The 55,460-nt window shown below is 43.1% G+C and carries 52 protein-coding genes, 1 other RNA gene and 1 pseudogene; 47 read left to right on the forward strand and 7 right to left on the reverse strand.

The genetic code is table 11. The features are described from left to right. Positions 1–97 precede the first annotated feature (97 nt). From NCY30_RS06045 to NCY30_RS06090, 10 genes are all read left to right on the forward strand, one after another. A complete protein-coding gene (locus NCY30_RS06045; protein WP_055181407.1) occupies positions 98–283 on the forward strand; it encodes a hypothetical protein in 186 nt (61 codons plus the stop codon). 526 nt (positions 284–809) lie between these two features. Further along, complete coding sequence (locus tag NCY30_RS06050) at positions 810–1,514, forward strand: F0F1 ATP synthase subunit A (RefSeq protein WP_006428769.1); 705 nt, start codon at positions 810–812, stop codon at positions 1,512–1,514. Positions 1,515–1,578: 64 nt separating this feature from the next. Further along, positions 1,579–1,806, forward strand: a complete 228-nt coding sequence (gene atpE / locus NCY30_RS06055; protein ID WP_006428768.1) for an ATP synthase F0 subunit C — start codon at positions 1,579–1,581, stop codon at positions 1,804–1,806. 50 nt (positions 1,807–1,856) lie between these two features. Next, positions 1,857–2,354: a F0F1 ATP synthase subunit B gene (atpF, locus tag NCY30_RS06060; RefSeq protein ID WP_055194246.1), complete on the forward strand. Its 498-nt coding sequence runs from the start codon at positions 1,857–1,859 to the stop codon at positions 2,352–2,354. Beyond that, complete coding sequence (gene atpH, locus NCY30_RS06065) at positions 2,338–2,877, forward strand: ATP synthase F1 subunit delta (protein ID WP_055194244.1); 540 nt, start codon at positions 2,338–2,340, stop codon at positions 2,875–2,877. The genes atpF and atpH overlap by 17 nt, the downstream gene beginning before the upstream one ends. Position 2,878: 1 nt before the next feature. Next, the gene (gene atpA / locus NCY30_RS06070) at positions 2,879–4,399 is read left to right on the forward strand and encodes a F0F1 ATP synthase subunit alpha (RefSeq protein WP_006428765.1); all 1,521 of its coding nucleotides are present in this window, start codon (positions 2,879–2,881) and stop codon (positions 4,397–4,399) included. Positions 4,400–4,411: 12 nt separating this feature from the next. Further along, positions 4,412–5,314 (forward strand): ATP synthase F1 subunit gamma, encoded by a 903-nt coding sequence (gene atpG, locus NCY30_RS06075; protein WP_006428764.1) that lies wholly within the window; start codon positions 4,412–4,414, stop codon positions 5,312–5,314. Between the two features lie 84 nt (positions 5,315–5,398). Continuing rightward, positions 5,399–6,796 carry a F0F1 ATP synthase subunit beta gene (gene atpD / locus NCY30_RS06080; RefSeq protein ID WP_006428763.1) on the forward strand — a complete coding sequence of 466 codons (1,398 nt, stop codon included), beginning with the start codon at positions 5,399–5,401 and terminating at the stop codon, positions 6,794–6,796. Position 6,797: 1 nt separating this feature from the next. Next, positions 6,798–7,214 (forward strand): ATP synthase F1 subunit epsilon, encoded by a 417-nt coding sequence (gene atpC / locus NCY30_RS06085; RefSeq protein ID WP_006428762.1) that lies wholly within the window; start codon positions 6,798–6,800, stop codon positions 7,212–7,214. 117 nt (positions 7,215–7,331) lie between these two features. After that, complete coding sequence (locus NCY30_RS06090; RefSeq protein WP_081019599.1) at positions 7,332–8,030, forward strand: ABC transporter permease subunit; 699 nt, start codon at positions 7,332–7,334, stop codon at positions 8,028–8,030. Here the strand turns inward: NCY30_RS06090 and NCY30_RS06095 are convergent. Then, complete coding sequence (locus tag NCY30_RS06095; protein WP_055194240.1) at positions 7,974–9,020, reverse strand: AraC family transcriptional regulator; 1,047 nt, start codon at positions 9,018–9,020, stop codon at positions 7,974–7,976. The two genes, NCY30_RS06090 and NCY30_RS06095, sit on opposite strands and share 57 nt — an antisense overlap. A 178-nt stretch (positions 9,021–9,198) precedes the next feature. Between NCY30_RS06095 and araA the strand changes: the two genes are divergently transcribed. From araA to NCY30_RS06110, 3 genes are all read left to right on the forward strand, one after another. Then, positions 9,199–10,698, forward strand: a complete 1,500-nt coding sequence (gene araA, locus NCY30_RS06100) for an L-arabinose isomerase (RefSeq protein ID WP_055194239.1) — start codon at positions 9,199–9,201, stop codon at positions 10,696–10,698. Between the two features lie 127 nt (positions 10,699–10,825). Beyond that, positions 10,826–12,418, forward strand: coding sequence for a xylulokinase (locus NCY30_RS06105; RefSeq protein WP_139009273.1), 1,593 nt, complete (start codon positions 10,826–10,828; stop codon positions 12,416–12,418). Positions 12,419–12,544: 126 nt separating this feature from the next. Then, a complete protein-coding gene (locus NCY30_RS06110) occupies positions 12,545–13,246 on the forward strand; it encodes an L-ribulose-5-phosphate 4-epimerase (RefSeq protein WP_055303259.1) in 702 nt (233 codons plus the stop codon). Between the two features lie 281 nt (positions 13,247–13,527). Here NCY30_RS06110 and NCY30_RS06115 read toward each other — a convergent pair whose 3' ends face one another. The 3 genes from NCY30_RS06115 to aroF form a co-directional block, all read right to left on the reverse strand. After that, entirely contained in the window at positions 13,528–14,274 is a 747-nt protein-coding gene (locus tag NCY30_RS06115; protein WP_006428756.1) for an SDR family NAD(P)-dependent oxidoreductase, read from the reverse strand. An 81-nt stretch (positions 14,275–14,355) separates the two neighbouring features. Then, positions 14,356–15,417, reverse strand: a complete 1,062-nt coding sequence (gene aroB / locus NCY30_RS06120) for a 3-dehydroquinate synthase (protein ID WP_055194235.1) — start codon at positions 15,415–15,417, stop codon at positions 14,356–14,358. Between the two features lie 75 nt (positions 15,418–15,492). Continuing rightward, positions 15,493–16,506 (reverse strand): 3-deoxy-7-phosphoheptulonate synthase, encoded by a 1,014-nt coding sequence (gene aroF, locus NCY30_RS06125; RefSeq protein WP_250818554.1) that lies wholly within the window; start codon positions 16,504–16,506, stop codon positions 15,493–15,495. A 239-nt stretch (positions 16,507–16,745) separates the two neighbouring features. On the opposite strand from aroF, the gene NCY30_RS06130 reads away from it, so the two are divergent. The 9 genes from NCY30_RS06130 (at position 16,746) to NCY30_RS06170 (ending at position 27,234) form a co-directional block, all read left to right on the forward strand. Beyond that, on the forward strand, positions 16,746–17,375 hold the full coding sequence (locus NCY30_RS06130) for a 4'-phosphopantetheinyl transferase family protein (protein ID WP_006428753.1): 630 nt from the start codon (positions 16,746–16,748) through the stop codon (positions 17,373–17,375). An 11-nt stretch (positions 17,376–17,386) separates the two neighbouring features. Continuing rightward, entirely contained in the window at positions 17,387–19,147 is a 1,761-nt protein-coding gene (locus tag NCY30_RS06135) for a glycoside hydrolase family 2 protein (protein WP_081019597.1), read from the forward strand. A gap of 169 nt (positions 19,148–19,316) precedes the next feature. Further along, the gene (locus NCY30_RS06140; RefSeq protein ID WP_250818555.1) at positions 19,317–20,885 is read left to right on the forward strand and encodes a helix-turn-helix domain-containing protein; all 1,569 of its coding nucleotides are present in this window, start codon (positions 19,317–19,319) and stop codon (positions 20,883–20,885) included. A 156-nt stretch (positions 20,886–21,041) separates the two neighbouring features. Beyond that, complete coding sequence (locus tag NCY30_RS06145) at positions 21,042–22,490, forward strand: deoxyguanosinetriphosphate triphosphohydrolase (RefSeq protein WP_055303251.1); 1,449 nt, start codon at positions 21,042–21,044, stop codon at positions 22,488–22,490. A 55-nt stretch (positions 22,491–22,545) separates the two neighbouring features. Further along, a complete protein-coding gene (locus NCY30_RS06150; protein WP_173819183.1) occupies positions 22,546–23,415 on the forward strand; it encodes a hypothetical protein in 870 nt (289 codons plus the stop codon). A 28-nt stretch (positions 23,416–23,443) separates the two neighbouring features. Then, on the forward strand, positions 23,444–23,947 hold the full coding sequence (tadA, locus tag NCY30_RS06155; RefSeq protein ID WP_022416467.1) for a tRNA adenosine(34) deaminase TadA: 504 nt from the start codon (positions 23,444–23,446) through the stop codon (positions 23,945–23,947). 15 nt (positions 23,948–23,962) lie between these two features. Next, positions 23,963–24,802 (forward strand): helix-turn-helix domain-containing protein, encoded by an 840-nt coding sequence (locus NCY30_RS06160; protein ID WP_006428746.1) that lies wholly within the window; start codon positions 23,963–23,965, stop codon positions 24,800–24,802. A 199-nt stretch (positions 24,803–25,001) separates the two neighbouring features. Next, positions 25,002–25,925: an alpha/beta hydrolase gene (locus NCY30_RS06165; RefSeq protein ID WP_070099255.1), complete on the forward strand. Its 924-nt coding sequence runs from the start codon at positions 25,002–25,004 to the stop codon at positions 25,923–25,925. A 13-nt stretch (positions 25,926–25,938) separates the two neighbouring features. Next, positions 25,939–27,234: an SLC13 family permease gene (locus NCY30_RS06170; protein ID WP_161170179.1), complete on the forward strand. Its 1,296-nt coding sequence runs from the start codon at positions 25,939–25,941 to the stop codon at positions 27,232–27,234. 136 nt (positions 27,235–27,370) lie between these two features. Here NCY30_RS06170 and ffs read toward each other — a convergent pair. Beyond that, positions 27,371–27,633: signal recognition particle sRNA large type (gene ffs, locus NCY30_RS06175), an RNA gene on the reverse strand. Between the two features lie 145 nt (positions 27,634–27,778). Between ffs and NCY30_RS06180 the strand changes: the two genes are divergently transcribed. The 8 genes from NCY30_RS06180 (at position 27,779) to trxB (ending at position 36,860) form a co-directional block, all read left to right on the forward strand. After that, positions 27,779–29,566 carry a B12-binding domain-containing radical SAM protein gene (locus NCY30_RS06180; protein WP_055194216.1) on the forward strand — a complete coding sequence of 596 codons (1,788 nt, stop codon included), beginning with the start codon at positions 27,779–27,781 and terminating at the stop codon, positions 29,564–29,566. 26 nt (positions 29,567–29,592) lie between these two features. After that, positions 29,593–30,219: an endonuclease III gene (gene nth, locus NCY30_RS06185; RefSeq protein WP_006428742.1), complete on the forward strand. Its 627-nt coding sequence runs from the start codon at positions 29,593–29,595 to the stop codon at positions 30,217–30,219. Positions 30,220–30,495: 276 nt separating this feature from the next. Beyond that, positions 30,496–31,512, forward strand: a complete 1,017-nt coding sequence (locus NCY30_RS06190) for an AIR synthase-related protein (RefSeq protein WP_055194214.1) — start codon at positions 30,496–30,498, stop codon at positions 31,510–31,512. After that, positions 31,466–31,957 carry an Lrp/AsnC family transcriptional regulator gene (locus NCY30_RS06195; protein ID WP_006428740.1) on the forward strand — a complete coding sequence of 164 codons (492 nt, stop codon included), beginning with the start codon at positions 31,466–31,468 and terminating at the stop codon, positions 31,955–31,957. Before NCY30_RS06190 ends, NCY30_RS06195 begins: the two co-directional genes overlap by 47 nt. Further along, positions 31,957–33,126 carry an aminotransferase class I/II-fold pyridoxal phosphate-dependent enzyme gene (locus NCY30_RS06200; RefSeq protein WP_250818566.1) on the forward strand — a complete coding sequence of 390 codons (1,170 nt, stop codon included), beginning with the start codon at positions 31,957–31,959 and terminating at the stop codon, positions 33,124–33,126. Before NCY30_RS06195 ends, NCY30_RS06200 begins: the two co-directional genes overlap by 1 nt. Before the next feature lie 251 nt (positions 33,127–33,377). Further along, entirely contained in the window at positions 33,378–33,770 is a 393-nt protein-coding gene (locus tag NCY30_RS06205) for a MerR family transcriptional regulator (protein ID WP_161170180.1), read from the forward strand. After that, a complete protein-coding gene (locus tag NCY30_RS06210; protein ID WP_250818556.1) occupies positions 33,761–35,515 on the forward strand; it encodes a 1-deoxy-D-xylulose-5-phosphate synthase in 1,755 nt (584 codons plus the stop codon). The genes NCY30_RS06205 and NCY30_RS06210 overlap by 10 nt, the downstream gene beginning before the upstream one ends. Before the next feature lie 403 nt (positions 35,516–35,918). Then, positions 35,919–36,860: a thioredoxin-disulfide reductase gene (gene trxB / locus NCY30_RS06215; RefSeq protein ID WP_250818557.1), complete on the forward strand. Its 942-nt coding sequence runs from the start codon at positions 35,919–35,921 to the stop codon at positions 36,858–36,860. Positions 36,861–36,902: 42 nt separating this feature from the next. Here trxB and NCY30_RS06220 read toward each other — a convergent pair whose 3' ends face one another. Next, entirely contained in the window at positions 36,903–37,976 is a 1,074-nt protein-coding gene (locus tag NCY30_RS06220) for an AraC family transcriptional regulator (RefSeq protein ID WP_161159018.1), read from the reverse strand. A 336-nt stretch (positions 37,977–38,312) separates the two neighbouring features. Between NCY30_RS06220 and NCY30_RS06225 the strand changes: the two are divergent. The 17 genes and pseudogenes from NCY30_RS06225 (at position 38,313) to NCY30_RS06305 (ending at position 54,680) form a co-directional block, all read left to right on the forward strand. After that, a pseudogene (locus tag NCY30_RS06225) lies at positions 38,313–39,566 on the forward strand (MFS transporter). 45 nt (positions 39,567–39,611) lie between these two features. Further along, positions 39,612–40,871, forward strand: coding sequence for an MFS transporter (locus NCY30_RS06230; RefSeq protein WP_250818558.1), 1,260 nt, complete (start codon positions 39,612–39,614; stop codon positions 40,869–40,871). 15 nt (positions 40,872–40,886) lie between these two features. Further along, positions 40,887–42,470, forward strand: coding sequence for an alpha-L-rhamnosidase-related protein (locus tag NCY30_RS06235; RefSeq protein ID WP_250818559.1), 1,584 nt, complete (start codon positions 40,887–40,889; stop codon positions 42,468–42,470). Positions 42,471–42,779: 309 nt separating this feature from the next. Then, positions 42,780–43,703, forward strand: a complete 924-nt coding sequence (locus tag NCY30_RS06240) for a Uma2 family endonuclease (RefSeq protein ID WP_250818560.1) — start codon at positions 42,780–42,782, stop codon at positions 43,701–43,703. 69 nt (positions 43,704–43,772) lie between these two features. Beyond that, positions 43,773–44,264, forward strand: coding sequence for a tRNA (cytidine(34)-2'-O)-methyltransferase (locus NCY30_RS06245; RefSeq protein WP_006428732.1), 492 nt, complete (start codon positions 43,773–43,775; stop codon positions 44,262–44,264). A 303-nt stretch (positions 44,265–44,567) separates the two neighbouring features. Beyond that, positions 44,568–44,876, forward strand: a complete 309-nt coding sequence (locus tag NCY30_RS06250; RefSeq protein WP_006428731.1) for a hypothetical protein — start codon at positions 44,568–44,570, stop codon at positions 44,874–44,876. A gap of 51 nt (positions 44,877–44,927) precedes the next feature. Next, positions 44,928–46,943, forward strand: coding sequence for a V-type ATP synthase subunit I (locus NCY30_RS06255; protein WP_250818561.1), 2,016 nt, complete (start codon positions 44,928–44,930; stop codon positions 46,941–46,943). A 2-nt stretch (positions 46,944–46,945) separates the two neighbouring features. Next, positions 46,946–47,431 (forward strand): V-type ATP synthase subunit K, encoded by a 486-nt coding sequence (locus NCY30_RS06260; protein ID WP_006428729.1) that lies wholly within the window; start codon positions 46,946–46,948, stop codon positions 47,429–47,431. 17 nt (positions 47,432–47,448) lie between these two features. Further along, the gene (locus NCY30_RS06265) at positions 47,449–48,045 is read left to right on the forward strand and encodes a V-type ATP synthase subunit E (RefSeq protein ID WP_006428728.1); all 597 of its coding nucleotides are present in this window, start codon (positions 47,449–47,451) and stop codon (positions 48,043–48,045) included. Between the two features lie 69 nt (positions 48,046–48,114). Next, the gene (locus tag NCY30_RS06270) at positions 48,115–49,083 is read left to right on the forward strand and encodes a V0D/AC39 family V-type ATPase subunit (RefSeq protein WP_250818562.1); all 969 of its coding nucleotides are present in this window, start codon (positions 48,115–48,117) and stop codon (positions 49,081–49,083) included. After that, positions 49,076–49,393: a V-type ATP synthase subunit F gene (locus NCY30_RS06275; RefSeq protein WP_006428726.1), complete on the forward strand. Its 318-nt coding sequence runs from the start codon at positions 49,076–49,078 to the stop codon at positions 49,391–49,393. Before NCY30_RS06270 ends, NCY30_RS06275 begins: the two co-directional genes overlap by 8 nt. Before the next feature lie 19 nt (positions 49,394–49,412). Then, complete coding sequence (locus NCY30_RS06280) at positions 49,413–51,179, forward strand: V-type ATP synthase subunit A (protein ID WP_022416411.1); 1,767 nt, start codon at positions 49,413–49,415, stop codon at positions 51,177–51,179. 3 nt (positions 51,180–51,182) lie between these two features. Beyond that, complete coding sequence (locus NCY30_RS06285) at positions 51,183–52,556, forward strand: V-type ATP synthase subunit B (protein ID WP_250818563.1); 1,374 nt, start codon at positions 51,183–51,185, stop codon at positions 52,554–52,556. A 152-nt stretch (positions 52,557–52,708) separates the two neighbouring features. Next, positions 52,709–53,368, forward strand: coding sequence for a V-type ATP synthase subunit D (locus NCY30_RS06290; protein ID WP_022416412.1), 660 nt, complete (start codon positions 52,709–52,711; stop codon positions 53,366–53,368). Positions 53,369–53,564: 196 nt separating this feature from the next. Further along, positions 53,565–53,891 (forward strand): PadR family transcriptional regulator, encoded by a 327-nt coding sequence (locus tag NCY30_RS06295; RefSeq protein ID WP_250818564.1) that lies wholly within the window; start codon positions 53,565–53,567, stop codon positions 53,889–53,891. Positions 53,892–53,894: 3 nt separating this feature from the next. Next, the gene (locus NCY30_RS06300) at positions 53,895–54,533 is read left to right on the forward strand and encodes a hypothetical protein (protein WP_139009286.1); all 639 of its coding nucleotides are present in this window, start codon (positions 53,895–53,897) and stop codon (positions 54,531–54,533) included. Between the two features lie 6 nt (positions 54,534–54,539). Next, complete coding sequence (locus tag NCY30_RS06305) at positions 54,540–54,680, forward strand: hypothetical protein (RefSeq protein WP_155512059.1); 141 nt, start codon at positions 54,540–54,542, stop codon at positions 54,678–54,680. A gap of 54 nt (positions 54,681–54,734) precedes the next feature. On the opposite strand, the gene NCY30_RS06310 is transcribed toward NCY30_RS06305, so the two are convergent. After that, on the reverse strand, positions 54,735–55,460 hold a 726-nt coding region (locus NCY30_RS06310), incomplete at its 5' end, for a substrate-binding domain-containing protein (RefSeq protein WP_250818565.1).

Raw genomic sequence — 55,460 nt, forward strand, 5'->3', positions numbered from 1 at the left:
CAATACAGAAAAATTTACTTTTTGAATTAAAGATAGTATAATTAAACCAACTTATACAAAAGACAGGATGATAAGACAGAAAAAAGGAGGCAAAATTATGTTAACATGTATTTATGTAGTCGAGAAGATTGATGGTGATTACGCAGAACTCAGACGTGTCGATGCACTTAAGCATGATCCGGAAGAAACCAAGACGGTGGCAAGAGCATTGTTGCCGGGAGATATCATGGAAGGAAATAAGCTTTTATATGAGAATCTGCAGTACCGGATCATCGTCGATTAAAAGAATAAAATACCAAAGAGAACAGATATATCAATTTTGAATGATGATACATATAAAATTGAGATACAAAATTAAATAACGAAAAAAGGAGTGTAACGGCTAAAAAAAGTTGTTACACTCCTTTTTTGTTGCTATGTGTTCAAAAGAAGTGGCAGGTAGCAGGTTTTCTATACTATAGGTGCATAAAGAGCCGCTATTTACGGAGAATGCAATATACAATTAATATAAAATGTCGTTTTTTGGAGATGAGACAATGAGGACATTTTATCAAGAAGAAAATTGAAGAAAAATATCGTTTTGTAGAAAAAGACGGGAAATGAAAAATAAAAATTGTGCATTTTCCTTGTGAAAAAAAGGACGAAGATTGGAACTACCATTTTGACGTGGAAATTTGATGAGAAAAACGGAAAAATTAAAATAAATAAAAGTAAAAATAGACAAAAAAATAATAAAAAATTAAGCAAAATGACCATTAGACAAAATGATTGACATTTTCAAAAAATGGCTGTAAACTAGCAAAAAAATTATGAAGGAAGGGGATAGTACGGAAAAGCTTGTTGAAAGCCTTGTTAAAGAACTTAACTGTGAAACCGTATTTACCATCCCGGTATTTGGAGGAATCGCTGTTGACGAAGGTGTTGTTGTAACTTGGATCATCATGGCGGTTCTTACTATTCTCAGTATAGTATTCGTAAGGAATCTAAGTATAGAGAAACCGGGAAAGGTACAGCTTATGCTGGAATCAGTGATCGGCTGGGCACAGGATTTCTTTGAAGGTATTATAGGAAAAGAAAACAAGGGCTATATTCCATATCTGATGACGGTTGCACTTTATCTGGCAATATCAAATGTCATCGGACTGTTAGGATTCAAGCCTCCGACAAAGGACATGAACGTAACAATCGCACTTGCCGTTATGAGTATGTTCGTGATCGAGTGGTCCGGTATCCATAGAAATGGTCTGGTTCACTGGTGCAAACATTTTGCAAAGCCAGTGCCGATCGTAGCACCAATCATGATACTGGAGATCGTGATCCGTCCGCTGTCGCTTTGTATGCGACTGTTTGGTAATATGTTAGGCGGATTTGTAGTCATGGAACTGATCAAAGAGGTCGTTCCGTTAATCGTGCCGATACCGTTTAGTTTTTATTTTGATATATTTGACGGATTATTACAGGCATATGTATTCGTATTCTTAACTGCATTATTTATGACAGAAGAGATGGAATAAGACGAATCAGACATTTACAACATTTAGTATAAGAAAACTTAAGACAAGAAAAGGAGAACAAATTATGAGTGGAACAATTATCGCAATTGGAGCAGGTATCGCAGTACTTACAGGTATCGGAGCCGGTGTTGGTATCGGAATCGCAACAAGCAAAGCAGTAGATGCTATCGCAAGACAGCCGGAAGCAGACGGAAAGATCAGAACTTCCCTGATCCTTGGTTGTGCACTTGCAGAGGCAACCGCTATTTACGGTTTCATTATCGCACTTCTGATCGTCCTTCTTTTGAAATAATGTTTGCTGACGATAACAGATTAAAAGAAGGGAAAGGCAGGTAGAGATATATGCTGAGAATAGATTTTAATCTGGTACTGACGATCATCAACCTGATCGTTCTGTATCTGATTCTCAGAAAATTCCTGTTTCGCCCGGTCATGGACATTATGGAAAAGCGGGAAAAGATGATTGCAGACGGAATCAGCCACGCGAATGAAGAGCAGGACAAAGCCCATGCTCTGAAGAAACAGTATGAAGATGCACTGAATGGAGCAAAAGAAGAATCCACAAAGATGATCGAACAGGCGAAACTGGATGCAAAACAGGAATACAACCAGATCCTGAACGAGGCTAACGAAAAGGCAGACAAGGTTATGAAGACAGCAAGAGAAAGCCTGAATCAGGAGAGAGAACAGGCCTTCGATGATATGAAGGCACAGGTTGCAGGGCTGGCAATGGATGCTGCGAAGAAGATCTTACTTGAGAATGCAGACAGCATAAGCAGCGCAGATGCATATGACCAGTTTTTGAAAGATGCAGGTGATGCCCATGACAGCGAAGAATAGAAAAGAAGCAGAGCCGGTATTCTGCCAGGTGGCAGCCCTCCGCTATGCGAAAGTTCTGAGTGAACTTGGAATTTCGAAAGAAACTGTCCGGGAGGCAGGATCCATTTTCGAAACATCACAGGAATTAAAGGCAGCACTGGTCAATCCAGTGATCACAAAAGAGACAAAACACAACATTATTGATAAAGTATTTCCGGAAGAAATGCGTACCTTTCTGAAGGTTGTCTGCGATCATGGCAAGATGACGATCGCAGAACAGATCTTTGCGGCATACGAAGAGTTACAGAATCAGGCAGCAGGAGTTAAGACAGTGTATCTTCGTTATACAGCACTTCCAAGTGAAGAACAAAAGAAACAGATGGGTGACTTTATCAAGAAGAAATACGGTGCCGGAGACATCAAATGGGTTATGGCAGAAGACAAGGCACTGATCGGCGGATTCATCCTGCAGGTTGACGGAAAAGAATATGACTACAGTGTGCAGGGCCGTCTGAACCGCTTAGAGCGGAAATTAACGAATTAACATGGAGGTGAAGGAATTGAGTGCAATCAGCTCAGATGAAATTATCTCTATATTAAAAGAAGAGATAAAGAATTATGATGTAATAAGCAGAGATCAGGAAGTTGGTACCGTTATCTCTGTTGGTGATGGAATCGCCTCCGTATACGGAATCGACCACGCAATGTATGGCGAGATCGTCACATTGGAGACTGGTCTTAAGGGTATGGTACAGGATATCAAGGAAAATGAGATCAGCTGTATCCTGTTCGGAGATGATTCAGAGATCAAACAGGGCACAAAAGTGTGCCGTACAGGTAAAAAAGCAGGTATTCCGGTAGGTGAAGGCTATATCGGAAGAATCGTAGATGCTCTTGGAGCACCAATCGACGGAAAAGGTGAGATCAAAGCCGACGGATATCGTCCGGTAGAGAATGAGGCACCGGGAATCGTTGACCGTAAGTCGGTAAGCGTTCCGCTTGAGACAGGTATCCTTTCAATTGATTCCATGTTCCCGATCGGACGTGGACAGAGAGAGTTGATCATCGGTGACAGACAGACCGGTAAGACATCTATTGCAACCGATACGATCATCAACCAGAAAGGAAAAGATGTCATCTGTATCTATGTAGCCATCGGACAGAAAGCATCAACCGTAGCAAGACTTGTAAATGACTTAAAAGCACATGACGCACTGGATTACACCACAGTATTCTGCTCAACAGCCAGTGAGTGTGCACCACTTCAGTATATTGTACCGTATTCGGCAACAGCACTTGCGGAGTATTTCATGTATCAGGGAAAAGATGTATTGATCGTATATGATGATCTTTCCAAACATGCGGTAGCTTACCGTGCCATTTCTCTGTTACTTGGACGTTCACCTGGACGAGAAGCTTATCCTGGTGATGTATTCTACTTACATTCAAGACTGCTTGAACGAAGCAGCCGATTAAGCGAGGAAGCAGGCGGTGGTTCTATCACAGCACTTCCGATCATTGAGACACAGGCAGGAGATGTATCTGCATACATTCCTACCAACGTTATCTCCATCACAGACGGACAGATCTTCCTGGAGAGTGACCTGTTCAATGCCGGTATGCGTCCGGCCGTTAACGTTGGTCTTTCTGTATCCCGTGTAGGTGGAGCTGCACAGACAAAGGCTATGAAGAAAGCCAGTGGTAGTGTTCGTATCGACCTGGCACAGGCACGAGAGATGGAATCATTTACCCAGTTCAGTTCAGACCTTGACGAGGCAACAAAGAATCAGCTGAAATACGGAAGTTGTCTGACAGAACTTTTGAAACAGCCTCTGGGACGTCCGTTAAGTCTTCATGAGCAGGTTATCACACTTTGTGTCGCTACTAATAAACTGATGCTTGATATTGACACAAAGAAGATCAAAGAATTCCAGATGGATATGCTTGCATTCTTCGACAGAGAACATAAAGAAATCGGCAAAGCGATCGATGAGAAGAAAGTTCTGGATGATGAACTGAAAGAGCAGATTCTTGCAGCAGCAAAGGAATTCAAGGAAAGAAGATAAGCGGGTGTAGCTATGGCAAATGCAAAAGAGATTAAGGAAAGAATGGCCAGCATCGAAGAGACGAGAAAGATAACAAATGCCATGTATCTGATCTCTTCTTCGAAGATGAAACAGGCCAAGAAAAAGCTTGCTGACACAGAACCTTTCTTCTATGCCATGCAGGCAGAGATCGCCAGAATTTTGCGGCATGTGCCGGATATGCACAGCCAGTTCTTTGATGGCCGTGAGAGTATCCCGGCTGAGGAAAGAAAGATTGGCTATATCGTTGTCACCGCAGATAAAGGACTTGCAGGAGCATATAATCATAACGTGATCAAGGCAACGGAAGAACTGTTAAAAAAACCGGGAAAACACAAATTATTCGTACTTGGAGAAGCTGGAAGACAGTACTTTGCCAAGAGGGAAGGAATTGAGATGGATACTCAGTTCCGTTACACCGTTCAGAATCCGACATTACATAGATCGAGAATCATTTCTTCGGAGATGGTAGAGCAGTTTAGAAATGGAGATCTGGACGAGATCCACATCGTATATACACGTATGATCAATGCAATGACAGCAGAGACGGAGGAACAGAAGCTCCTTCCTATGAAGAAGACGACCTTCCTTCCGGAAGATATGCCGGCTCTTGTCGGAACCGGACTGTATCAGGAAGATATGGTGTTCTGGCCATCCACGCACAGTGTGATGGCGAACATTGTTCCGAACTACATCAACGGTATCGTATATGGATGCCTGGTAGAGGCCTACTGCAGTGAGCATAATGCCAGAATGCAGGCAATGCAGAATGCAACAGACAGTGCAACAGATATGCTGAACGAATTAAATATTACTTATAACCGTGTCCGTCAGGCAGACATCACACAGGAATTGACAGAGATCATCGGCGGAGCCAATGCGCAGAAACGGAAGTAAGATACAAAGTTCGCAAATGGCGGAACTGTATACAGAACAAATAATAACCACGAAATAATAAAAAAGAAAGTGGGCAGCAGTAATATGACAAAAGGAAGAATCGTACAGGTCATGGGACCTGTCGTAGACGTAGAATTTAATAGTAGAGAAGAACTTCCATTTATCAAAGATGCCCTGGAAGTAGACAATGGCGGAAAACGTTGCGTCATGGAAGTAGCCCAGCATGTAGGTAACAACATTGCACGTTGTATCATGCTGGCTTCCAGTGAAGGTCTGCAGAAGGGAATGGAAGTTACCGCTACCGGAGCTGGTATCAAAGTGCCGGTAGGTGAGAAGACTCTGGGACGTCTGTTCAATGTACTTGGAGAGACGATCGATAACGGAGAACCAATTAAAGACAGCGAAGAATGGGTTATCCACAGAAAAGCACCAAGCTTTGAAGAACAGAGCCCGGCTGTCGAAGTATTAGAGACAGGGATCAAGGTCATTGACCTTCTGACACCTTATGCGAAAGGTGGTAAGATTGGTCTGTTCGGTGGTGCCGGTGTAGGTAAGACCGTACTGATCCAGGAGCTGATCCATAACATCGCAACAGAACATGGTGGATATTCCATCTTCACCGGTGTCGGAGAGCGTTCCCGTGAAGGTAATGACTTATGGACAGAGATGAGAGAATCAGGCGTACTTGATAAGACAGCCTTGGTATTCGGACAGATGAATGAGCCGCCTGGATCTCGTATGCGTGTCGCTGAGACAGGACTTACAATGGCAGAATATTTCCGTGATGTAGAGCATCAGAATGTGCTTCTCTTCATCGATAATATCTTTCGTTTCGTACAGGCTGGTTCGGAAGTATCCGCACTTCTCGGACGTATGCCGTCAGCCGTAGGTTATCAGCCGACACTGGCAAATGAAATGGGTGCACTTCAGGAACGTATCGCTTCTACAAAGAACGGATCTGTAACATCAGTTCAGGCCGTATATGTACCAGCCGATGACTTAACTGACCCGGCTCCTGCAACAACATTCTCACATCTGGATGCGACAACCGTACTTTCCAGAAAGATCGTTGAGCAGGGTATCTACCCAGCCGTAGATCCACTGGATTCTACATCCCGTATCCTGGAGCCTGCAGTTGTAGGTGAGGAGCACTACCAGGTAGCACGTAAGGTACAGGAAATCCTGCAGAAGTACAAAGAGTTACAGGACATCATCGCAATCCTCGGTATGGAAGAATTATCCGAAGAGGATAAGATGACAGTAGCCCGTGCAAGAAAGATCCAGAAATTCCTGTCACAGCCATTCTCAGTAGCTGAGACATTTACCGGTGTTCCTGGAAAATATGTTCCACTGAAAGAAACTGTTCGTGGATTCAAAGCGATCATCGACGGTGAGATGGATGAATATCCGGAAAATGCATTCTTCAATGTAGGTACGATCGAAGACGTGATCGCTAAGGCGAAGGCAGAAGGAGTGGCTTAGTATGAGCACATTTTCATTGAAAATTATATCTACGGATAAGGTCTTCTACGATGGTAAATGTGAATATCTGGTCATCCCGACGATCGACGGGGAGAAAGGTATTCTGGCTCATCATGAGAACATGGTCATCGCAGTGGAGATCGGAGAACTGCGTTTCCGCAAGCCTGACGGTGAGTGGGTAACAGCGGTTGTATCCAAGGGATTTGCAGAGATCGTGAATAACCGTGCTTCTGTACTGGTTAATACGGCAGAGCGTCCGGAAGACATCGATGTGAAGCGTGCAGAGGAAGCAAAGGAACGTGCCGAAGAACAGCTTCGTCAGAAGCAGAGCATTCAGGAGTATTATCTGTCACAGGCTTCTATGGCCCGTGCCATGACACGACTGAAAGCATCCAGAAACAGACGCGGGGATATTTAGAATCGCAAAAAAACGAACTATTTTCGTAAATAAAATTATATAAGTAATGAAGAAGTTCTTCTATAATTAGTGTATAATAGCCATTAGCTGTTTACATATTATAGGAGGACTTTTTTTATGAGTGAAACAGGGAATGGAAGAAAAAACTGGACAAGAGTTGTCGCGGCGGTAGGACTTGTATTTCTGGCAGTTGCCATCGCACTTCTGATCGGACTCCTTTTTGGTATTGTTCAGGGATTCCTGGTATCTTATCTTGAAATCCAGCCATTCATCGTATCACTTGCAGGTATGTTCTTTGGACGTGGTATGACATCAATCATCAGTACTGATATGATTTCTATCAAAAATAAGACATTCCTTGCATGGGCTAATTATAAGATTTATCTCCCAATCGGATCATACAGCCGTCGTGGAAAATTCATTCCGGCATACATATATCCGACTGTTATCATCGCAATACTGATCTTTATTGTCGTTCTGGACGGACTGCTTGCAGGATGCGGCGGATTCCTCTTCTGCTTAAACAGCTGTTCCGGATTCGTAGAGCAGGCCAAAGGTCTTGAAATGGATGCGATCTCAGCTTCCGTTATCGGTGTTACACTGTTAAGCGGTGGTGTAGGAACACCATTTGGTACAGTCTTTGGTGTATTGATCAAAGGAACGATCTCAAGTCTTATCACCACACAGGGAACACTTTCCAGCTGGTGGGTACGTATCGCACTTTCCGCATTACTGTGCTTCTTCATTGTATTGCGTGCGTTATCTTGTATGACGTCTGTAACTTGCAGGTGTCTCTTCGTATTTTTCCTGAAATAATTTGTAGAAATATCCCTTGTTATGATATCCTACCGAATCGGCAATCTCTTCGATACTCTTGTCAGTCGACACAAGCAGATGTTCCGCACGTTCCAGCCGGATCTGCTGGACATAAGCGGAATAGGTAAGTCCGGTCTTTCGTTTGATCAGGCGGTTGAAGTAATCCTCCTGATAGTGGAATTCATCCACCAGATCCTGGATGGTGATATCTCTGAAATGTGCCCGGATATAGTCCGAAATCTCTTCGAATACGATCCAGTTCATCGTCTGCTTCTGCTCTTTGGAAAGAGAAAAATCATACTGTGTACTTAAGATCCGGAAGATCCGGAATAACAGACCTTTTGTAATATATCTGGAACCACTGTCCGGCGAATAAGATTCTTTCAAAAGCAACAAAAGACTGTCGTCCAGAGATTCGCTTGCCCCGTCGGATGGTCGGAAATGCAGAAATTGCTGGACATCCTTTTGCTTTAACAATGCAGACTGCAGGAAGGAAAGAATCTTCTGCGGGGTACTGTTCTCATTCATGATCTCCGTAAACATATCGTTGGCAATTCCGATAAAAAGCACGACCCCAGACTGGTCTGTCAGGTAGTCCTGGTGCAGACAGTTTTTGTCGATCAGGCAGAGATCACCTTTCTGAAAGACTACATCTTTATTCAATATCCGTTGGTGAAATTCTCCTTCCACAACATAGGAAAGTTCCAGATAATCATGCGTGTGAAGCTGTGTATATTTCCCTTCCGAATAGGAATAATGATAGCAGAAATTCTCCGGAGACGGCATCATCGTTGCATACAGGTTACCGGGAGAATCGAAGTTCCAGCATAATAAGAAGCTGCGGTCCTGACCGAGTAACGGATACGTCTTGACTTCCTGAACGGATTTGGAATATTCCGGACAGACAAGTCTTGCGCCTAATTTATGGTTTTCCGGAAGAAGCCGTGTATCGGGTCCTGTGATCCGGCGGCAAAAATCGGATAAATTCATATAAAAATACCTCCTTGGATTCTCCTTAGATTATATCATAACGGAGGTCGGAATAGGTAACTATTTTCCCAAAAGTGCAGAGTTAAGAAATTGAGAAAACAAGTCCATATTTTTATAATAGAGACATAATGAAGCTGTAAATGAAACAGAAAATTTGAGCGAAAAGGAGTAATTAAACATGTTAAAAACAAAGAATTATCAGTTTTGGTTCTGCACAGGATCACAGGATCTTTATGGAGATGAGTGTCTTGCACACGTAGCAGAGCATTCAAAGATTATCGTAGATGCATTGAACAAATCAGGAAACCTTCCATATGAAGTAGTATGGAAACCAACCATGATCACAAACGAAGTAATCAGAAAGACATTCAACGAAGCTAACACAGACGAGAACTGTGCCGGTGTTATCACATGGATGCATACATTCTCTCCTGCAAAATCATGGATCTTAGGATTACAGGAATACAGAAAACCATTACTTCACTTACATACACAGTTCAACCGTGAAATCCCATACGACACAATCGACATGGACTTCATGAACGAGAACCAGGCAGCACATGGTGACAGAGAGTACGGACACATCTTCAGCCGTCTGAACATGGAACGCAAAGTTGTTGCAGGATACTGGGAAGACGAAGACGTTCAGAAACAGATCGGATCATGGATGCGTACAGCAGTAGGTGTTGTAGAAAGCAGCCACGTCAGAGTTATGCGTGTAGCTGACAACATGAGAAACGTAGCCGTAACAGAAGGCGACAAAGTAGAAGCTCAGATCAAATTCGGATGGGAAGTAGATGCTTATCCTGTAAATGAAGTTGTAGAAGCTGTTAATGCAGTATCTCAGGCTGATATCGACACATTAGTAGAAGAATACTATGACAAATATGACATCCTTCTTGAAGGAAGAGATGAGAAAGAATTCCGTGAGCATGTAGCAGTACAGGCTGGAATCGAACTTGGATTTGAAAGATTCCTGGATGAGAATAACTATCAGGCAGTTGTAACACACTTCGGAGATCTTGGCGGACTGAAACAGCTCCCAGGACTTGCAATGCAGAGACTGATGGAAAAAGGATACGGATTCGGAGCAGAAGGTGACTGGAAGACAGCTGCTATGGTTCGTGTTATGAAGATCATGACTCAGGGAATGAAGGACGCTAAGGGAACTTCATTCATGGAAGATTACACATACAACCTTGTATCAGGTAAAGAAGGCGTTCTGGAATCTCACATGCTGGAAGTTTGCCCGACAATCGCAGATGGCAAGATCAGCATCAAAGAGCAGCCACTTAGCATGGGTAACAGAGAAGATCCTGCAAGACTTGTATTCACATCTAAGACAGGTCCGGCTATCGCAACATCTCTGATCGACCTTGGTGACAGATTCCGTCTGATCATCAACGATGTAGACTGCAAGAAGACAGAGAAACCAATGCCAAAACTTCCAGTAGCAACAGCATTCTGGACACCACAGCCGAACTTAAAGGTTGGAACAGAAGCATGGATCCTGGCAGGAGGAGCTCACCACACAGCATTCTCTTATGATTTAACAGCAGAGCAGATGGGTGACTGGGCAGCATGCATGGGAATCGAAGCTGTATACATTGATAAGGATACAACAATCAGACAGTTCAAGAATGAACTCCTGTGGAACAGCGTTGCATACCGCAAATAATCAAATAAAGAATTACGGGTAAAAGATTATATTTGCAGGGGATATCGAAATAGATATTTCCCTGCAAAAATAGTATAATGGAGATATTAAGAAAACTTAAAATATAATGTTTAGGAGGAAGCGTACAATGAGCAATGTAAAAGAGATCATTGAAAGCGGAAAAGCATATCTTGGAATCGAATTCGGTTCTACAAGAATTAAAGCAGTACTGATCGATGAGGAGCACAATCCGATCGCATCAGGAAGCCATACATGGGAGAACCGTTATGAGAACGGACTGTGGACATACTCTCTGGACGATATCTGGGCAGGTCTTCAGGACAGCTACCGCGATATGGCAGAAAATGTACAGAAAGAATACGGAGTAACGATCAAGAAACTGGGAGCGATCGGATTCAGTGCCATGATGCACGGATATATGGCATTTGACAAAGAAGGAAAGCTTCTTGCACCATTCCAGACATGGAGAAACAGCAATACAGGAAAAGCTTCCGAAGTGCTGGTAGATCTGTTCCAGTATAATATTCCGCTGAGATGGAGTATCGCACATCTGTATCAGTGCATTCTGGATAAAGAAGATCATGTAAAAGATATCGCATTCACGACAACACTTGCAGGATATATCCACTGGCAGATGACAGGTGAGAAGGTTCTTGGTGTAGGAGATGCATCCGGAATGTTCCCAATCGACATGAATACAAAAGACTATGATGAAGAAATGATCCAGAAGTTCGATAAACTCATCGAAGGTGAGAACTATCCATGGAAAATAAAAGAGATTCTTCCTAAAGTTCTGGTAGCAGGAGACGCAGCCGGTATCCTGACAGAAGAAGGAGCAAAGAAACTTGACCCTACAGGTAATCTGGAAGCCGGAATCCCGCTTTGTCCTCCGGAAGGAGATGCAGGAACAGGTATGGTAGCTACAAACAGCGTAGCACAGCGTACAAGCAACATTTCCGCTGGTACTTCATTCTTCTCTATGGTTGTCCTTGAGAAACCTCTGAAAGACTTACATACAGAGATCGACATGGTTACAACACCTGACGGAAGTCTGGTTGCCATGGTACATTCCAATAACGGAACAACAGATCTGAATGCATGGGTAAATCTGTTCAAAGAATTCGCTGATTCTATCGGAGCAGACGTAGACATGAATCAGATGTATGGAACACTTTACAATAAAGCACTGGAAGGCGATGCTGACTGTGGTGGAATCCTTTCTTATGGTAACTACGCAGGCGAGCCTATCACAAATGTAGAAAAAGGACGCCCAATGGTAGTCAGAACACCAGAGACAAAATTCAATCTGGCTAACTTCATGAGATCTCACCTGTACACAGCACTTGGTGTTATCAAAGTCGGAATGGATATCTTAACAAAAGACGAAGGTGTTGAGATTGATACCGTTCTTGGACATGGCGGACTCTTCAAGACAAAAGGTGTCGGACAGAAGATCCTTGCAGATGCGATCAACACACCTGTAGTAGTTATGGAGACAGCAGGCGAAGGCGGACCATGGGGAATGGCTATCCTTGCTGAGTACATGGTAAAACGTGAAGAAGGCGAGAAGCTGGAAGACTACCTGAAGAATAAAGTATTCGGAAGCGATGCCGGAAGCAGAATCGATCCGGATCCGGAAGGCGTAGCTGGATACGAAGCATTTATGGAGACATACAAGAAAGGTCTTGACGTAGAGCGCAGAGCTTGTGCAGATCTGTAAGAAATATTATATGAAAGCAGAGGGGGCATAGGTTATGTCCCCGTATCTGCATATTCTTATATACAAGGGGAAAATGTTGATAACAGCTTTTCCGCAGTAACAGAAATATAAAGGAGATAGAAAGAGATGCTGGAAGAATTAAAAAAAGAAGTATATGAAGCAAACATGCTTCTTCCAAAATATGACCTGGTAACATTCACATGGGGAAATGTAAGCGGAATCGACCGTGAAAAAGGTCTTTTCGTAATCAAACCAAGTGGAGTAGATTATGACAAATTAACACCGGAAGATATGGTAGTTGTAGACCTTCAGGGTAATAAAGTAGAGGGAGACTTAAATCCATCTTCTGATACAGCAACACATGTAGAGCTGTATAACAGATTTCCGAACATTGGTGGTGTTGTACATACACATTCTCCTTGGGCAACAAGCTGGGCTCAGGCAGGAAGAGGAATCCCTTGCTACGGAACTACACATGCAGATTACCTGTACGGAACAGTACCATGTGTAAGAAATCTTACAAAAGAAGAAATCGATGAAGCTTATGAGAAAAATACAGGTGTCCTGATCGCAGACAGATTTGATGAAGATGATCTGGACTATGTTGCAACACCTGCAGTACTCTGCAAGAACCATGGACCATTCACATGGGGCAAAGATGCTCACGAAGCAGTTCACAACGCAGTAGTATTAGAGGAAGTTGCCAAGATGGCAGCAAGATGCGAAATGATCAACCCAGACGTTAAACCTGCACCACAGGAATTACAGGATAAGCATTACTATAGAAAACATGGAGCAAATGCTTATTATGGACAGCCGGGGAAATAAATGTGGTTGACATTTAATTCATTAGGCTGGTGGATATCCGGACCGGGAGACCAATCGTGTTAAAAAATTAAATAAAAAAAGGACTGCATTATTTGGGAGGAGTGCAGTCCTGAGGAAAAAGTTATGAAAAAGATTTAAAGTGTTGTTTTTTCGAACAATTTATAGTATAGAGTGCAATTGTGATGAAAGTGTGATGAAAAGACGAACGAATTGTTAATAATTGTGAAGTGACTACAAGAGACACTGCCAGTGATGACAGTGTCTCTTGTAGTCATTTGGTTCTATACTGTTGTGAACAGGTCGATAGACTGTCCTGTCATAACTGCCGGTGAATCTGCCAGCAGGTAGATGATTGCTTTTGCAACATCTTTTGAGCTTCCCATCGGGCAGCCGTCCTGTCCTACGGAGTGGTTGTAGACTCTCTGCCCCGGTGTGTCCACGATTCCAGGAGATACGGCATTGCATTTGATTCCGTATTCTTTGGTCTGGATAGCAGTTGTCTTGGTCATGGTTACGATACCGCCTTTTGCAACAGCGTATGCACCCATCTGAGATGCAATACGACCCATTCTTGAAGATACATTTACGATATCTCCTTTTCCTTGTTTTATCATTACAGGTACAACATTTTTAGTTACAAGGAATGGGATTCTCAAGTTTGTTTTGATGATCTGATCCCACTGTTCTTCTGACCATTCCCAGATCTTAATCGCCTGATGTTCGATATTTTTGTAGATCTCTTTTGGGTATCCGCCTGCATTGTTAACGAGAATATCAATTCTTCCGTATTTATCAACAACAGTTTTGACCATGTCGGCAACCTGTTCTCCGTCTGTAAGGTCTCTGGAAAGTGAGATTGCTGTTCCGCCGGCATCTTCGATCATTTTTACTGTTTCATCAAGATCAGACTGTGTTCTTGCTACTGTTACGACAGTGGCACCTTCAGCAGCGATAGCAAGTGCTGCGTCACGTCCGATTCCTTTTCCTGATCCTGTTACAATTGCGATTTTTCCTTCTAATTTACCCATGATATATATCCTCCAAAATTACATTCATTATTTTCTGATTACGAAGTGCCATATAAGGCCGGTTCGTAGAATTGTTGTTATTTATACAAGCCTTGCTGTTTCAGCAAAGAACTGAATGTCTGTAGCTTCGATGTAGCTGTCACCGATTTCATGAAGTAGTATGACGTTGAGATTCCCGTTCAGATTCTTCTTATCTAAGGCAATCGCTTCGGTTAATGTCCCAAGAGTGAGACCGCATTCAAAAGGAAGTCCGTAGGTCTTTAAAACCTTCTGGATACGTTCTGCAGTTCCTTTTGGTGTTAATCCTTTTTCTTCGGCAATCCTGGTGATCTGATACATGCCGATGGCAACGGCTTCGCCATGACTTTCCCGCTGATAATGGAAATGTTGTTCAATGGTGTGAGCCAGTGTATGTCCGAAATTCAGTAACATACGCTCACCTGTGTCAAACTGATCATTTTCTACAACCATTCGTTTGATATCTACACAGCGTGTGATGATGGCAGGCAGTTCTTCTTTTAAATCTTCAAAAGAACTGTGTGATTCCAAGGTACTAAATAAATCCGCATCTTTGATGCAGCCGTATTTGATAACTTCTCCCATACCATCGTTGATAAATCGTTCCTTCAGCGTGTTAAGTACCAGTGGATCGATTAGCACCAGTGAAGGCTGATAGAATGCGCCGACCAGATTCTTGCCTTCCGGAAGGTCTACTGCGACTTTTCCACCGACAGAAGAATCAACCTGCGCCAACAGTGAAGTTGGGATCTGTACCAGTCTTACACCTCTTAGATAACTGGAAGCGGCAAATCCTGCAAGATCACCGATGACACCGCCGCCAAGAGCGATGACCAGATCACTACGGGAAATCTTTGCCTCCAGCATTGCCTTGTAGACAGTCGGAAGTGTCTGGAAATCCTTGGTTGATTCACCGTGAGGAAGTACCAGATGGTGACATTCGTAAGTGAAGTCCAATGTATGGATCAGCCGGTCACCATATAACGGAAATACATTGTCATCGGAAATGATCATAATGCGTTTTCCGTGGTAGATCTTTCGGATGTAATCTCCGGCCTGGGATAATATGTTATTTTCAATATAGATAGGATAACTGTCTTTTCCCAGATTAACTGTAAGTTTCATAATATATACTCCTGTAAGGTTTTTGTCTGAACCGCCATGCGTTCGTAAGGAACTGCCAGTGGCAGGTTATCTGCATTAGATCGTCTTGCCGACAACACCTGCAATCTGTGAAACCTTTTTGATCAATTCGTCGTATTTCTTAGGTTTTAATGACTGAGCTCCGTCGCAGAGTGCGGATTCCGGATCATTGTGTACTTCTATAATCAGTCCGTCGGCTCCTGCTGCTACAGCGGCCATTGCCATAGAATCTACTAACCACCATTTGCCGCCCGCATGACTTGGGTCAACGATGATCGGAAGATGTGTCAGTTTACGAAGTACCGGGATACTCTGAAGATCCAGAGTATTTCTTGTATAGCTTTCGAAAGTACGGATTCCGCGTTCGCAGAGGATGACATTTTCATTACCGGATGCCATGATGTATTCTGCTGACATGATCCATTCTTCGTAAGTTGCGTTCAGACCTCTCTTTAAAAGGATTGGACGGTCAAGTTGTCCTAATTCTTTTAACAGATCGAAGTTCTGCATGTTACGTGCACCGATCTGGATAAGATCTACTTTCTCGTTAAAGATATCGAGGTATTTGTCTGACATCAGTTCGGTTACGATCGGAAGTCCTGTTGCTTCTTTTACAGCTGTTAAGATGTCGAGTCCTTCCAGTCCGAGCCCCTGGAATGAATAAGGACTTGTTCTTGGCTTGAATGCACCTCCGCGGAGTAAGTTGGCTCCGGAAACTTTTGCAGCCTGGGCGATTTCAAGTACCTGTTCGTAAGATTCTACGGAACAAGGACCGGCGATCATTGCCAGGTTGTCGCCGCCAACTTTTACACCGGATACATCGATGATGGAATCTTCCGGATGGAATGCACGGTTGGCTAATTTGTATGGCTCCTGTACATGCATAACTTTATCGACTGCAGAATCAATTTCGAATAATTTGGAATCGACTTTGGCTGTGTCACCGATACAACCGATAACTGTCATCTCTTCGCCCTGTACAACGTGTGTGTTAAGTCCTCTCTTTTTGACCATGTTCTCGACACGAGAAACATCATCTTTTGTAGTGCGTGGTTTTAATACGATAATCATAATAAATATCCTCCAACATGTATGATAATTGTGCCTGTGTGATATTTCTTTTCCCGTGTGAGTCTAGCATAGTCGCACTGTAAAATATTCGCACTGCAAAACTTTAATTACTTAAAGTGTAAAACTAATGATATATTAACGCAAAGGGATTTGATTGTCAACACTTTTATTCGATAAATTCTTTCATTTTTAAAAAAGTGTGTTAGACTAAAATTGTATAGTAAAAAAGGAGTGGGAAAATGGTAAGTGTTTGGGCAGCAGATATTACACCATTACTAATAGAAGAGACGTATCAGGCATATTATGATAAAGTGCCTGAGTGGAGAAAAGATAAAGCGGATAAACTTAAAAATGTGGATGACAAAGCAAGGAGTGTCGGTGCCTGGATATTGTGGGAAAAGATGAAGAAGGCTCTGAGACTTCCGGAATCGGCAGTTTTCAATCTGTCACATTCGGGAAAATATGTATTGTGTGCCTGTAGTGACCGTGAAGATGTTCAGACAGGCTGTGATGTGGAGATGAAGGGAAAGCTGCGGATGCCGGTGGCAGAACGGTATTTTTGCCGGGAAGAATGTGAGATCATCCGCAATGGGAAGGATGAAAAAGAACAGGCGGAGTGGTTTTACCGCTTCTGGGTATTAAAAGAAAGCTTTATGAAAGCAACCAGAAGAGGAATGGGCCTGGACATGCGCACATATGAATTTGCCTGGGGACAGGACGGCATACCATATCTGAAAAAGCAGCCTGAGGAATATCCAGAGAAATATCTGTGCAGGGAGTACGAACTGGAGCAGGGGGACGCAAGGGTCGCGGTAATTACGACAGATAATGAGATCGAGGGGAGATTACACGAAGTCAGACTTGCTTAATAAAGGGGTGTATGAACATGAAACAGTTAATGACAAAATGGGCAGACAATATAAATGAAAAGAATGTACTAGGGGAGTACCCAAGACCGCTCATGCGCAGAAAAAGCTATGTAAATCTGAACGGAATATGGAAATATGCAATAAGAGAAACAAAAGGATTTCCAAAGAAAATGGATGGGGATATCCTGGTTCCGTTTTCGCCGGAAGCTGTATTGTCGGGGGTAAACAGACAGTTAAAACCAGAAGAATATCTATGGTATAAGAGAAGGCTTCCGGATGAAGTAAAGCCGGAGAAGGGAAGCAGATGGATCCTTCATTTTGGAGCGGTAGATCAGTGTGCGGTCGTATATATAAATGGAAAGAAACAGGGAAAGCATGTGGGAGGCTATCTTCCATTTTCATATGATATTACGGAAGCATTAAAAGAAGAAAAGAATCTGTTGACCGTAAAAGTAAGAGATTATTCGGAGACTTGTTATTATAGCAGAGGAAAACAGAAACTTAAAAACGGAGGGATGTTCTATACGGCACAGAGTGGAATCTGGCAGACCGTATGGATTGAAAAAGTTCCAGAGTGTTATATCGGACATCTTAAGATCACACCTCTTTATGACCAGTCTTCTATAATGATCCAGATGGAAGAAGAACATGGCATAAAAGATATTGATTACGAAGTTACGATAACGGCAAGAAAGATGTGGCCGGTGAAAGCATCCGGAAAGACGGGAAAGCCGTGTGTGATCATGATACCACATATGAGAAGCTGGAGTCCGGAAGATCCATTTCTGTATGATCTTCATGTGAGGATGGGAGAGGATTCGGTAGAAAGTTACTTTGCCATGCGTAAGGTAGAAGTTAAAAATGACAAAGAGGGAATACCGAGGATATTTTTGAACAATGAGCCGTATTTTGAAAAGGGAGTACTGGATCAGGGATATTGGCCGGATGGTCTATACACACCGCCGTGTGATGAAGCGATGATCTATGATATCCAGAAGATGAAGGACCTGGGGTTCAATATGATCCGCAAGCATATTAAGATAGAACCGCAGAGATGGTATTATCACTGCGACCGTATCGGTATGCTGGTCTGGCAGGATATGGTGAACGGAGGACGGGATTATAAGAGCTGGTATGTAACGTATATGGCGACAGCCATGGAGGGAATGCATATCCGGGCAAAAGATACCAGGATTCATCTGATGGGACGTCAGGATCCGGCCGGGCAGAGACAGTTTGAAAAAGAGATGAAGGAGACGGTTCGATTGCTTTATAATCATCCATCCATTGTTACATGGGTTATTTTTAATGAAGGATGGGGACAGTTTCAGACGAAGAAGATGACAGATATAGTAAGGGCAGAAGATCCTTACAGGCTGACAGATTCTGCGAGTGGCTGGTTTGATCAGGGGTGCGGGGATATACGAAGCATCCATGATTATTTCTTCCCCTTGCATGTAACACCGGAAAAGAGGGTAACGGCACTTACTGAGTTTGGCGGGTATTCGCTGCAGATTCCGAAGCATAGTATGTACGAGAAAAAGGTCTACGGTTATAAAAAGTTCAAGAGAAAAAGAGAACTTACGGCGGGCTATGAGAAATTGATAAAAAAGCTCATTATTCCGAATATCAGCCGTGGATTAAGTGCAACTGTTTACACACAATTATCGGATATAGAAGAAGAGGTAAATGGAATCATTTCTTATGATAGAAAAATAGTCAAAATGGATGAAAAGACCGTTAAAAAACTGAATGAAAAACTTCATTTTTAGCCTTTATTTTCGGGGAAATGTAACGTAAGCAGAGTTGACGTGTTTTCTGTGATTTGTTAGAATATAAAAGGGAAAAATAAAGATTTATCAAGATAGAAAAATGTTTACAAAACCATAAAAAAGCACACGAGGAGAGTATGGGAGAGTAAGAATAATAAGGAGGAAAAGAATGTTGGAATTAACGTTTGGAGAACAGGTCAAGATCATTCTGAGCCGTAAAGGGATGACGATCAAAGAACTTGCAGAGAAGATAGAAAAACAGACAGGAAAGAAGATGTCGCGTCAGAATCTGACCCAGCGTCTTGGCAGAGATAATTTCCAGGAGCAGGATATGCGAATGATCGCAAAGATTCTTGATTGTCCGTTTTATCTGGATATATTAGAAGAACATGAGGAGCATGAAGAGAAGCCTTCAAAGGCCCAGAAAATTACAGAGCCTGAAAAGAAGAAAACACCTGCCAAAGCAGAAGAAAGAGATATTACGATAGGTGAGCTTGTAGATATTCATAAAGAATTAGATGCAATAGAAAAGAAGAAAAAGAAGAAGTCTAAAAAGGTTGTAGAGCCAGATCCGGAATATGTTCAGGAAACAATATTTGATTTTGTAAGAGAGAAAGAAGCGACAGCAGAACCTGCCACAGAAATAGAAGAGCAGGAAGAAGAGATACAGGAGCCGGTGGAAGAAACCGGAAGTTCGGAAGCTGTGACACCGGAAGCAGAAGAGTCGGTGACTGTAAGTGAAGAAGAACCTGCAGCGAGTGTAGAGGAGTATGCTGAGAAACCTGTATATGAAGACGAGCCGGTGTATGAGTCAGAATCGGAATATGCAGAAGAACCAGTGTATGAGTCAGAATCGGAATATGCAGAAGAACCAGTGTATGAAGCAGAGCCAGAATATGCAGAAGAACCGGTGTATGAAGCAGAGCCAGAATACGCAGAAGAATCGGTGTATGAAGCAGAGCCAGAATATGCAGAAGAACCGGTGTATGAAGCAGAGCCAGAATACGCAGAAGAATCGGCGTATGAAGCAGAGCCAGAGTATGCAGAAGAACCAGTGTATGAAGCAGAGCCGGAATATGCAGAAGAACCAGCCTATGAAAGTGAGCTGGAATATACAGAGGAGCCGGCTTATGAGTCGGAACCGAAATATACAGAGGAGCCAGCTCATGAGTCAGAACCGGAAGTAGAAGAGCCAGAGGAACCGGAAAAACCGGAGCCGAAGAAAGTTGAACCGGAGAAGAAAGCGCATGGATGGAGAGCGCTCTTCGGAATACGTAAAAAGCATGAAGAAGAATCAGCGCATGAAGAACCGGCAAAAGAAGAAAAGCCGGAAATCCAGTATCATGAGTTTGATTATTCGGGAGACGGTGAGTCAGAGAAACTTGCAGAAGAATTTATGCCGGAGGAACCGGAACAGGAGGAAACATATGCAGCAGCTGATGAGACCTCCGGTTATGAGAATAACGGATATCAGAGCCGGTATGCGCAGGAAAATGAAGAAGACTTATTCACATCCGATGAAGAGGATCTCAGTAAAGGTGAACTTAATCCTTACACAGGACATGAATATGAATCAAACAGCGTAAGAATGCATCCGAAGAGAATCGGCTATGTACAGGTATATGACAGAGGAAAACATCAGTGGACAGATATGACGGAGTGGGCATTCCTTGGATATCAGGAACGTAAAAAGGCACTTCTCGGAAAAGATTATGAGCCGCCGATCTATCTGGATTAGTGTTGAATGAACATAGAAAGAAAATGTTATGAATAAGGTGTTCAGCCGGATCTCCGGCTGGACACTTTTTGTACAAGGGGATGCAAGAGAAGCTGCCGCCTACAGGAACTTCCGGTGGCAAATTTTGTAGATTAAAATATGAAGGAGGAGCAGAAAATGGAATGGACAAGGCTTTTATCAACAAAACGTCAAAGACAGAACAGATACAAGAGTCAAAAATATGGTGATGCAGACCTTAGAAGTGAATTCGAAAAAGATTATCACAGAATCATCGGCAGTGCGTCATTTAGGAGACTTCAGGATAAGACACAGGTATTTCCACTGGATAAAAGTGATTTTATCCGTACGAGACTGACCCATTCCATGGAAGTCTCTTCGCTGGCAAAATCTCTGGGTCAGAATATAGGAGAAAGCATATTGGTACACAAGAAAGATTCCAGTTTCACTGTACAGATGAAAGAGGATATCTGCAATATTCTTCAGTGTGCAGGACTGATTCATGATATCGGCAATCCACCGTTTGGTCATTATGGAGAAGCGGCAATCAGGGAATGGTTTGAAAGAAATCTTCCGCTTCTGACATATCATGGAACGTCACTTGAGGAGCTGCTCGAACCTCAGATGAGGGAGGATTTTTATCATTTTGAAGGAAATGCACAGGCACTTAGGCTGGTCAGCAAATTACATTTTCTGGTAGATGAAAATGGAATGAATCTGACGTATGCGCTTTTGAATACAATTATAAAATATCCGGTAGCATCTACAAAGATCCATCCGGAATCAGGAGATATCAGAGAGAAGAAGATGGGCTATTATTATGCAGACCGGGAACTGTTCGAGGATATTGTATCAGAGACGGGTGCGGGAAATCACAGACATCCACTTACCTTTATACTTGAGGCAGCAGATGATATTGCATATAAGACCGCAGATATTGAAGATGCATTTGTAAAAAGATTTCTTACATATCATAGTCTCAGAGATGAACTCAGAAAACTACAGAACAGGGAGAAAAAGTATGCAGACCCAGAAGAGAAAGATCAGAACTGGTTCTGTCCGGCAGATAAACTGGTAGAATTATACGACCGTGCAAAGAAGAACGGGGTAGATGATCCCGGTGATTATGCAGTGAAGAACTGGATCGTAAAAGCACAGGGATTTTTGATTGGCTGCGCAACTTCCGGATTTACTTCTCATTATGAAGAGATTATGGAAGGCACGTATAAAAAAGATCTGTTTGCAGGTACTTTGGCTGAAGGATTGGTAAAACTGCTTGGAGAGATAGCGTGCAAATGTGTATTTAAAACAGAGACGATCTATCGTATGGAAGTGAAAGAGGCGGTGATGCTGGATAATCTGCTGGACAGGTTTGTCGGTGCAGCAATAAAATATGATGATCCAACGCAGAAACTGAACTCAATAGAAGAAAGACTGATTTCATTTATTTCCAATAATTATAAAAAAGCATATCGTTATCATGCAGAAGAAAAATCAGAAGTTTATCGTCTTTATCTGAGACTTCTGCTGGTTACGGATTATATCTGTGGTATGACAGACAGCTATGCGAAGAGGCTGTATCAGGAATTGAATGCGATTATGGCATAAAAGAAAATATTTCAGAATAGATTGTGATAAATAGCCGGAAACAGGAGAGGATATTTTGAGACGGTTTATTCGATATCTGTATGAATACGAACAAGAGAAAAAGATGCGGAATGTAGGCTTCGTAAAAGTAGAACAGGATGTGGATCAGTGCGTGATCCATGTGCACGGAAAAGGATTCCGGATGGAAGAAAATGCGCAGGGACTTAGGGTGTATCTGTTCTGGAATACAGAAGATAAATGTATTGGAATCCCGCAGGGAGTGACAGAGGTTCCTGGCCCGGCGGTGAACTGGCAGCTATGCTATACACCGGAGGATGTCGGTAAGAAAGAAAATTATGATTTTGTCAACGGAATTATATTAAAGGACGTAAATGGACACTGGTATGCGGCAGTCTGGAATGACGATGTAGTAAACGTCTGCAGGATGGAAATGTGGAAGATGGAAGAAGATTCCGTGCAGGGTGAAGAAACTGAATGTAAGAAGGGATTAGCGCAGGACGAAGAACCGGAATGTAAGAAGGAAACCTTGCAGGATGAAGAATCAGAGAGTGGGAAACTTGAAGATGATTTGGAAAAAGAGGCCTGCCTGGGGGGGAAAGTCCGCAAGATCCAGCGTAAAGATATGGTGTGTCTTCCGAGGTGTGAATGGAGACATGCAAATAATAGTTTTTTGATCCACGGGTATTATAATTATCACCATCTGATATTGACAGTCCGTGATGACCGGTTAAAATTAGGAGTACCGGGAGTGTATCATCCGCAGGAAGAAAAAGCCGCAGAAAGCTTTGGATTTCCGGAATTCATTCCTGCAGAAGAGCTGGATCTTAAGCTTACAGATGAAGAGAAGAATGACAGAGAGAAGTTCGGATACTGGTGTAGGGATATAAGAGGATCACATGACTGTGTAGAACCACAGAAGAGATAGAAAACAGGAAAATAGACGGAGAATGAATATGCAAAGCACAGATGAAAAATATATGAAAGAAGCAATCAAACAGGCAAAGAAAGCATATGCGATCGGTGAGGTGCCGATCGGATGTGTGATCGTATATCAGGATAAGATCATTGGGAGAGGATATAACCGCAGAACAATTGATAATAATACCCTGGCGCATGCAGAACTGATCGCGATCAAAAAAGCAAGCAAGAAGATGAATGACTGGAGACTGGAGGATTGTACGATGTATGTAACTCTGGAACCATGCCAGATGTGTTCCGGTGCGATCGTACAGTCCCGGATGACACGGGTAGTAGTCGGATGTATGAATCCGAAAGCCGGCTGTGCAGGCTCTATCTTAAATCTTCTGGATATGCCTGAATTTAATCATCAGGTAGAATTGACGACAGGAGTGATGGAAGAAGAATGCAGTCAGATGATGAAATCATTTTTTAAAGAATTGAGAGAAGCAAGGAAGAAGAAAAAGCAGCTGGAAAAAGAACAGACCGGGGAAATATAAAAGACAGGTGATCATATGAATGAAAAGACAGTAGGAATGCTTGCAAAGTTTACAGGTGTGTCTGTACATACAATAAAATATTATGAGAAGATTGGTCTTCTGAGTTCTACGAGAAGAGAACATTCGAATTACAGGTCTTACGATATAAGGGCATGTACGGATATTTACGAATGTATGAAGTATAAGAATCTTGGGTTCGCATTGAAAGAGGTCGGGAATCTGATAAAGGAAGCAGATTCAGAAGCGATAGATAATCTGTTGAAAAAAAGATTAGAGGAAATAGATGCTTCACTGTCAGAATTGCAGGAATTAAAAAAACGTGTGACGGATTATCTTGCAGAGACGGAAGAGATAGAAAAGAAACAGGGAAACTGGTATATAGAAGAAATGCCGGATTTCTGGATCAGATTTCAGACGAATAACCTGGAATATGGCAAAAATGCACAACTTGAATCGGACGGGATTAATTTCATGGATTATGCACCGGAAAGCAAATCGGTACTTAAGATAAGCAGAGAAAGTCTGAATGGAACGGAAAACCAGTTCTCCTGGGGACAGGCAGTACGGGCAGAGTATATAGAAGATATCGAAAAAAATGAAAATGTCTGGAGCAGGCAAAAAGGATATACCAGGATAAAAGGCGGAAGAGCATTTGTCCTGTATCTGAAAATTACCGGACCGTATGCATCGGAAGGAGTGCTGCAGAAGAAAATCCGAAAGATATACCGAAAGTTTCAACAAGATGCAAAGATACCGGGAGATGCTTACTGTGTAAGGATTAAGATCACACATGATGAAGAAGGAAATGATTGGAATTATTTGAAAATATATATATTACTGAAACCTGAGAGCTAATCTCAGGTTTTTGCACTTTAGTGAGGTAAAATGCCATTGAAGAGGTGAAATTAGAAAGAAAAGAATAGAAAAAATTAATAGAAAATGATTAAAAAGACTGAAAATTATAAAATGTATTAATAAGAGTACACTTGACCTGATACCTGTATCCAGTTATAAAATTAACAATATAGAAAAACGGGTCAGGAGGAAACGGATAATGACAAGTGAAGAAATCAAAAATATGAGTTTTGAAGATTTCCGGACACAGATTGAGGGGATGGAAGAGGTTCAGAAACTCACAGCAGACGGAACGGAGAGATATGGTATATATAAGCATGATGTATGCTATGTAAACAGAGACGGGATTGAGCGTACGCTCCAGATGATCGTACCAGAGACGAATGCCAAAGCACCAAAGATATATCCGGCAATTTTGTATGTTCAGGGATCGGCATGGAGAAAACAGGACAACTATAAACGGCTTGGAGCAATGGCAGATCTTGCAAGACGTGGATTTGTGACAGCGATTCTTCAATACAGAGAAAGCGATCTTGCTACATTTCCTGCTCCTGTAGAAGATGCAAAGACAGGTGTACGTTTCTTAAGAAAACATGCAGAGGAATATCGTATTGATCCGTCCCAGGTCTTTATAATGGGAGATTCAAGCGGCGGCAATACAGCGTTTATTGCGGGGGTTACGGCAGATCAGGAGCTGATGGACACAGATGTATATGGAGAATATTCCTGCAAGGTAAATGCAATCGTAGATTTCTACGGAGTTACATGCGTACAGATAAAAGAAGATTTCCCAACTACATTGAACCAGGGAGAACCGGACAGTCCGGAAGGAATGCTGATCGGTAAGAAGAATGTATATGAATATCCGGAACTTTCCAATGCAGTTACCTGTATGAATTATGTAAAAAAAGAGACAGAGATACCACCGGTCCTGATGATGCACGGACTTGCCGATGATCTGGTAGCACCGGAGCAGAGTATCCGCCTGTATAAGAAATTAAGAGAAGAAGACAAAGAAGTAGAATTCTATCTGGTAGAGAATGCAAAACACGGAGATCCGGCATTCTGGACAGAGAAGAATATGGATATTGTGGAAAAATTCCTGAAAGCACACATGAATTAAGGAGGTGCAGACTATGAATGCTACTGTAATGGCCATTATTCTGGTATTGATCGTTGTGGCAACGGTTGTCACGAAGAAAGTACCATTTAACTTTGTATTATTTATTGTACCGATCATTTGCTCGTTACTTTTGGGCTTTAGCTTACAGGAGACAAGTGACTTTGTACTGGAGCAGTTCAGTTCGATCATGAAATCTGCGGGATTCATGTTATTGTTTGCATTTCTGTATTTTCAGATGCTTACAGAAGCAGGAGTATTTGATACTATCGTATCAGCAGTGACGAACAAGCTTGGCGATAAGATGAATGTCATCGTAATTATGATCCTGACATCCGTAATTGCAGCATTTGCAATTCTGACAGGAAACTTTACACCGGCGTACCTGATCACATTCCCGATCCTGGTACCACTTTATAAGAAATATGATTTTGACCGTGAGGCAGCATTTATCATAGCACAGACTGCAATGTCTGCGATGTGCTTCATTCCGTGGGGGATTGGAATGGCATATACGTCATCTTCTGCAGGATTATCTGCCAATGAACTGTCAAAGGCATCGGTTCCATGGGCATTATGTTTTATCCCGGCCATCGTTCTGCAGTGGGTATACTTTGGGATCAAGCATAAGAAACGTGTGGGAACATTTGGCGTAGTTGTAGAAAATGTAGAAGAGGAGACAAAAGAAGTAGAAGAGAATCCATACAGACGGCCAAAGCTTTTCTGGATTAATTTTATCTTATTCATTGTATTCATGGTCGGTCTTGGTGTATTCAGTCTGCCTCCATATCTGGTATTTATGGCAGCAACGGTCGTAACGGCAATGATCAACTATCCAAAGAATTTTGGTGAGATATTTGGTAAAGTCGGACCGATGTATCTGAACATTATCGTAATGCTGCTTGCAATCTCTGTATATCAGGCAGTATTCAATAATACGGGAATGGTAGGAGCTATCTCAGACGGACTGATTAAGATCTGTCCGAAGTTCATGCTGGAATATATACATATCATCTTACTGCTGTTATGTGTGATTATCATTTACTTTATTCCATTCCAGATCTTTAATGCAATGTATCCGGTGTTCATCTCTATCGGGGCAGGATTTGGAATTCCAGCAGTGACGATCATTGCACCGTTCGTATGTAACCTGTCACTGGCAACGAGTTCAACACCGACAAACTCATCAACTTATCTTGGATGTGCATTGACAGAGACAGATGTACAGCACTTCTGTAAGAAGGCAGTTCCGGTACAGACAGTAACAAATGCAATTGTGATATTGCTGGCGTTAATATTTGGCATAGTATAAAAAACGGAGACAGAGGAATTTTGGAAATTCTTCTGTCTCTATTTTTATAGAAAACCGGCCATGGCAGGTTCTGTATATAAAAAATACCCACATGCGAAAAATCACAGTGGATAAGATGAATACTATATTATTATTTATGTGCATTGCGCTTCGAACGAGCCTTCACAGACGTTACCTTGGTAGTTAACTCAGCCCAGGCACCCTTACGGCACCCGAGAGGTTCCACTTAGTGCTGCTTCATTCCTGACCTGACACGGTTCATGGAGTCCCGTCGCGTAAGACCCAAACATCAACGTCACTTTCCAAGGGCAGCTCTGCAAAAACAAGCCCTCTGCGCAATATCACCCCTGCTATAGCGGATTGCAGGTGCAAGGTACCGCTAACACCCCGGCTGCACAGCTCAACATTTTAACGTGTTCCGGGCAAAAAGTCAATGGAAATGTTGTAAAAAAGGCGATACCAATTTATAATACCTAGATATATGAGAATTTATCTGATCAGGTGTATGCCTGAAGGGAAAAATTCTGATCTGGAGGAAAGAATAATGAAGATATTACTGGCAGCAGTCAATGCAAAATATATACATTCCAATCTGGCGGTCTACAGCCTGAAAGCCTATGCCGAGGATCCGGCGGTGGAGATCGGAGAATATACGATCAACCAGCAAAAGGACGATATCCTGATGGACATCTATAAGAGACAACCGGATATTCTCTGCCTTTCCTGCTATATCTGGAATTTGGACTATATAGAAGAAATTGTGCTGGAAATCGGAAAGCTGCGTCCGGATATGCCAATCTGGCTTGGCGGGCCGGAGGTTTCCTATGATGCAAAAGAAGTATTAAGACGGCTTCCATGTGTCAAAGGAGTGATGAAAGGCGAAGGAGAGAAAACTTTCAAAGAAATCTGCCGGATATACCGAAATGAATTCGAAAAAAGAGAAAATGTATGTGGATATCAGGATAAAAATGTGGATAATTCCTGGAAGAAATCGGAGAGTGTGGATAACCAGTTAAAGGGTGTGGACGGAATCACTTTCCGGGAAGAAAAAGAGAAAATTATCGACAATCCGTGGCGTCCGATCATGGATCTGAGCGAAGTCCCATTTGTCTACGATCATATGGAAGATTTTGAACACAAGATCATTTACTACGAGACAAGCAGAGGATGCCCGTTCTCCTGCAGCTATTGTCTGTCATCGGTGGACAAGCGTCTGCGTTTCAGGGATATAGAACTGGTGAAGAAGGAGCTGCAGTTTTTCCTTGACCACAAAGTACCGCAGGTGAAATTTGTTGACCGTACATTCAACTGCAAACACGACCACAGCATTGCTATCTGGAAATATATCATGGAGCATGATAATGGCATTACGAACTTCCACTTTGAGATTGCCGCAGATATTCTGAATGAAGAAGAACTGGAACTTCTGGAACAGATGCGCCCGGGACTGGTACAGCTTGAGATCGGTGTACAGTCAACAAATCCGAAGACGATCAAAGAGATCCACAGAGTTATGGACTTTGAAAAAGTATCTAAAATCGTGAGAAGAATTCAGAATAAGGGAAATGTGCACGAACATCTGGATCTGATCGCCGGCCTTCCGTACGAAGATGTGGAAAGCTTCGCACATTCCTTTGATGATGTCTATGCATTAAAACCGGAGCAGCTCCAGCTGGGATTTCTGAAAGTGCTTAAGGGATCCTTTATGCAGGAGCATCAGGAAGAGTACGGCATTGTCCATAAAGCGCACCCACCGTATGAAGTACTGTATACAAAATGGATTTCCTATGAAGATGTGCTGCGCCTGAAAGGGATTGAGGAGATGGTGGAGGTCTACTATAACAGCCGTCAGTTTACGAATACGATGGAAGAACTGGAAAAGGAATACGATTCTGCATTCACCATGTATGACCGGCTTGCATCTTATTACGAAGACAATGGTTATAACGCCGTTCAACACAAGCGGAGTGCCAGATATGAGATACTGCTGAATTATATACGGCTTCATCATAAAGAAAAAGAAGATCTGTTCCGGGAAGTGCTCACATATGATTATTATCTTCGTGAAAATGCGAAGAGCCGTCCGGAATTCGCCGGGGATTATCTGGTGGAAAAGAATGTGGCGAGAGCATTTTATGAAAAAGAAGAAGAGACACATATGTACCTTCCGGATTATGGAAAATACGACAGAAATCAGATGCGTAAAATGACGCATTTAGAATATTTTAAATTGGCAGATACCTATATCCTGTTCGATTATCAGAACAGAAACCCGCTGAATCAGGAAGCCAGGGTCTGTAAAGTGGAAATTGATAAAGTGAGAATAAAATAAGTATTAATATAAAAGGAAATAGAATTATGAAAAAAAGAACGGGAGAGATCCTGGAACTTCTGGATGAAAAATACGGAACAGAATTTATCTGTTATCTGAATTATGAAACTCCGTGGCAGCTTCTGATCGCTACGATGTTAAGTGCGCAGTGTACCGATGCAAGAGTCAATATTGTAACAAAAGATCTGTTCCGGAAGTACCCGTCTGTCGAAGCATTTGCGGACGCAGACCTGAAAGAATTAGAACAGGATATCAAACCAACGGGATTCTATCATAATAAAGCGAAGAATATCATAGCCTGTATGAAAGACATCCGGGATAAATATAACGGAGAAGTCCCATCAGAACTTGAAGACCTTTTAAGTCTGGCGGGAGTAGGCAGAAAGACAGCCAATGTGATCCGCGGAAATATCTATCACGTGCCGAGTGTGGTCGTGGATACACATGTAAAGCGCATATCCAATCGGCTCGGACTTACGAAGAATCAGGATCCGGACAAGATCGAACAGGATTTGATGAAGGAACTGCCGGAGGATCACTGGATTCTCTGGAATATTCATATCATTACATTCGGACGTACGATCTGCAGTGCAAGGAGTCCGAAATGTGAGGATTGTTTCTTGCAAAAATATTGTAAAGAGTATAAAATGTAGAGAAATACGTTACTGTTTACGTAAAAACTGATAATCGGTAACGGGAATAGAATTAAAGAAGGTAGAAGAATGAATTTTAACAATAAAAGAACAAGAAGAATTGTATCAATTGTTGTACTTATTGTTATCATTGCCATGGTGGCAACGATGATCATTCCGTATCTTGTATAAGCATCTTATATAAAGAAAAGTGTGCTGCCATCGTGCAGACATAGTAAGAATGTACGGAATGCTGGGAATGAAGAGAATAAAAGATAAAAGGGGAACGTAACAAGCATGAAGTTAGAGACACAGACAGAACAGCTTATAAGTGAAACAGTTACCGTCTACGGATTATCACCGCAGATCGGTGTACACGCACTTGCACAGACTGCAAATGCACTGGCAGCGCAGGGTACAGTGTTTTCTGTCTGCCCGGATATAACAGAAGACGAGGAAACAGACACAGATATAAAGAACGAGGATATGCAGGATACGCACGAAACATCTGCAAGCGTCAGTGTACAGATTGCCTATCCGGAATATGTGTTCAAATCCAGAATCCACAAGATTGAAAAACTTCTGAAAAAAGCATGTAAAAAATATAACATAAACCTTGTTGCGGTACAGGCATCCGCCAATCCGGCGGTTCAGGTGATCGCAGTGACTGTTACGGGAATTGCAAAGGCACCGAAGGAAGAAGCCTGGAACCGGGAAACCGCACGAGCCTGCAGGGACATCGTGTTCGTGGGTCATGCGGGAATGGATGGCATGCTCAGGATCACAGAAGAAAAAGAACAGGAACTTAAGACTCGTTTTGCGCCGGTTTTCATGAAGCAGATAAAGTCATACGGACAGCAGATATTTGCTCCAAAAGAAATCGAAGCCGCAAAAGCCGGGGGCGCATTTGTCGTACGTCAGGTCGCAGATGGCGGAATCTTGGCAGCACTGTGGAATCTTGCACTGGAACTTAATCAGGGACTGGATCTTGATATGAAGAAGATCAGCATTTTACAGGAAACGATCGAGGTATGCGAACATTTCCGACTGAATCCGTATCAGATGATATCCACAGGAAGTTTTCTGGCTGTGACTGACAATGGGGAAGTACTGGCAGATGCGCTGAACAATCAGGGGATTACAGCAGCAGTAATCGGACATACAACAGACAATAACGATAAGATCTTAAGAAATGGAGAAGAGATGCGTTATATCGACCGTCCGGCTCCGGATGAGATCTTGAAGCTTTATAGCGGAGGTATGAATGATGGAAGAATTAAGAAAGCAGATACTCCTGTATCTGGAGAAGCATAGCAGGGTAGACCTCGGAGAACTGGCAGTTCTTCTTGGAACCGATGAAGTAACCGTAGCAAATGAGATTTCAGCCATGGAAAGAGCAAAGATCATCTGTGGGTATCATACACTGATCGACTGGGATAAGACAGGAACCGAGTACGTCAATGCACTGATCGAAGTAAAAGTAACACCACAGCGTGACACAGGATTTGACAAGACCGCAGAACGGATCTGTAATTATCCGGAAGTATCGGCTGTATATCTGATCTCCGGTGATTTTGACATGATGGTGCTGATTGAAGGCAAGACATTACAGGAAGTGTCAAAGTTCGTATCAAGTAAATTATCACCGATCGAAGATGTCACAGGAACCAGTACACAGTTCGTATTAAAGAAATATAAAGACCACGGAACAATCATGTTCGGACAGAAAAAACCAGAAAGGATGCTTATAACACCATGATGAGGAATCCATTATCTAAGAAAATCACAGGCATCGAACCATCTGGAATCCGTAAATTCTTTGACCTGGTAAGTGAGATGCCGGACGCAATATCCCTTGGTGTAGGAGAACCTGATTTTGACACACCATGGAGAATCAGAGAGGAAGGTATCTACACCCTGGAACAGGGCAAGACTTTCTATACATCGAATGCAGGTCTTAAGGATCTGAAGATTGAGATCAGTAAATATCTGGAACGTAAGATCCATGTAGAATATGACCCGGATCATGAGATCATGGTGACGGTCGGAGGAAGTGAAGGAATCGATGTGGCACTGCGTGCAATGCTGGATCTGGGAGATGAAGTCCTGATCCCGCAGCCAAGTTATGTGTCTTATGTGCCTTGTACGATTCTGGCAGACGGTAACCCGGTTGTGATTCCGCTTCAGCAGAAAAATGAATTCAAGCTGACAGCAGAAGAACTGGAAGCAGCGATCACACCAAAGACAAAGATGCTGGTAATGCCGTTCCCAAATAACCCGACCGGATCGATCATGACAAAAGAAGATCTGGAGCCGATCGCCGAAGTTGTGAAGAGACATGATCTGTATGTACTTTCGGATGAGATTTACTCCGAACTTACATATAAGACAGAGCATGTGTCCATTTCATCCCTTCCGGGAATGAAGGAAAGAACACTGGTGATCAACGGATTCTCCAAAGGATTTGCCATGACAGGATGGAGACTTGGCTATATCTGCGGACCATCTGTGATCATAGAACAGATGCTGAAGATCCATCAGTTTGCAATCATGTGTGCGCCGACCAACAGCCAGTATGCAGCCATCGAGGGCTTACGCCACTGCGAAGATGAAGTACAGCAGATGAGAAATGCATACAACCAGAGACGAAGATATCTGGTCAATGAATTTGCAAAGATGAAGTTAGAATGCTTCGAGCCGTTTGGTGCGTTCTATATCTTTCCAAGTATCAAAGAATTTGGTATGACTTCTGAAGAATTCGCAATGCGGTTCCTAGAAGAGGAAAAGGTTGCGGTCGTACCGGGAAGTGCGTTTGGTGAGAGCGGGGAAGGTTTCCTGCGTATATCGTATGCGTACTCACTGGAAGATCTGAAAGAAGCGATCGGAAGACTCAGTCGGTTTGTTGAGAGACTGAGAAGCCAGAAGTAAGGTTGACGGAAGCTGATTTGAAGAGAATTTAAAAGAAATAATAGAAATAGAAAAGCCGTCAGGGAATGTTAATGTATGAATTAGAATTATATTCCCTGACGGCTTTTGTTATTGCTATGCAGCTTCTGCAGATATCAGAAAATACAGGATGAATTGTATAATCCGGAATTTACTCTTACATTTTTGGAAAAAATCTTGACTTGGAGCGAACTCCAAGTGCTATAGTAATGAACGGAAAGGTGGTGCCTGGATTGACGATAAAAGAAGTAAGTGAAACATATGACATTTCCGCTGATACCCTGCGTTATTATGAACGCATCGGCATGATACCGGAAGTAACACGTACGGCAGGCGGAATCAGAGACTATCAGGAATCAGACCTTGGATGGGTGGAGCTTGTGATCTGTATGAGAAAAGCAGGACTTCCCGTGGAGGCACTGATCGAGTATGTAAAATTATATCAGGAGGGCGACGAGACATTTGAAGCAAGACTTCAGCTTCTTTCGGAAGAAAGAGAGAAGTTAGAAGAGCAGAAAGCGCGGATAGAGTCAGCGATCAACCGGTTGAATCACAAAATTTCCAAATATGAAGAAGCAGTAAAGACAGGAGTATTAAACTGGGAGGAGAATAGTTCATGTATATAGAAAAGATTAACGGACCAGAAGACGTAAAGAAATTAACCGTAGACGAGATGACCGTAATGGCAGGTGAGATGAGAGAAGCACTGTTAAAGAGAGCCAGTATCCACGGCGGACACTTCGGACCAAACTTCGGTATGGTAGAGGCAACGATCGCACTGCATTATGTATTCGAGTCACCAAAAGACAAGATTGTATATGACGTATCACACCAGACCTATCCGCACAAGATGCTGACAGGAAGAAAGGATGCATATCTCTATGAAGAACATTACGATGATGTGTCCGGCTACAGCAATCCAAATGAAAGTGTACACGATCATTTCACTGTAGGTCATACATCTACATCCGTCAGCCTTGCGTGTGGACTTGCAAAAGCAAGAGACCTGAAAGGGGAAGAAGGAAATGTGATCGCAGTGATCGGTGACGGTTCCTTAAGCGGCGGTGAAGCACTGGAAGGACTGGACTATGCAGTAGAATTAGACGGAAATCTGATCATCATTGTAAATGACAATGATATGTCCATCGCAGAAAATCACGGCGGATTATATGGCAACTTAAAATTACTCCGTGAGACAAACGGACAGGCAGAATGCAACCTGTTCAAAGCTATGGGATTAGATTACATTTACGTGGATCACGGAAATGACGTCGGAGAGCTGATCGAAGCATTCCAGAGTGTCAAAGACAGCAAGAAACCAGTTGTTGTCCATATCAATACCTTAAAGGGAAAAGGTTATGCACCGGCAGAGCAGAACAAAGAGAACTGGCACTTCAGCGGTCCGTTCAAGATCGAGACAGGTGAACCGTTATACGAAATGACAGAAGAAGACTACTCAGACATTTCCCTGAATTATCTTCTGGACAAGATGAAAAAAGATCCTGCAGTAGTAGCAATCACATCCGGAACCCCGACCGTTATGGGATTCACAGAAGATAAGAGAAAAGAAGCAGGAAAACAGTTCGTAGATGTCGGTATCGCAGAAGAGACAGCCGTAGCACTTGCTTCTGGAATCGCTGCAAATGGCGGAAAACCGGTTTATGGTGTATACAGTACATTTGTACAGAGAACTTATGATCAGATCGCACAGGATCTCTGCATCAACAACAGCCCGGCAACTATTGTAACATTCTGTGGTTCGGTATACGGAATGAACGATGTGACACATCTTGGATTATGTGACATCCCGATGATGGCAAATATCCCGAATCTGGTATACCTTGCTCCGACAACGAAGGAAGAATACCTGGCAATGCTCGACTGGAGTATCGAACAGAATGAGTATCCGGTAGCAATCAAGCTTCCGGGCGGCAGCGTGATCTCAGACGGAAAAGAGATTACAAAAGACTTCGGTGATCTGAACAAATACGAAGTAACTCAGAAAGGTTCTAAGGTTGCAGTGATTGGACTTGGAACATTCTACGGACTTGGTAAAGAAGTTGCCGAAGAGCTTAAGAAAGTAACCGGAACAGATGCAACTGTGATCAATCCATATTATATTACAGGTATTGATGCAGAACTTCTGGAAGAGCTTAAGAAAGAGCATGATGTTTTGATCACTCTGGAAGATGGTATTCTGGATGGCGGATTCGGTGAGAAGATCGCAAGATTCTACGGAGATTCGGACATGAAGGTTCTGAACTTCGGACTGAAGAAAGAGTTCCTCGATCGTTATGATGTGGCAGAAGTTCTGAAAGAGAATCATCTGACGAAAGAGCAGATTGTGGAAGATATAATGAAGTTTATTTAATAATTGAATAAATAAAACGTATATGATATACTACTACAAACAACCGCAATATGGGTGGAAGGCCTCCTAAGATACATAGATAGGAGGTGGTGTAAATGAACAATAAAAATTTTGACTTTTATATATTTGATATGTCAGTAGGAAATAGAAAACCCACCCTCTAAAAAGTCTTGGCAGGACTGGGTGGATTTCTATTACTCAATATGGCCAACCACTTTGAGCGGTTGTTTTTTGTATAATTATAATATCATAGAAATATATCTTTAGCAAGTAATATAAAAATAAAAAGGGAATTTTTAATTGTAATTTGTTGGTATGCCAACAGCTAAAATCATGTAAAATAAGATAGAATCATACGATCAATAATTTTAAAAATACATACGAAAAGAAAGAGAGGATACACATGGATCACATATATGACGTAATCATCCTTGGCGCCGGTCCGGCGGGATTAAGCGCAGGATTATATGCAGGCAGAAGCAGACTGGATACCCTGATCATCGAAAAAGGACAGGCCGGCGGCCAGATTATCAACACAGACGAAATAGAAAACTATCCGGGACAGATCGTAGAAGGAGAGACGGGAGTTTCTCTTGTACGCAGAATGTACGAACAGACAGAACAGTTCGGCGCAGAACATGTCCGTGATACGATCACAAATGCAGAACTGAGCGGAGATATCAAAGTCCTGACAGGCGAAAAAGATACCTATCAGGCGAAAAATATCATCATTGCAACCGGTGCATATGCAAGACCAATCGGATGCAAAGGCGAGCAGGAGTACAAGGGACGTGGAATCTCTTACTGTGCAACCTGTGATGCGAACTTCTTTACTGACCTGGAAGTCTATGTAGCGGGCGGCGGGGATGCAGCGGTGGAAGAAGCGCTGTATCTTACAAAATTTGCCAGAAAAGTTACGATCATTCACAGAAGAGACGAGCTGCGTGCAGCAAAGTCTATTCAGGAGAAAGCATTTGCCAATCCGAAGATCACATTTCTGTGGGATTCGGTAGTCGAAGAAGTGGGCGGCGACGGACTGCTTCAGACGATGACCGTGAAGAATATAAAGACCGGGGAGTTTACGAAGATAGAAGCTGATCCGAAAGACGGACTGTTCGGACTGTTTGGATTCATCGGTATGATCCCGAATACCGGTGTGTTTGCAGATAAAGTAGAGACGGATGACAAGGGATACATTAAGACGGATGAGGATATGCATACCAACGTACCGGGCGTGTATGCGGCCGGAGATGTAAGAGTCAAGAGCCTGCGCCAGGTAGTGACTGCGGTAGCAGATGGTGCGATCGCGGCAGTGCAGGTGGAGAGAAGTATATCAGAGTATTAGGAACATCCGGCAGAAATGATGATATTTTCTGCCGGATATTTTTTATGAGTTTGTCTTTGGAGTAATCTCCCGGCTCCGGTATTTCGCCGGAGTAATATGCAGCTCTTTCTTGAACGCCCGGATAAATGTCTCTGGATTCTCATATCCAAGAATCTCACTGATATCCGCAACGGACTTCTGCGTATTCACCAGAAGCCGTTCTGCTTTCTGTATCCGGAGAAGCCGCCTCCAGTTATTAAAAGACTGTCCAGTCGTGGACTTGATCAGTCTGGAACAATACGATAGTGAGAAGCCGAAATGATCCGCGATGTCCTGCAGAGTGACATCTTCCAGATGACTCTGCATATAGTGCATAACCTTAAAATTTTCCGGTTGGTGTTCATTCTTGTCACGGTAAGAAGATTCTACCGTATTCCGGTAATGGCGCATCATCTTTGCGCTGAGCTGAGTAAGCATGCCGACCAGAACCTGATCGGAAAATGCATCGTGAAAGAGGTGTTCATGATATACATTTAGCATCTCTTTCTGCGAATCGATCAGATGCTCACCGCCGGAGTGGAAGATAACGTAGTCGATCTGCTGGGAATGATACAATCCTTCCGAGAAGAATTCATTTAACAGATTGTTCCCCTTCATCAGCGGAATAAACATCTGTGAAAATGTGGATTTTCGCAGAAGGATGTTGAATACGATGGAATTATCGTCAAAGACTTCCATCGTATGATACACACCTGGGGCAATAAAGATCAGATCCCCTTCGGTAAAATCTTTTCTGGTCGTGGAGATAGTCTGCGAGCAATGTCCGGTAAATACAAAGATAATCTCAAAAAAGTCGTGCTTGTGTAAAAACGGAGGCGTGTACCGATTATGTTTGCTGATGAATACATTCCGGTCATTGTCTTTAAAGTATTCATCATCATTCATTTCATAAGAAATGATATCCGGCAGCAGTTCCGGGATAATCAGATGGCGGCGGATGGCATCATCCAGATCTACCTTATCCAGAAATTTCTTCAACTGACCGGAAGAAGCAGAAACTTCAAAATAATCTTTATAAAATTTCTCATCTTCATTCAGCTCAAATAATTCATTTAATGTTTTCCCTAAATCAGCCATAATATAGTACCTCAGCATATTATGATGTAAATGTTAAAAAGTATTTGTAAGAAGTTGTTAATTCAGTATGTTGTAAAAAATAGTCAATATCCACTCATTTTTAACCTTATCATCACATATATGTCAAAAAAAGTCAATTAACGTGTCAAAATATCCAATATTCATAAAGGTATTTCTGCGTTATAATCCTCTTGAAGTTAAGAAAGCGCGCGATAAATCATAAGAAAGGGATAAGAGATGGGTAATACAAAGTCATTTTTGTACAGACAGAGATTTGGCTATGGACTTGGAGATTTTGCTTGTAACTTAATATGGCAGATGATTTCTCTGTAGTTACTGTATTTTTACACAGACGTTATGAAACTCAATGCAGCATCGATCGCTGTTATGTTTATCGTCTGCAGGATTATTGATGCTGTTACTGATGTACTGGTTGGATTCGCAATCGATAAGACCAGAACCCGCTGGGGAAAGAGCAGACCATGGTTTCTCTTTGGAGCTGTGCCGTTTGCAGTGGCAGCATTACTGGCATTCAGTGTGCCGGACATTTCACCGGATGGGAAACTGGTGTATGCATATGTTACATACATCTTCCTGTCATTCATGTATACAGTGGTAAATATTCCGCTGGCGTCCATATTGCCAACTTTGACGGATGATATGAATGAGAGAACCGTACTTGCGACATGGAGAAAATTCTTCGCATTTATGGGTTCCACGATTGTATCTGCAACCGCATTGTATCTGGTAAAAATAGTCGGAAACGGGAACGAAGCAGTCGGATTCCGGGTGGTTATGGGAATCTTCGGAGTTGCGGGATGTGTATGTTTCTTGCTTACATTCGCACTGGTTCGTGAGAATAACTTAAGTCAGACGGAAAAGTCAGCGACCTGAAAAGAGACGATTCAGTCTGCGGCACATAATACACCGTGGAAGTTATTTGCACTTAACATTCTGTTCATGTGGACAGGTTATTTCATTCAGTCGTCTGCACTTGTTTATTACTATAAATATTACGTGGAAAGTGCAAAAATGGCAACGATGGTAGCTACGGTTATGACAATGGTACCGCTGGTGGCAAATTTAACCGTTCCATTTCTGGCAAAATGTCTCGGAAAACGTAACCTTTACAGCGTATCCGCAGGATTACAGCTTGCAGGTCTGGCCGTGATCTTTATCGGAACTGTGAATACATCGGTCATCCTGGCGGGGGCAGTGATATCTGCAGCGGGATACGGATGTAAGGAGAGTATCTACTTCTCCATGCAGGCAGATCCGGTGGATTACGGAGAGTGGAAGACTGGTATTCAGGCAACCGGAACGTTGTCGGCAATCAACGATTTCCTTGGAAAAGTAGCACAGGCAGCAGCCGGAGGAATCTCGGGTCTGTTACTGAGCTGGGGAGCTTATGACGCAGATGCCGTTCATCAGACAGCAAATGCACTGACGGCGATCAAGATGATGTATATCTACATTCCGGCGCTCCTGATCATTTGCTCGATCATCACGATGTCGTTTTACCATCTGGATAAGGAATTTCCACAGATTCAGAAAGAACTGGAAGAACGCAGGAAAGTTCAGAATAAATAATAGAACCAGAACATATGAAACAAGAATGAGTGAAAGGAATTAATTATGAATAAATCAGCAGAAACGAAGAAATATATGCCGCTGGTTGGTGCGGCAGGAATCGGATCTATGCTCGGATCCGGTATCATCATCGGACTGTCCGCTACAATTACAGTGTGGCAGTCAGGACTTGGACTTACCGACGGGCAGGTCGGAATCCTCTCAGGAGCACTTACATTTGCAATTGCAGCAGGTTCACTGCTCGCAGGAAATATTACAAAGTTATTCGGACTGATCCGTTCATTTAACATGATGAACCTGATGTATCTGATCGGTGCGGCAATCTGCGTACTGTCAGGCAACTTCCCGGTATTACTTGCAGGTCTGATCATCACAGGATTTGCTTCTGGAGCAGATCTTCCGATCAGCCTTACTGTAATCTCACATGATGCACCGAATGAAAAAGTATCTGCAAGTCTGATCGCATCGACACAGGTATTCTGGCAGATTGGTGTACTTGGATCTTACGCAATGGCATTTATCGTATCTCACGTAGAAGGCGCAGCAGGAGCAAGAATGGTATTCGCATTACTGGCCGTACTTGCAGGAATCGCATTCGTATGGAGAACATTTTCTAAGAAATTCAAAGAGTTTCATGCGGCAGGAGATGAATACCGCGCTGCAGAAGGTACAAAGACTTCTACAGAAGTATCATTTGCATCTCTTTTTAAAGGAACAGACGGAAAGAAATATGTATCATTTTTCTCACGCATCATTATCTTCTATGTATGTTGGAACCTGTTAGCTAATACATTCGGACAGTTCCAGACTTATATCCTGGTTAAGGCAAATGCATCACAGTCACTTGCAACGGGATGTGGAATCGTATTGAATATTGTAGGCCTGATCTGCGGAATCTTATTTGCATCTGCAGCAGGAAGTAAACACAGAAACAAATTCTTCTATGTAGGTATCGTAATTCAGGCAGGTGCCATGATCGGTATCGCACTTGGCGGCGGAACGATCGCTATGATCGTAGGTATGATTGCATGCTACAACATCGGTAACCAGTTTGCCGGAGAGTCTATTTACAAAGTATGGACACAGGAGTCCTTCCCGGTTGAGGCAAGAGCTTCTATGCAGGGATTCATCAATGGATTCTCAAGATTCTGCTGTGGATTATTCGCACTTGTAACACCTTATCTGGTAGCCGGTGACAGAATCCACACAACTATGTATGGATTCGCAGGAATCGTCCTGATCAGTGCAATTGCCGGAACAAGAATGATTATGTTACAGAAAAAACACGGCGTCGGACAGATGTAAGCAGGAGGAGAGAACATGGCATTTACATTTCAGATCAATAATGATGTAAAATTTAAACATGACGAAAAACTACTGGCAAAAGCAGAAGGCTTCCGTCCGGAGATCAAAAAAGAAAGAATCCATCCAACACGTATTGTCGAAGTGATCGAAGATCCGTTGAAATTAAACGGTGTCGGTGTAACGGAAAGTGATAAGAACATTGATAAGATTGAAGAATATGGACTGAAAAGAAATGATAAAATGATTCTTGACTTTGGAAATCACAGAGTCGGAACATTTAAGATTCATATCGACCAGACCGGATCCCCGATGGATGCACCTCTTTATATGCGTATTAAGTTTGCAGAACTTCCGGCAGAGCTTGCGGCAGAGTCCAAAGACTATGAAGGATGGCTCAGCCGTTCGTGGATACAGGAAGAGTTCATTCATATCGATGAGCTTCCGGCAACACTGGAACTTCCGAGAAGATACAGCTTCCGTTATGTAGAATTGAAGGTTCTGGATACATCTCCGAAGTGGCAGGCAGTATTCTCTGATCCGACGGTTGTGACAGAGACATCTGCAGATTACAGCGGCTTCGAACCGATGAGATTCGAAGATCCGGAACTGCAGAAGATTTATGATATCGGTGTGAAGACGCTGGCGGACTGTACACAGGACGTGTTCGAGGACGGACCAAAGCGTGACAGAAGATTATGGCTTGGAGATCTCAGACTGCAGGCGCTTGCAAACTACGCAACCTTTGATCAGACGGATCTGGTAAAGAGATGCCTGTATCTGTTCGCAGCTATGACGACAGAAGAAGGTAAGATCTCTGCAAATGTATTCGTAAAGCCGGAGAATGTACCGGATGATACATTCCTGTTCGAATACAGCCTGTTCTTCATCTCGACCTTATATGATCTTCATCAAGCACACCCGGATGAGGAGCTGATAAGAGAACTGTATCCGATTGCCAAGAAGCAGATGAACATTACATTAAAGATGTTCGATGAGAATGGCAAACTGAATCCGGACGAGAACTATCCGGTATTCGTAGACTGGTCCAATGACTTTAATAAAGACACAGCAGGACAGGCAGAGATGATCTATGTCATGAAGCAGTTCATCGAGCTTGCCAAAGTCGTAAGAGACTCTGAGATCAGCATGTACGAAAAGAAACTGGAGCTGATCACAGACTATGCAAAGAACGTGCTTTTCCGTCCGGAAAAGAACCTCTTTGCAACAGCCTGGGATGAATACAACATTGCAAGTCAGGTGTGGATGGTGCTGGCACATGTAATGTCAGACGAAGAGAATAAATCCATCATGCAGACCACGATTCAGGAGTTATTCCCGGTGAAGAATATCGCAACACCATATATGTATCATCACATTGTGGAAGCATTATTCGAGGCAGGACTGGATGAAGAGGCCATCCATCTGATGAAGAGCTACTGGGGTAAGATGATCTCACTTGGAGCGGATACCTACTGGGAAGCATTCGATCCGGATCAGCCGGAGTATTCTCCGTATGGTTCACCGATCGTGAACAGCTACTGCCATGCATGGAGTTGTACGCCGGTGTATCTGCTTAAGAAGTATGTGAAGAATAAGTAGGCAGATGTGCTGACTGTAAATGGGACGGAATAAAATATTACATAGTGTGCAGGAATCCGCCGGACGGGAAAATGTCCGGCGGATTTTGCGTATAAAAATATATTCAAAAAGCCGCCAGTGGCAAATGTTTTACTTCGATTTGGATAAGATGAAATGAATTGGAATAATATATAATAAAATATGGAAAATATACTTGATAAATGGAATGATATATAATAAAATATGGAAAACAATACCAGAAATATAGATTACCACATGTTCGGAAGAATCCATCGATGGAGAGTCCTGTAGAAGGAAGGAGATGATCCTATGACTGTAGAAGAGATGAAAAAGAAGAAAACAGAATTAGGTTTCAGTTGCGAGCAGATATCAGATCGTTCCGGTGTACCGTTGGGAACGGTACAAAAGATATTCAGCGGAATAACCAAAAGACCAAGATATGACACAATTTGTCAGTTGGAAAAAGCATTTCCGATTGAACATATTATATTTACAGATAATCATGGACGAGACTACAAAGCGTCTGGAAACATAGGATCACCAGAAGATATGAAAGGATCTGTTTCTAATCCATATCCTGGTATGATGAAAGAAAGCGTATCGGCTTATCGCATCTATGGAGATGGCACAGATCATGAAGGTGATATCTGGAAAAGTTTTCGTGGTAAAAAGCAAGGCGAATACACACTAAAAGAGTATGAAGCGATTCCGGACGAATATAGAGTGGAATTGATTGACGGAGTCATCTACGACCTGAATGCGCCAACCACGATTCATCAGCAGCTTGCATTTGAAATCAGTATCAGATTAAGAGAGTACATTAGGCAGAACAAAGGATTATGTATGGTACTGCCGTCACCGGTCAGCGTACAACTAGATGAAGATAACCGGACGATGCTGCAGCCGGACGTCGTTGTATGCTGTGACAGAGATAAAATCCTTCGAAGTCATGTCTATGGAGCTCCGGATATGGTAATCGAGATATTGTCACCATCTACAAGAAAAAAAGATATGGGCTTAAAACTAAAAAAATATATCACTGCAAGAGTCAGAGAATACTGGATGGTTGACCCGGATAAGAAAAAAGTTGTAGTATATGACTTGGAACATAATGAGTTACCGGTCATCTATGGTTTTGAAGACCAGGTGCCGGTGAAGATATTTGCTGGAAAATGTCAGATTGACTTTTCGGAAATATACAGCTATATAGAATTTTTATTTGAAAAAGAATAGGATGCATTTTCAGTGCAATCCAATATTTGATTTTGAAAAAGTAAGTTAGTGAAAACGGAGGACCACAACATGTTAAACATCGTACTACACGAACCAGAAATCCCGGCAAACACAGGTAATATCGGAAGAACCTGCGTAGCCACCAACACCAGATTACACTTGATCGAGCCACTCGGCTTCCGCTTGAATGAAAAGAACTTAAAACGTGCCGGCATGGACTACTGGGAGCATCTGGATGTCAGAACCTATATTGATTACAATGATTTCCTGGAAAAGAACCCGGGAGCCAAGATCTACATGGCAACGACAAAAGCACCGAAGGTATATACAGAAGTGAATTATGAACCGGACTGCTACATCATGTTCGGAAAAGAAAGTGCCGGAATCCCGGAAGAGATTCTGGTAGAGCATAAAGAAGACTGCGTGCGTATCCCGATGGTAGGCGACATCCGTTCGCTGAACCTCGGCAACTCGGTTGCGATCGTGCTTTACGAAGCACTCAGACAGAACGGATTTGCAGGTATGAATCTGGAGGGGCATCTTCACGAATTACACTGGTAAGAAAAGGAATCCAATCTGTATAAATTCCATATTATTTAGACAAAATAAGGATATTGTCCGTTTTCGTTGAGAAAATGAGATGATATCCTTATTTTCATACCAGGTATATGAAAAAATACAGGAGGCGCTGGCAGGCGTTTCTACTCATTAATAAGTGCACAAACATAAAACGACAAAATGATAAAAGTGCATCAAAGTGACATACAATTTACAACAAATGTAATAAATGTATGGTAAAATTGCAGAAATAAGATTATAATTTAAACTAGATTTTGTATTTTTTGAAGGAGAGGTGGTAGATGAATGGTAGAAGAAACCATTAAGACCATCAAGGAAACGGAGAATGAAGCGGATGAGATCATAAGAAAAGCAGATGCAACGTGTACCGAGATCCTTGAAAAAGCTGCCAGAGAGGCAAAAGAGATAAAAGAGCAGGCTGTAGCAAATGCAAAGAAACAGGCAGAAGCAGATCTTTTGCAGGCGAAAGAAGAAGGAGAAGTCTTAAAGAAACAGGCTTCCGAGAAGACGGAACAGGAGACAGAAGCATTAAAAGCACTGGCTCAGGGAAAAGAAGAGGAGGCGGTATCCGCAGTCATCAAAGCATTGCTCTGATGATATGGGAAGAGTAAGAACGTGAAAAAATAAAAAAGGAGGGATGCAGTTATGGCAGTATTGCAGATGCAGCGAATCAGTATCTGCGCATTGAAACATGACCGGAAAGCGATTCTGGAAAAACTGCAGTCCATGGGCATGATAGAGATGCATCAGGTCGCGCAGGACGAAGCCGGATTCGAGAAGATGGATACGCAGAGTGCGAAATCAAGCTTCGAGAAACGGGTGCAGATCACGGAAAACGCACTGGATGTATTGAATCAGTATACACCGGAGAAAAAATCCATGTTCGCCAGTCTGGAAGGAAATGAGCTGATCGATAAAAAGACGATGGAAGCTGCCGCAGCGAAGCAGGAAGCAGTCATGGAAGTGGCGGGACTTCTGATCGCTGATCATAAGAAAATTGCGGAAGCACAGGCTGAGATCGTGAAGCGGAATACCCAGATAGAAGCACTTACACCATGGATGAGTCTGGAAGTTGCGATGAATTATCCGGGCACGAAAAAGACGGCAATGCTTCTTGGAACCATGGCGGCGGAGACGACACTGGAAATGATCTACGGAAAGATTGCCGAAGATCATCCGGAGATCGAAGCCGTAGATATATCGGTTATAAGTCAGGATAAAGATGCCGTGTACTTAAGCGTGTTCTGTATGAAGGACCAGGCAGCAGATGTGGAGAATACACTCCGCACTGCAGGATTCTCAAGACCGGTTGTATCGACAGAGCAGATTCCGGCAAAGCAGAAAGAAGAACTGGAAGAACAGATCAGACAGATCGAACAGACAATTGCAGATATCCGGGGAGAGATCATATCTTACGCAGAAGACCGGGAGGAACTGAAGATCATCGGTGACTATTACCGGATGCGTGCAGAAAAGTACGAAGTACTGGGAACACTTCCGCAGTCCAGACGTACATTTATTATCAGTGGTTACGCAGCAAAAGAAGCGATACCGGCGATCCAGAAAGGAATCGGGGATGCATATGACTGTGTGATCGATGTAGAAGAGTTAAAAGAAGACGAAGAACCACCGGTGATCCTTAAGAATAACGGATTTTCGGAAAGTGTGGAAGGAGTCCTGGAGTCTTACGGACTTCCGCATAAAGGAGAGATCGATCCGACCGCGATCATGTCATTTTTCTATGTATTTTTCTTTGGAATGATGTTATCAGATGCAGCGTATGGTGCGATCATCGCAATCGTGTGTCTGATCGTCCTTAAGAAATTCCCGCGCATGAGTGCCGGTATGAGGAAATCTATGAAAATGTTCATGTACTGTGGAATTTCTACCATGGTATGGGGAATCTTATTCGGTGGATATTTCGGAGATGTCGTAGACGTCGTATCGAGCACATTCTTTGGAAAAGAACTGACGATCAAGCCGCTGTGGTTTGCACCGTTAAATGATCCGATGCGACTTCTGATTTATTCGATGGCATTCGGACTGGTCCATCTGTTCGTGGGTCTTGGGATCAAGGGATATATGTTGTTAAAAGACGGAAAGGTACTGGATTTCTTCTGCGATATCGTATTGTGGTACATTTTCCTGATCGGATTGATCCTGATGTTACTTCCGTCAGAGATATTTGTTTCAATCGCACAGACCAAGATCGTGTTCCCGGCAGCGCTTGTTACATTGTCAAAAGCACTGGCAATCATCGGGGCACTCGGACTGTTATTGATGTCCGGAAGATCGAGCAAGAATCCGGCACTTCGGCTGGCACTTGGAGCATATGATATCTATAATATCACCGGATGGTTAAGTGATGTATTATCATACTCCAGACTTCTGGCACTGGGACTTGCAACAGGTGTTATCGCATCCGTTGTCAACCAGATGGGAAGCATGCTTGGTAAGAGTGTATTTGGAGTCATCTTATTTATCGTAGTATTTATCGTCGGACATGCAATGAACCTGGCAATCAACCTGCTTGGTGCATATGTCCACACCAACCGACTTCAATTTGTGGAATTCTTCGGAAAATTCTACGAAGGCGGTGGAAAACCTTTCGAACCGTTTCATGCGGAGACAAAATATGTAGATATTAAGGAGGAAAAATAGATATGAGTATTTGGAATGATATGGGAATGGTATATGCACTTCTTGGTGCGGCAGTGGCAGTATTCCTGGCAGGTGCAGGATCTGCGATCGGAGTTGGTATTGCAGGACAGGCAGCGTCCGGAGTTGTAACAGAAGACCCAAGCAAATTCGCAAAAGTACTGATCATGCAGCTGCTTCCTGGTACACAGGGAATCTACGGACTGCTGGTTGGTTTCATTACATTATCCAAGATCGGACTTCTTGGCGGTGGTGCAGCAGATCTGGATCCTAAGACAGGACTTCTGATCCTGGCAGCTTGTCTTCCAATCGGAATCGTTGGTCTGATCTCAGGAAAAGCACAGGGACAGACAGCAGCGGCAGCAATCGGAATTGTAGCAAAGAAACCGGATCAGTTCGGTAAAGCAATGTTGTTCCCTGCAATGGTTGAGACATATGCCATCCTTGCACTTCTGATTTCTATCCTTTCCGTAACAGCAATTCAGGTATAGAAGGAGTGTGAAGGAAAATGGCTGGATTAGATAAGATCAAAAGTCAGATCCTTGACGAGGCAAAAGTGACAGCGGATGCGAAGATCGAAGATGCGAAAGCACAGGCAGAACAGATGAAGCTTAAGGCACAGGAAGAGGGAGCCAGACAGGCAGATACTATCCTGAAAAAGTCGGAAGCAGATACTGCATCGCAGAAAGAGCGTGTGAAATCAGCCATCGATCTTCAGAGAAGAACGAGACTTCTGGAAGCAAAGCAGGAGATGATCGCAGAGATCATCGAGAAGGCGTATGAAAAGGTTATAAACCTTGCGCCGGATGATTATTATCAGATGCTTCTGTCGATTCTGGAAGCATATATACTTCCGCAGGAGGGAGAGATCTATTTCTCCGTAAAAGATCTGGAAAATATGCCGGTAGGATTTGGCAAAGAAATTGAAGAAATAGCTCTGGCAAAGGGAGGAAAACTTACTGTAGCCGGAGCGGGCAGAGATAATATTGACAATGGATTCATTCTTGCGTACGGTGGAATTGAAGAGAACTGTACGATCAGGGCAATGTTCGATGCGAAGCGGGATGAGCTTTCAGATATCGTTCACCGGCTGCTCTTTGTATGATGCGGAAAGCATCAGAAGAACCAGTAGGAATGTTCAGATATCAGGAATGTTCGGAAATGGAGGAACAACATGAGTGAACAATATACCTATGCGGTCGCAAGAATCCGTGCCCTGGAAGTATCCCTGTTCTCTGACAGTACCATTGACCAGCTGATCGCGTGCCAGAGTTATGAACAGGCATTGCAGTTCCTGGAGGAGAAAGGCTGGGGAGATACTGAAAGCAGCGGGAATGCAGAAGAAATCCTGACGAGAGAAGAAGAAAAGACATGGGAAGTGGTCAAAGAACTGTCGATCGGAATGGAACATTTCGATGTGCTTTCTTATCCGAAGCTTTTTCATAATTTAAAGGCAGCGGTCAAGGAAGTATGCACCGGAGATAAGAACCGGCATATCTATTATGAAGATGTTCGGATTCCCGGAGAAGAGATGCGTAAGATCGTAGAAGACAGAGAATTCGGAAAGCTTCCGGACAGTATGCGGATTGCAGGAGAAGAAGCATACGAGACACTTCTTCATACAGGAGACGGACAGCTCTGTGATGTGATCATAGACCGGGCGGCACTGGATGCTATCTATCAGGCGGGAAAAGAGTCACCGGATAAGATCATACAGGATTATGCAGAATCCACAGTGGCAGTGGCGGACATCAAGATCGCTGTCCGGTCACAGAAGACCGCAAAATCAACAGACTTTATGAAACGGGCAATGGCGGAATGTGATTCCTTAAGTGTCAGCCAACTCTCGAAAGCGGCACTTAGCGGCATGGATGCCATCTGTGAATACTTAAGAGGAACGGCTTATGCAGAAGGTGCGGATGCACTGGCAGAGTCGCCGTCGGCATTTGAAAGATGGTGTGACAACCGGATCATTCAGACGATAAGCCCGGAGAAATATCATGCATTTACGATAGGACCGGTAATTGCCTACGTAATTGCAAGGCAGAATGAGATTAAAACGGTACGAATCATTTTATCCGGAAAGCAGAATGAACTGCCGGATGATTCAATCCGGGAAAGGGTAAGGGAAATGTATGTATAAGATCGCAGTAGTGGGTGATTATGACAGCATCTTCGGATTCGCAGCACTGGGCCTTGATACATTTGCCGTCCAGACCCGTGAGGAAGCCGCAGAGAAATTACATCAGCTGGCACAGGGCGGATATGGAATTATCTATATCACAGAGAAACTTGCCGCTGAGTTAACGCATGAGATAGAAAAATATCAGGAACAGGTCACACCGGCGATCATTCAGATTCCGGGTATCGCCGGAAATACAGGCGCCGGAGTTGCAGGTGTGAAGAAATCGGTAGAGCAGGCTGTCGGTTCCGATATTATATTTGGCAGCTAAAGGAGGTTGATTCGTCCGTATGAGTACAGGAACGATTAAAAAAGTAGCAGGACCGCTGGTCATTGCAGAAGGTATGCGTGACGCCAACATGTTTGACGTGGTACGTGTAAGCAGTCAGCGTTTGATCGGAGAGATCATAGAGATTCACGGAGATGAGGCATCCATCCAGGTATACGAAGAGACATCGGGACTTGGACCTGGAGAGCCGGTAGAGTCTATGGGAGTACCAATGTCAGTAGAACTTGGTCCCGGACTGATCACAAGTATATACGATGGAATCCAGAGACCACTGGATGACATTATGAAGATTTCCGGAAATAACTTAAAACGAGGCGTGGAAGTCGCATCGTTAAAGCGTGATAAGAAATGGGAATTTGTACCGGTCGCAAAAGCCGGCGATGAGGTCGAAGCAGGTGACGTACTCGGAACTGTGCAGGAGACCATCGTTGTACAGCAGAAGATCATGGTTCCTTATGGAGTAAAAGGAACGGTAAAAGAGATCAAAGCCGGAACATTTACCGTAGAAGAAGTGGTAGCAGTGATCGCTACCGAAAAAGGTGACAAAGAACTTACCATGATGCAGAGATGGCCGGTACGAAAGGGCCGTCCGTATCAGAAGAAGCTGCCGCCGGTAAAACCACTGGTAACCGGTCAGCGTGTTATCGATACATTCTTCCCGATCGCTAAAGGTGGTGTGGCAGCCGTTCCGGGACCTTTCGGAAGCGGCAAGACAGTTATCCAACACCAGTTGGCTAAGTGGGCAGAGGCTGATATCGTGGTCTATATCGGATGCGGAGAACGTGGCAATGAGATGACCGACGTTCTGAATGAATTCCCGGAACTGAAAGACCCGAAGACCGGGCAGTCACTGATGGAAAGAACCGTACTGATCGCAAATACATCAGACATGCCGGTTGCAGCCCGTGAGGCTTCTATTTATACCGGAATCACGATCGCAGAATATTTCCGTGATATGGGATATTCCGTAGCGTTAATGGCAGATTCTACATCCCGTTGGGCAGAGGCACTTCGTGAGATGTCCGGACGTCTGGAAGAGATGCCTGGTGAAGAAGGTTACCCGGCATACTTAGGTTCCCGTCTGGCACAGTTCTATGAAAGAGCCGGACATGTGGTATCCCTTGGTAAAGAAGGAAGAGAAGGTGCACTTTCCGTTATCGGAGCCGTATCTCCTCCGGGTGGTGATATCTCCGAACCGGTATCACAGGCAACCCTTCGTATTGTAAAGGTATTCTGGGGACTGGATTCCGCACTTGCGTATAAGAGACATTTCCCAGCCATCAACTGGCTGACCAGTTATTCGCTGTATGTTGACAATATGGCAAACTGGTTCAACGAGGAAGTGGCAGCGGACTGGATGGAAGACCGTCAGAAGATGATGACAATCCTTCAGGAAGAAGCCGAGTTAAATGAGATCGTACAGATGGTAGGTATGGATGCCCTGTCACCGACTGACCGTCTGAAGATGGAAGCGGCAAGATCCATCCGTGAGGACTTCTTACATCAGAACTCCTTCCATGAGATCGACACTTACACGCCGCTTCGTAAGCAGTATCTGATGATGAAACTGGTACTGGCATTTTATGAGAAATCTGTCGACGCACTGAACAAGGGTGCGGACATGAATGCACTGATCGCCATGCCGGTAAGAGAAAAGATCGGCCGTTATAAATATACAACAGACGCCGATATCGAAAGTGAATATAAGAATGTAGAAGAAGAACTGGACAAGGAAGTTGCGGCTGCATTCGGGAAGGAGGACTTCTAAATTATGCCAAAAGAATATAGAACCATACAGGAAGTTGCCGGACCTCTGATGCTGGTACGCGGCGTTGAAAATGTAGCCTATGACGAATTGGGTGAGATTGAGCTTGCAAGCGGTGAGAAGCGCCGCTGCAAGGTTCTGGAGATTAATGGAAATGATGCACTGGTGCAGTTATTCGAAAGTGCCACGGGTATCAACTTAAGTAACAGTAAAGTACGTTTTCTGGGACGAAGCATGGAGCTTGGTGTATCGGAAGATATGCTGGGACGTGTCTTCGACGGACTGGGCCGCCCGATCGACGGGGGACCGGAGATCCTGCCGGATGAAAGACGTGATATCAACGGTCTGCCTATGAATCCGGCGGCAAGAAGCTATCCGGAAGAGTTTATCCAGACAGGTGTATCGGCTATTGACGGACTGAACACATTGGTTCGTGGGCAGAAACTTCCAATCTTCTCGGCATCCGGACTTCCACATGCCAACCTGGCAGCACAGATTGCAAAGCAGGCAAAGGTACGCGGAAGCAATGAGAAATTCGCCGTAGTATTTGCCGCTATGGGTATCACATTCGAAGAGTCCAACTTCTTCGTGGAATCTTTCAAAGAGACAGGAGCCATCGACAGAACGGTATTGTTCGTCAACCTGGCAAATGACCCGGCAATCGAGCGTATTTCCACACCTCGTATGGCACTGACAGCAGCCGAGTATCTTGCATTCGAAAAAGACATGCATGTACTGGTAATTATGACAGATATTACCAACTATGCAGATGCGCTCCGAGAAGTATCTGCCGCACGTAAGGAAGTACCGGGACGCCGTGGATATCCTGGATATATGTACACCGACCTTGCAACGTTATATGAAAGAGCCGGAAGACAGAATGGCAAGAAGGGAAGTATCACACTGATTCCAATCCTGACCATGCCGGAAGATGACAAGACGCATCCAATCCCGGACCTTACCGGCTACATCACCGAAGGCCAGATCATCTTAAGCCGTGATTTGTACCGTAAAGGTATCAAGCCTCCAATCGATGTATTGCCATCCCTGTCCCGTCTGAAAGATAAAGGAATCGGAGAAGGCAAGACAAGAGCCGACCATGCAAATACCATGAACCAGTTATTTGCGGCATATGCGCGAGGAAAAGATGCGAAAGAATTAATGACTATTTTAGGAGAGGCAGCTCTTACTGATATTGACCTGGTATATGCGAAATTCGCAGATGCATTTGAAAAAGAATATGTATCACAGGGATACGATTCCGACAGACCGATTGAAGAGACACTGGAGATCGGATGGAAGCTGTTGTCTATGCTGCCAAGATCAGAGTTGAAACGAATTGATGATAAGTTCTTGGACGAGTATTATGGTAAGCAGTAAGCCATGCGCAGATTGATCAGATATGGAATGCAGGTTAACCTGCATTCCATATCTGGCAAGATGCATAGGGCGTCAGCCCTCAGCGAGAAGAAGCGAAGCGGATTCGAGCCGGCATGGCGTCCAATATATAAAGTATAGAAAGGAGTGATACTATGGCGTCAACCCAGGTAACCCCTACCCGTATGGAACTGACCAGAACTAAGAAGAAACTGGTCACAGCCATAAAAGGTCACAAACTTCTGAAAGATAAACGAGACGAACTGATGCGTCAGTTCCTGGATCTGGTAAAAGTGAACATGGAACTTCGGGAAAAGGTAGAAGCGGGGATTCGTTCAGCTAATAAGAACTTCGTCATAGCCAAAGCCGGCATGGATGAAGCAACCCTGAACACGGCACTGATGGCACCGAAGCAGGAAGTAGATCTGGAAGTCGGACAGAAGAATGTCATGAGTGTAGACATTCCTGTATTCGAGACGAAGACCAGAACGGCAGATGCGAATGATATCTATTCGTATGGATTCGCATTTACATCGAGTGATCTGGACGGAGCCGTAAAATCTCTGGCAGATATCCTACCGGATATGCTGAAGCTTGCAGAGACAGAAAAAGCCTGCCAGCTTATGGCAGCTGAGATTGAGAAGACCAGAAGACGTGTCAACGCCCTGGAGCATGTGATCATTCCGGAGGCACAGAAGAATATCAAGTATATTACGATGAAACTGGACGAGAATGAACGAAGCACCCAGATCCGTCTGATGAAGGTGAAAGATATGATGCTGGAGGAAGCGCATCATTACAAAGAGAAGGAGTAGGAATACTGAGAAATTCTCAGATAAAAAATCCGCAGATATAAGTTGAAAAGCTTAAATCTGTGGATTTTTTTATGTCAGAATAAGCCGGAAAAATAGTTAGAAACCCATTCTTATTGTACGCAAATTCATTGACAAACCACTACTGTGTGATACAATATAGTTAAGAACTACTATAGTATACAAGGTAGGTGGAAACATGTATGATAAATCACAATTAATGAAGGGAACTTTAGAAGGATGTATCTTGCAGATTTTATCCGAGACGGTTACATACGGATATGAGATTGTAACGACATTGACAGAGTTCGGATTTGAAGATGTAAAAGAGGGAAGTATTTATCCATTACTCGTACGATTGGAAAAGAAAGGGATGATTTCTTCAGAACTACGACCATCGCCGCTTGGACCAAAAAGAAAGTATTATTCATTAACGGCTGAAGGAGAGGCATATTTGCAGGAGTTTATTAAATGCTGGACGGAAGTACAATTATCAGTAAATAGAATTTTGAAAAAGGAGGAGTAGATTATGTTGACGAAGAAAAATAAAAGAATGGTCAGGAAGATGAAAAAATACATCAAGACATTCCCACTTACAGAAAAAGAAATTGACCAAATGATTGAAGATATCACTGGAATGGCGGAAGAAGCACAGGAGCGTAATGAAAATTTTGAAACAGTACTGGGAAAGTCGGTTCATGAATTTTGTGATGATCTGATTTATTCTGTAGGAGGAATCAGAGCACCGGGAGGACGGAAATTAATTAGAGGAACTTCGATATATTTTCAATTGTTGGGACTTTGGGGAATTGTAGGTTGTTTGATTAATGTTTGTTTTTTGGCTGGAGAACGTGTACACACATTATGGATGCTTGCAATTTCAATAGGCATCTGGTATCTGGGACATTATGGGGAAGCAAACTGTAATAATACAGAAAAAACAAAACAGTTAACAGCAGGAATTGTTATCTATATGGGTGTTAATTTGTTAATGTATTGCAATGAAATTATTATTGCAATAGATAATGGAAAAGCTTTTTTGAAAACATCAGATTTCCCAATTTTCATTATTGGAATTATTGTTAATTTTGGTCCAGCAATTCTGTATCTGGTTGGGGCAAGAAGGAACAGACCGGCAGGAGAACAGATAAAAGTTGAGAATAGATGACAAAAGATGGGAAAACTAGTAAAGAAGAAATTGGAAAAAGGAAAGTTAATAGAACAGATTGCAGATGAATTAGAAGAAGATATAAATGTCATTCAAAAAACGGCTGAAGAATTAATGAAAAGAAACGAAAAGAATCTCCCGAAGTAATCCAAAAACTTCAGGAGATCCACCATTTGCACACGGCAAGTATTATTCAGTATGTTAATCCGTAGTATTGCGTCGGATCAATACAGGCGTAATCTGCTTATGAACCGGCTCTTTTAAAGGAGCCGGTTTCCTTTTTTTCATTTCATTCATCTGGAGAACCAGAAGTTCCATGGCAGTCTGTGCAATTTTCTCAATCTGCTGTCCAACGGTTGTGATTGGAAGGATAGCTTCGCTTGCAATAGGAGAATCATCGAATCCGACAATCTGATAGTCTTTCGGGAGTTTCCCGTATTTTTGAAATATCAGATTCAGGAACATACTGGCATAAGTGTCATTTGCAAGAAAGACCCCCTTTTTTTGTGAGGGATATTTTTCTTCAATTTCGTTAAATATGTTTTTTAGTTGAGTCAGGGTTTCCTGATAAGTGTTTCCAAGATTTCTTTGGATTAATTCGTGAACGACATGGTGTTCGTTACAGATATCTTCGAATCCCCGGATACGTCCATAGGTTGGAAGTGTATCTGGGAATATGGAATTGATGTGTAAAATAACATCACATTTATTGCGTATCAACAAACTGGTTGCCTGAACACCACCCAGATAGTTGTCTGTAGACACGCTGCAGACATGGTCACATTCCCGCTCAATCGTGACAACCGGGAGTTTATAAGAAGCAAGTTCTTCAGACGAAATGGTATTGCTTAAGACAATAAGTCCCTCAATCTTATAAGCCATCAGTTCATGAATATATTTTTCTTCAATCTCTTTTTTATTATTTCC

Origin of the sequence: Dorea sp. MB18-49 (genome assembly GCF_023669465.1) — a bacterium.
Classification (GTDB): Bacteria; Bacillota; Clostridia; order Lachnospirales; family Lachnospiraceae; genus Dorea_A; species Dorea_A longicatena.

What these genes read in the sequence shown, in the direction of transcription:
- NCY30_RS06045 (WP_055181407.1), top strand. Translation starts at nt 98, where the DNA reads ATGTTAACATGTATTTATGTAGTCGAGAAGATTGATGGTGATTACGCA.
- NCY30_RS06050 (WP_006428769.1), top strand. Translation starts at nt 810, where the DNA reads ATGAAGGAAGGGGATAGTACGGAAAAGCTTGTTGAAAGCCTTGTTAAA.
- atpE (WP_006428768.1), top strand. Translation starts at nt 1,579, where the DNA reads ATGAGTGGAACAATTATCGCAATTGGAGCAGGTATCGCAGTACTTACA.
- atpF (WP_055194246.1), top strand. Translation starts at nt 1,857, where the DNA reads ATGCTGAGAATAGATTTTAATCTGGTACTGACGATCATCAACCTGATC.
- atpH (WP_055194244.1), top strand. Translation starts at nt 2,338, where the DNA reads ATGACAGCGAAGAATAGAAAAGAAGCAGAGCCGGTATTCTGCCAGGTG.
- atpA (WP_006428765.1), top strand. Translation starts at nt 2,879, where the DNA reads ATGGAGGTGAAGGAATTGAGTGCAATCAGCTCAGATGAAATTATCTCT.
- atpG (WP_006428764.1), top strand. Translation starts at nt 4,412, where the DNA reads ATGGCAAATGCAAAAGAGATTAAGGAAAGAATGGCCAGCATCGAAGAG.
- atpD (WP_006428763.1), top strand. Translation starts at nt 5,399, where the DNA reads ATGACAAAAGGAAGAATCGTACAGGTCATGGGACCTGTCGTAGACGTA.
- atpC (WP_006428762.1), top strand. Translation starts at nt 6,798, where the DNA reads ATGAGCACATTTTCATTGAAAATTATATCTACGGATAAGGTCTTCTAC.
- NCY30_RS06090 (WP_081019599.1), top strand. Translation starts at nt 7,332, where the DNA reads ATGAGTGAAACAGGGAATGGAAGAAAAAACTGGACAAGAGTTGTCGCG.
- NCY30_RS06095 (WP_055194240.1), bottom strand. Translation starts at nt 9,020, where the DNA reads ATGAATTTATCCGATTTTTGCCGCCGGATCACAGGACCCGATACACGG.
- araA (WP_055194239.1), top strand. Translation starts at nt 9,199, where the DNA reads ATGTTAAAAACAAAGAATTATCAGTTTTGGTTCTGCACAGGATCACAG.
- NCY30_RS06105 (WP_139009273.1), top strand. Translation starts at nt 10,826, where the DNA reads ATGAGCAATGTAAAAGAGATCATTGAAAGCGGAAAAGCATATCTTGGA.
- NCY30_RS06110 (WP_055303259.1), top strand. Translation starts at nt 12,545, where the DNA reads ATGCTGGAAGAATTAAAAAAAGAAGTATATGAAGCAAACATGCTTCTT.
- NCY30_RS06115 (WP_006428756.1), bottom strand. Translation starts at nt 14,274, where the DNA reads ATGGGTAAATTAGAAGGAAAAATCGCAATTGTAACAGGATCAGGAAAA.
- aroB (WP_055194235.1), bottom strand. Translation starts at nt 15,417, where the DNA reads ATGAAACTTACAGTTAATCTGGGAAAAGACAGTTATCCTATCTATATT.
- aroF (WP_250818554.1), bottom strand. Translation starts at nt 16,506, where the DNA reads ATGATTATCGTATTAAAACCACGCACTACAAAAGATGATGTTTCTCGT.
- NCY30_RS06130 (WP_006428753.1), top strand. Translation starts at nt 16,746, where the DNA reads ATGGTAAGTGTTTGGGCAGCAGATATTACACCATTACTAATAGAAGAG.
- NCY30_RS06135 (WP_081019597.1), top strand. Translation starts at nt 17,387, where the DNA reads ATGAACATGAAACAGTTAATGACAAAATGGGCAGACAATATAAATGAA.
- NCY30_RS06140 (WP_250818555.1), top strand. Translation starts at nt 19,317, where the DNA reads ATGTTGGAATTAACGTTTGGAGAACAGGTCAAGATCATTCTGAGCCGT.
- NCY30_RS06145 (WP_055303251.1), top strand. Translation starts at nt 21,042, where the DNA reads ATGGAATGGACAAGGCTTTTATCAACAAAACGTCAAAGACAGAACAGA.
- tadA (WP_022416467.1), top strand. Translation starts at nt 23,444, where the DNA reads ATGCAAAGCACAGATGAAAAATATATGAAAGAAGCAATCAAACAGGCA.
- NCY30_RS06160 (WP_006428746.1), top strand. Translation starts at nt 23,963, where the DNA reads ATGAATGAAAAGACAGTAGGAATGCTTGCAAAGTTTACAGGTGTGTCT.
- NCY30_RS06165 (WP_070099255.1), top strand. Translation starts at nt 25,002, where the DNA reads ATGACAAGTGAAGAAATCAAAAATATGAGTTTTGAAGATTTCCGGACA.
- NCY30_RS06170 (WP_161170179.1), top strand. Translation starts at nt 25,939, where the DNA reads ATGAATGCTACTGTAATGGCCATTATTCTGGTATTGATCGTTGTGGCA.
- NCY30_RS06180 (WP_055194216.1), top strand. Translation starts at nt 27,779, where the DNA reads ATGAAGATATTACTGGCAGCAGTCAATGCAAAATATATACATTCCAAT.
- nth (WP_006428742.1), top strand. Translation starts at nt 29,593, where the DNA reads ATGAAAAAAAGAACGGGAGAGATCCTGGAACTTCTGGATGAAAAATAC.
- NCY30_RS06190 (WP_055194214.1), top strand. Translation starts at nt 30,496, where the DNA reads ATGAAGTTAGAGACACAGACAGAACAGCTTATAAGTGAAACAGTTACC.
- NCY30_RS06195 (WP_006428740.1), top strand. Translation starts at nt 31,466, where the DNA reads ATGGAAGAATTAAGAAAGCAGATACTCCTGTATCTGGAGAAGCATAGC.
- NCY30_RS06200 (WP_250818566.1), top strand. Translation starts at nt 31,957, where the DNA reads ATGAGGAATCCATTATCTAAGAAAATCACAGGCATCGAACCATCTGGA.
- NCY30_RS06210 (WP_250818556.1), top strand. Translation starts at nt 33,761, where the DNA reads ATGTATATAGAAAAGATTAACGGACCAGAAGACGTAAAGAAATTAACC.
- trxB (WP_250818557.1), top strand. Translation starts at nt 35,919, where the DNA reads ATGGATCACATATATGACGTAATCATCCTTGGCGCCGGTCCGGCGGGA.
- NCY30_RS06220 (WP_161159018.1), bottom strand. Translation starts at nt 37,976, where the DNA reads ATGGCTGATTTAGGGAAAACATTAAATGAATTATTTGAGCTGAATGAA.
- NCY30_RS06230 (WP_250818558.1), top strand. Translation starts at nt 39,612, where the DNA reads ATGAATAAATCAGCAGAAACGAAGAAATATATGCCGCTGGTTGGTGCG.
- NCY30_RS06235 (WP_250818559.1), top strand. Translation starts at nt 40,887, where the DNA reads ATGGCATTTACATTTCAGATCAATAATGATGTAAAATTTAAACATGAC.
- NCY30_RS06240 (WP_250818560.1), top strand. Translation starts at nt 42,780, where the DNA reads ATGACTGTAGAAGAGATGAAAAAGAAGAAAACAGAATTAGGTTTCAGT.
- NCY30_RS06245 (WP_006428732.1), top strand. Translation starts at nt 43,773, where the DNA reads ATGTTAAACATCGTACTACACGAACCAGAAATCCCGGCAAACACAGGT.
- NCY30_RS06250 (WP_006428731.1), top strand. Translation starts at nt 44,568, where the DNA reads ATGGTAGAAGAAACCATTAAGACCATCAAGGAAACGGAGAATGAAGCG.
- NCY30_RS06255 (WP_250818561.1), top strand. Translation starts at nt 44,928, where the DNA reads ATGGCAGTATTGCAGATGCAGCGAATCAGTATCTGCGCATTGAAACAT.
- NCY30_RS06260 (WP_006428729.1), top strand. Translation starts at nt 46,946, where the DNA reads ATGAGTATTTGGAATGATATGGGAATGGTATATGCACTTCTTGGTGCG.
- NCY30_RS06265 (WP_006428728.1), top strand. Translation starts at nt 47,449, where the DNA reads ATGGCTGGATTAGATAAGATCAAAAGTCAGATCCTTGACGAGGCAAAA.
- NCY30_RS06270 (WP_250818562.1), top strand. Translation starts at nt 48,115, where the DNA reads ATGAGTGAACAATATACCTATGCGGTCGCAAGAATCCGTGCCCTGGAA.
- NCY30_RS06275 (WP_006428726.1), top strand. Translation starts at nt 49,076, where the DNA reads ATGTATAAGATCGCAGTAGTGGGTGATTATGACAGCATCTTCGGATTC.
- NCY30_RS06280 (WP_022416411.1), top strand. Translation starts at nt 49,413, where the DNA reads ATGAGTACAGGAACGATTAAAAAAGTAGCAGGACCGCTGGTCATTGCA.
- NCY30_RS06285 (WP_250818563.1), top strand. Translation starts at nt 51,183, where the DNA reads ATGCCAAAAGAATATAGAACCATACAGGAAGTTGCCGGACCTCTGATG.
- NCY30_RS06290 (WP_022416412.1), top strand. Translation starts at nt 52,709, where the DNA reads ATGGCGTCAACCCAGGTAACCCCTACCCGTATGGAACTGACCAGAACT.
- NCY30_RS06295 (WP_250818564.1), top strand. Translation starts at nt 53,565, where the DNA reads ATGTATGATAAATCACAATTAATGAAGGGAACTTTAGAAGGATGTATC.
- NCY30_RS06300 (WP_139009286.1), top strand. Translation starts at nt 53,895, where the DNA reads ATGTTGACGAAGAAAAATAAAAGAATGGTCAGGAAGATGAAAAAATAC.
- NCY30_RS06305 (WP_155512059.1), top strand. Translation starts at nt 54,540, where the DNA reads ATGGGAAAACTAGTAAAGAAGAAATTGGAAAAAGGAAAGTTAATAGAA.